Below are 57,671 nucleotides of genomic sequence, written 5' to 3'. Positions count from 1 at the left end.
AGATTTACTTTTGAGATCCTTAACCATTTCATCCCAAAATTCTAAATATACTTTATAAATACAACTGACTTCATTACCTTCAAAACCAAAATATACTACACTTGCCTGAGATAAATTCTGCTGAAATATTTGTAAATATTTATCTGGTATATCCATCTGTTTGCAGAAATATAAAAACTTATCCCTCAAGTTGTCTGCTGCTTGTATTGCCAATATAAAGCGATTTTTATGTAGTCCATTTTTAGTAATTTTCCAAGATGCTTCTAAACGGAATTGCAAATTGAGATATTCTAAGGTATCAAAGATTAAATAGGCTTTTTGATCTATTAGTTGTTGTGACATATAAGTATATTTTTATCGCCTGATGGTTATATAATGACAAAAAATTAACTATTAAGTATGGATTCTATCACACTGTTAGGACTATGTGCGGCTGTTTTAACAACTAGCGCTTTTTTACCCCAAATGGTGAAAACCTGGAAAAGTAAGTCAGCTAAAGATGTCTCTTACCTGATGTTGGTTACGTTTATGAGTGGTCTTTTTTTATGGTTGGTTTATGGAATATATCTGAAATCTTTACCGATTATCCTGGCTAATAGTATCAGTTTCTGTTTCAACTTCATCATTCTATCCCTTAAAATTAAGTATAGATAAACCTTTAAAATTAAGCTCCTACTCCCCAATTACCTATTAATATGACTGTATTTGCCTCAGAACGCCTATTATTCACCCCCACAAACCCTAACAGCGATGCAATCCCGCTGATTTTTGCTTTTCCCAATGAGTATACAGTGGGTATTACTAGTCTGGGTTATCAGGTGGTTTGGGCAACTTTGGCGACCCGTGAGGATGTACAAGTCAGTCGCTTATTTACTGATATCCAGGAAGCACTCCCTAGAAACCCGGAAATTTTGGGTTTTTCCATTTCCTGGGAACTGGATTATGTGAATATTTTAAATTTACTGGAATCTTTAGATGTTCCCATTCGCGCTCACTCCCGTAATGATTCCCATCCCCTGGTTTTTGGTGGCGGTCCGGTACTGACTGCTAACCCGGAACCTTTTGCAGACTTCTTTGATGTGATTTTACTCGGTGATGGGGAACATCTGCTGACTAATTTCATTGAGACTTATAAACAGGTGAGAAACGCTCCTAGGGTAACTCAACTCCAAGCACTGGCCCAAGTCCCAGGAATTTATGTTCCTAGTTTGTATGAGGTGGAATATCACGGTAAAGATGGGGTGGTGAAGTCGATTACACCGATTTTACCGGAAGTTCCCCCGGTGGTGCAAAAGCAAACTTACCGCGGTAATGTTCTGTCCCGGTCTACTGTGGTCACACAAAAGGCGGCATGGGAAAATATTTACATGGTGGAGGTGGTGCGCAGCTGTCCGGAAATGTGTCGCTTTTGTCTTGCGAGTTATCTGACTTTACCTTTTAGAACAGCTAGCTTAGAAGCTTCTTTAATTCCCGCTATTGAACAGGGGTTAGCAGTGACTAACCGCTTGGGGTTGTTGGGGGCTTCGGTAACTCAACATCCGGAGTTTGAGGAGCTGCTAAACTATATTAGTCAGCCGAAATATGATCATGTGCGGTTGAGTATCGCCTCGGTGCGCACTAATACGGTGACGGTACAGCTGGCGGAAACTTTAGCTAAAAGGGACACGCGATCGCTGACTATTGCTGTAGAAACGGGTTCAGATCGACTGCGCCAAATCATCAACAAAAAGCTGCATAATGATCAAATCATCCAAGCTGCCATCAATGCCAAGGCTGGAGGATTAAAAGCTTTGAAACTTTATGGTATGGTGGGTATCCCCGGCGAAGAACCGGAAGATTTAGAGGCCACTGTGTCTATGATGGCTAATGTTAAAAAAGCTGCCCCTGGTCTGCGGTTAACATTGGGATGCAGTACCTTTGTACCCAAGGCACATACACCTTTTCAATGGTTTGGGGTCAATCAGCAAGCAGAGAAGCGGTTACAGATGCTACAGAAAAAACTCAAACCCCAGGGGATAGACTTTCGCCCAGAAAGTTATAATTGGTCAATTATACAAGCTTTGTTGTCCAGAGGCGATCGCCGGTTGTCCCAACTTCTAGAATTAACCCGTGAGTTTGGGGATTCTTTGGGTAGCTACAAACGTGCATTTAAGCAACTCAAAGGGCAAATACCCGACTTAGAATTTTACGTTTACAGCAACTGGTCAACAGAGCAAATTTTACCCTGGAATCACTTGCAAGGACCACTCCCACATTCTACACTACTAAAGCACTTAGCAGAAGCTACAAGTCAATTCAAATAAATGCAAAACACTGCTGAATACTACTGCGCTTATTGCGGCGAACCAAACTTAACTTTTATCGATTTGAGTGCTGGGTCACAACAATCTTATGTAGAAGACTGTCAGGTGTGCTGTCACCCGAATATTTTGTATGTGCGCCTTGATGAGGATACCCTAGATATTGAAATTGATACTGACTGCGAAGGTTAGATTTTAGGTTGTTTTGGCCATGCTGCACTTTCAACATTCCTCCATCATTAATGCACCCCCCGAAGTAGTGTGGAAATTCCACGAAAGACCAGATATCTTGCAATTACTCACGCCACCTTGGCAACCTGTAAAAGTAGTCCGTCGGGAAGGGGGGTTAGAAGTAGGTGCTGTTACTGAATTTCGCCTGTTTTTGGGACCATTACCTTTAACTTGGTTAGCTCGTCACACTGAATGTCAGAAAAACCGCCTGTTTATTGATGAACAGATATCGGGACCTTTTGAGTCTTGGGTACATCGCCATGAGTTTGTGGCGGAAAATGGTAAAACTAAGCTTACTGATGATATTTCTTTCTGTTTGCCTGGTGGTAGTACAGTAGAGATGATGAGTGGCTGGCTAGTACAAGCTCAACTTGAAGCTATGTTTCGATACCGTCATTATATCACTAACCGGGAGTGTGAGTCAAGATAATAGGTGAGGATTAACCGCCGTGATTTCAGGGTAACGCAGGAAATCACTAATATTAGGTGTGTCCTGACCTTTTACACATAATTTATTGTCAAATTATGTGTAATACTATTTAAGGTATCTTAATATTTAAACATATTTACTAAATGTCATAAATATTAATACTGTTGACTTGCCAAATACGAGCAGTTACTGCTTGTTGTCATGGCTACATGAATTATACGCGGAGTAAAAGCGTGTTCCAGTTAGAACCACTACCATTACCTGATAAAAAAATCAGTACCACGGCAGCAGTGAGCAGTAAATTCCTGTTTAGGGGTATTTTGGTTGCGATCGCGATTATGACTATATGGGCTATCAGTCTGGGTGTGTTACTTTATATTGATATATCCCAGTGGAAAATCTGGCTCTTATTGCCAATGATACTTTGGCAAACATTTTTATATACGGGATTATTTATTACAGCCCATGATGCCATGCATGGGGTAATTTTTCCCAAAAATCTGAAAATCAACCATTTTATTGGTTCATTGTGCCTATTTCTGTATGGGCTGTTATCCTATCCCAAGCTGTTAAAAAAGCACTGGTTACACCACCATAATCCAGCCACAGCTAAGGATCCAGATTTTCATAATGGTAAATATAAGAACTTCTTAGCTTGGTATTTATACTTTATGAAAGGTTACTGGAGTTGGGGACAAATCATCACATTAATGATTATTTATAACTTAGGAAAATATATCGGACATCTGCCAGAGGATAACCTCAATTATTTTTGGGTAATTCCCTCAATCTTAAGTTCCCTACAATTATTCTATTTTGGCACCTTTCTACCCCATAGTGAACCCCTAGGAGGTTATCAAAACCCCCATCGTTCCCAAACTATTAGCCGTCCTATTTGGTGGTCATTTATCACTTGCTACCATTTTGGTTACCATTACGAACATCACGAATACCCCCATCTTCCTTGGTGGCAACTACCTCAAATGTATCAGGTATTTAATTCTGGTAACGAGGGACGCACAGATAAATAAATTAAGGGTCCCAATAAGGGAATTAAAGCTATTAACCAGAAAAATCCCCGATTTTTCACACCCCGACGCGCCATATCATCCCCCAGTAATGTGGGAAATAACAGACAAAGTAAGCAGAAATCTAAACTCATCACATGAATGAAACGGCTACTTTGCCACTGGTGTATAAAATTTTCCCCTTCTCCTTGGAAACCATAGGCGAAGAGAATCACCACGACGATAGTTAAAATCACACCAGTCACAGGGGAATCTAGGAACTTGAGCAAGAGAGTCTTTTTCCCAGAGAACTCCGGATTGGGTGAGCGTAAAGCTAAATACGGTAACACAGCAAAAGCCCCAACAGCAAAAGATGCGGCTGCAAAAGGCCAAGCAGGGATTTTTTGACCCGTACCATCATTTAAAAGTACTGCACTATAAATTACAGGCCAGATGCCCATGAGGTTAAATAATGCTATGACTAGGGGGTTAATATCTTGCCATTGTCCCAGGGAAAGTTTTTGAATTAACTCCCAAGTATCAGGGTGATCAGGGGGAGCAAAAATAAAAGCATAGCTGAGAAATCCCAGCCATAGTAAACCAAAACCAATTTTTCTGAGCATCATCAACCACAAAATTAACTAAAAGCCTCTGAAAGGTAATCAGCAGCAGCAGTTACAACTGCGATCGCACTTTCATAGTCCAGGCGTGTAGGTCCTAATACTCCCACACTCCCTACAGGTAGCATACCCCGGCGATAGGTAGAAGAAATTAAAGTACAGGTGCGGATCGGCTCCAGGGGGTTTTCTGTACCGATGCGGACTGTTACCTTAGACTTACCCATTTCTGGGGTTTCCGGTTCAGCAAAGATTAACGGCCACAGTTGCTCTTGTTCTTCTTCAAGCAAGTGGATAATGGTTTGTACTTGCTGTAATTGAGAAAATTCCGGCTGACGCAAAACTTCCGCCACACCCCTAACCACAATTTGGGTTGTAGTTGGTGTCATATGGCTACGAGTGAACTCTGTGACCGAATCTTTCAAGAATTGACCATAGCGTTGGAACTCTTGATCTAATTCACTCCAGTCGAGGGTAGTTAATTCTAACAGACTGCGCCCCCGCAAGTGGGTATTCAAAAAATTAGAGACTATCTGTAATTCATGGTCTATTTTCTCTGGGTCAACTTTGGCTTCTTCCCCTGGGGGGCATAAATTGATTAGTTTGGAATGGGTTTCATAAGCATCTGTTACCATAATCAGCATGATCTTGTTGGCTTCAATTTGCATTAATTGCAGATGTCGCACAATTGCCATAGTGGTTTGGGGCATGGTAATTAAACTAATACAGCCGCTGACTGTGGCTAAAATTTGCGCAGCACCTTGTAATACCGCTTCCAAACTCCAATCTTCCCAATGCAGGCGATTTTGTAGGGCCAGTTCTACCTCTTTTGCTAAAATATCCGCTCGCGTAGCATCTCGAAAAGAAGGTGTAATTAACTGGTCAACATAAATACGATAGCCGGAATCTGAGGGTATGCGTCCAGCGGATGTGTGTGGTTGGTAAAGTAATCCTGATTTTTCTAACACACCCATGACATTGCGAATTGTGGCTGAACTCACACCGAGGTCATACTCATCAAGCAAGGCTTTTGAACCTACTGGCTCCGCAGTGGCGATGTAATGACGTACTGTTGCCCAAAGTATATGCTGTTGTCGATTCGTTAACTGGACTTGCATAGGGTATGTTTGGCTGAAGGCAGATTTAAAAGTGGAAAAAAAAGGGTTTTAAAAGCAAAAAATCTGAATAATAGTTAATTAATGTAGCAGAATATCTAATTAGTTCAGTTTATTTTGCACTTGATTATTTAAGTATTATTGCATCTCGGTTTGGGATAATATGTAGTATAAATTACTTTTACCCAAAAGCCATATGTATGCTTAATTAGTGACATCTCAGACGGTATGATCTTGAGAGTAGCATTGCGGCGATGTGATCATCAGTTACACCCGGGCAATGCTATCTGGAAATCTTTTAATATTGGGGAATAGAGGAATCAACTAAGATAGAGTAGGCATCTATACCACCAGTAATATTCTTAACATTTGTAAAACCTTGAGCAACTAGCCACTGGCACATTTGTCCGGAGCGAATACCGTGGTGACATAACACAAGGGTTTCAGCGTGGGGATTAAACATGGTGGCGACTTGGTCACTCCAGTCCCCAAATTCGCTCAAGGGGAGATTCACAAACCCGTCAATCCTAGCAGTTGCTATTTCTTGGGGTTCGCGCACATCTATTAACTGAATACTTGGATCACCAGAAGACAGACGCAGCGCCAGTTCCTCTACACTAATTGGAGTAATGAGTTGACCAGAAGGATTCCCTGTCATGAGATTTTTGTAAACAACCTATACCCTTTATGGTGACAGAAAATTTTTTTCCTGACATCAGCATCTATTCCCTAGGGAGTAGTAAAACCAAGTTAAACAAATAAAAGCACTGTCAATATGTCTAATGTCAATAGCCAACGCTCATTTTTTGGTTTTTTGGTAGCTGGGGCGATCGCACTAGTAATTATAGCCATAGGGTTATTTTACTGGTTTTTCGCCAAGACACCAGTTAACCTTGTTACTTCTACCTCTGAACCCCAGTCCGCTATATTCGTCTCCAAAGTAGCGCCAGTGATGGTGTCGTTACTAAATAATCCTGAGCGCCTGTGGGAGCGTCAAGGACAATTATCCCAACTCAAAACCAGTTTATTAGCTAAGACTGACATAGATTACAAACAAGATATTAAACCGTGGCTAGGTAATGAAATTACCCTGGCGGTGACTACCACAGATATTGACCGCGACCCAGAAAACGGACAGCAACCAGGGTATCTGATGGCACTAGCAACCAAGAAACCAGAAACCAGCCGGGAGTTTTTAGAGTTATTATTTTCTCGGCGGGTATTGGCTGGGGCTAACTTGGAGGTAGAGAAATATGCAGGGGTAAAGCTGCTATCTGATTCTAGTTCCCAGGTAAATGCTTTGTCTGCTGCGGTGGTGGATGACTTTGTATTATTTGCTAATGATGCGAAGGTGCTACGAGACGCAATTAATAACGTCCAAGCTCCTGATTTGAATTTGTCTAGTTCCTCGCGCTACCAAAAAGCGCTACAACAGCTACCTAAAGCTACCCTAGCTACGGCTTTTCTCAATCTTCCCGCTGTGGCTGCATGGCAAGGTTTAGAATTACCAGCAGCAACCTTTGATAGCCAACTTATTTCTTTGTCTTTACATCCCCAAGGACTTTTAGCAGAAAGTAACTTTCTGACTGACTCGGAAATTATGCCGGTTTCTGCTCCCCTGAGTCAAAATGTAGGGGCGTTAGCATATATACCAGATGGGGTTGGGTTGGTGATTTCTGGTACTAATTTAAATAATTTGCCCAACAGTGATTTAGGTCAACTCTGGAAACAAGCAACAACGGCTGTTTTTGCTTCCGGGACTGATGCTATTTCCAGCTGGGGAAAACCATTAGAAAATCTGGGAGTGAAGACCGAGGATATTTTTAGTTGGGTAAAGGGAGAATATGCTTTAGCTGTTTTACCTCATCCTGGAGTCGGGGGGGTTAATTGGGTGTTTGTGGTGGAAAAATTAGAGGATGTCCCAGGGGGTATTGCTCGTTTAGATACCATCGCCTCCGAGCAAGGGTTGAGTGTAAGTTCTTTTAACTGGAATCAAAAAACTGTCTTTGCTTGGGCTGAGTTAACTCCTACACAAACCGATACCCCAGAAGGTCTATCATTTAATATTGAGGCTCAAGTAAGGGGAGTACATACCAATGAAGGCAATTATGAAATCTTTGCTTCTAATTTAGAAACTTTAGCCCCATTAATCACAACTAAGAACGCTGCTATGATTGGCGATCGCCATTTCCAAGATAGTATTGCCGGTATTCCCCAACCCAATCAAGGGTATGTATATCTGGATTGGACTAAAAGCCGCACCCTCCTAGAGCGTCAATTACCCAGTTTGCAGTTAGTAGAAATAGTAGGTAAGTCTTTTTGGCAAAAGCTGCGATCGCTGACTCTCAGTAGTTACAGTCAGGAGAAAGGATTGGTCAAAACCGGGGTATTATTCCGATTTTTGGATTAATTGATTTTCAAATATGCTATAATACCCTATATGATGGCTGTTTAACAGTTGCTGTCGGAGGTCTACCCTCCACCTCCCCAGGGAGAGCAGCAACCTAAACACAGAGTCGTTAGTAACGCCTCAGAGTGGGAAAAACTTCCATACATAATAGCGGCTAGATTAGTCGTTTGGCTTGTGGACTGGTTACCCCCCACATTTCCAGGATGAAGCCAGAAGAAAACCCAAGCAATTGTTAACATTTTTGCATCGGTACTATCTCGTGCTATCTAGACTACGCGCTGATTTTGGCATTATCTTTGAACGTGACCCAGCCGCCCGTAACTGGCTAGAGGTCTTATTTTGCTACCCCGGTTTGCAAGCCCTAATATTCCATCGGCTGGCGCACTGGCTGCATAGTATTGGTGTTCCCTTTTTACCCCGCTTGATTTCCCATATAGGTAGGTTTTTCACAGGAGTGGAAATACACCCAGGGGCGACAATTGGCCAAAGTGTGTTTATTGACCACGGTATGGGGGTTGTGATTGGGGAAACAGCCATAATCGGGGATTATGCCCTGATTTATCAAGGTGTCACTTTGGGCGGAACTGGTAAACAAACTGGTAAACGCCACCCCACCCTAGGGGAAAATGTGGTAGTGGGCGCAGGAGCCAAAGTATTAGGAAATATCCAAATTGGTAATAATGTCCGCATTGGTGCGGGTTCAGTGGTTCTCAGGGATGTTCCTAGTGATTGCACAGTGGTGGGGGTACCGGGTCGCATTGTTTATCGTTCCGGGGTGCGAGTTGCTCCCCTAGAACATAACAACTTACCAGACTCGGAAGCCCAAGTAATTCGCGCCTTGGTAGATCGGATTTCATCATTAGAAACAGAAATCCAAAACCTCAAAGATGGTCAGTCTGTGACAAAAACTCATGTTTTGGCGGTTTCTGTGATCTCCAATCCCGATGATTTACCCCCCGATGCGCCCTTGTGTAGCCTCAGAGACAAAGAAATACAGCAATTTCTCGATGGTGCCGGAATCTAAGGGTTAAGTTCTTCAACTAACCAGTTTTTCTCTCCATCTAGGCGGTAAATTCGCCGGTTTTGTGGTTCCCCACGCAATTGTAAATGCTCTACCTGCACAGGTTCAAGTAGTAGTAGGTAAAAATTCCCTACCGGTTGGGTGGGATGAGGTGCAGGTGGGTTAAAGGCCTCTGGTTGATCTATCCTGGGTTTACCCGGATGAGGCCAAGCAAATTGTAACCGCGCCCCATCGCTTAGTTGTTGCCAAGTTTTCATCCGCGCTTGTTGGAGGAGAGAATTATTATCCTCACTTCCCACTATCTTTAAGCACCCAGAAAGGCGAAATTGTTCCCTGGTGTTGGGGAAGTACCAACAAATTTCTGCCCAGGGTTGTTGTTTAATGTGGTTGATTTTCTCACTGCGTCCATCGGTAATCAATTTTACCTGGTTACTATCTTCCAAAAAGCCACGAAAAACCACGGTACGATTTGCAGGGCGACCGTTTTCTTTGACTGTGGCTAGTTGGAAGTAACGAGAGTATACAAGGCTGCGATTTTGATGCAGTCCACGGGCGATCGCACTGCGCCAAGGAGCAACATTACTCATTGCTTAAAAATTTCTCCACACAACGCACAAATATTTCTACACCCATAGCTAAGGCTGTTTCATCAAAATCAAATCGGGGATGATGATGGGGATAAGCCAGATTTTTCTGGGGGTTAGCAGCACCCAGGAAGAAATAACAGCCAGGAACTTCTTGTAAAAAGAATGACATATCCTCACCGCCCATGGTTTGACAGGTGGGGACAATACCTAAAGGGGTTTCTACTACCGCCGCTGCTACTGACCTGACTAATTCCGCCATATGAGCATCATTAATTACGGGGGGGTAAAGACTCCAGTATTCTAAATCATATTTTGCCCCATGACTTTGGCAAACCCCGGCAATGATTGACTCAACTCGCTGATGAAAGAATCCGGCTAAATCTGGGTTAAAATACCTGATAGTACCACTCATGCGGGCGGTATCAGCAATTACATTTAGTTTTGTCCCGGCGTGAAGTTCTCCCACTGTGACGACGGCGGAATCTATGGGGTTGACGTTCCGGGCGACAATGGTTTGTAGGGCATTGACAACTTGGGCAGCAACTACGATAGAATCAATGGTTTGATGGGGCATGGCACCATGTCCACCCTGACCTAAAATGGTACAATTAAAACATTCTACAGATGCCATTAACGCCCCTGGGCGCACTCCTACTGTACCTAATGGTAAATTATTCCATAGGTGCAGTCCAATGATGGCATCTACATCGGGGTTTTTTAGTACCCCCTGTTTAATCATCGGTTTGGCTCCCCCCGGGCCTTCTTCCGCTGGTTGAAAGATGATTTTGACAGTGCCACTCAAGTTGTGACGGTGCTTGTGTAAGTGGTAAGCTGTACCTAGGGCGATCGCCGTATGTCCATCATGTCCACAAGCGTGCATCACGCCGTCATGTTGGGATTTATAGCTGACATCATTTAGTTCTTGAATGGGTAAAGCGTCCATATCAGCACGAATGGCTAATACTTTGTCTGGACCGGGTTGATTACCCTGAATTATGGCTACAATACCAGTTTCCGCTATACCTGTCTCATGGTCAATCCCCCATGCTTGCAACTTGCGAGAAACTAACTGTGCTGTGAGTCGTTCTTGAAAGCCCAACTCTGGTTTTTGATGTAGTTGTCTGCGCCATTCTACTAGTTGGGGTTGTAAGGCGCGAATTTCTAGACGAACAGCAGATAAATCAACAGCAGAATCGGGAAAACTAGAAACCATAATTAATCAAGTCCAGGTCGTTTGAGTAAGGTTAAATGAAGATATTTTCCCAGTGTACTCTTGGTTAAAAAGTTCAAGTTGCATAAAACTGGAAACTCTCAGGGGAACAGGGAACAGGGAACAGGGAATGGGGAATGGGGAACACACCCAATACACCCAACACACCCCAGCCTAACCGGAGGGTTAGGCTGGGTTCAAATAATATTCGATGCACTAATCATGACTTGACAAACATCCTCTTAGGGCAAAATTCCTAATTACCTCAATCTTTCCCACTGGAGAGTTGAGGCTACATGGGCAAGTTGATCTAAATCTGCTAGATTATCTAAGTAAGGTAAACAACCTAAAACCGGTGTATTGGTTAAAGATTGAATTAAATCTGACGGGGTTAAATCAGCAATTTCCTCCTCATTCCGGGGTTGCACACAGTTAAGAATTATACCTTTAAGATGTACCTTAGATTGCCGAGCTAATGCTACATTAGCCACAGCTTGGGCGATCGCACCTAGTCGGACTGGTACTACTAAGACTGTAGGTAAGTGCCAATCACCGGCTAAATCAGCCACGGTCAACTCATCGGTAATCGGTGAACCTAAACCCCCTAAAGCCTCTACGAAAACAAAATCACGCTGCGATCGCAATTGAGTGAAAGCTTGCCATACTAAGGCTAAATCCACAGAGCGATTTTCCTTGGCGGCAGCGATGGGGGGGGCTAGAGGAGCGTTAAAATATAAAGGGGTAATTTCCTCCGATGACTGCTGTAAAGAAAATAACCTTTGATATAATTCGCGATCGCCCGTACCTGACTGGATGGGTTTCATGATTCCCCAAGTACGCTGGGGGTAATACTTTTGGTAATAAGCCGCCAAAGCCGTAGTTAAAACAGTTTTGCCAGCGTCGGTATCAGTACCAGTAATAAATAATGTGTTTAACAATGTGTTTAACAATCTCTTCGGCGATTACTTTCTAAATATGCACATATCAGCACAATTGTAATATATTCTCTACCCTAGTCACACCTAAACATTTTTGGGGTGATTTACGATCCAAAATTTCCTCACCCAGTTTATAATTTTCCAGCTAGTATCATAAGAGTATGCCATAAATATTTTACCTTCCCGCAAGAAATTATGAGCCAGTGTTGCTGCATCTGTTCTGACAATGGTTTATCCATCAACAAGACTGCCATATCTGCCACAAGTAAATATATTGAGAAATGTTTAAAGTTTGTATGAAAGCTTAAGAAAAACTCACAGAAGTTTTTTTACCGCATGAGAGTTAAATCTACTAAATATCTAATGATAATATTGCCATGAATGCACATCGAGGATCTGCTGTGCTCAGTTCTGCCAGTTTAAAGGTACAACCAGATATCACAGGGGTGACAGAAAATCATCGCCTGCGACTATTTTCTGGCTCTGCTAATGTACCACTGTCTCAAGAAGTCGCTCGTTACCTGGGGATGGACTTGGGGCCAATGATTCGTAAAAGGTTCGCGGATGGGGAACTATATGTTCAAATTCAAGAATCTATCCGGGGTTGTGATGTTTATTTAATCCAACCAACTTGTAAACCCGTTAACGACAACTTAATGGAATTGCTGATTATGGTTGATGCTTGTCGTCGCGCTTCCGCACGACAGATAACCGCAGTAATTCCCTATTATGGCTATGCTCGCGCTGACCGCAAAACCGCAGGTAGAGAGTCAATTACAGCCAAATTGGTGGCTAACCTGATTACTAAAGCCGGCGCTAGTCGGGTTTTAGCTATGGATTTGCACTCAGCGCAAATTCAAGGCTATTTTGACATACCTTTTGATCATGTTTACGGTTCCCCAGTCATTTTTGATTATTTGGCGAGTAAACAACTGTCAGATATTGTGGTTGTCTCTCCCGATGTCGGCGGTGTAGCAAGAGCCAGAGCATTTGCTAAAAAGCTCGATGATGCACCCCTGGCTATTATCGATAAACGTCGTCAAGCCCATAATGTCGCTGAAGTGATGAATGTCATTGGTGATGTGAAGGGTAAAACAGCCATTTTGGTAGATGACATGATTGATACTGGCGGTACAATTACCGAAGGCGCACGACTACTGCGTCAACAGGGGGCGCGTCAAGTCTATGCTTGTGCAACTCATGCGGTGTTTTCCCCACCAGCTAAGGAACGTTTATCTAGTGGTCTGTTTGAAGAGGTGATAGTTACTAATACTATTCCTATACCAGAATGCGATCGCTTTCCTCAACTAGTAACCCTGTCAGTAGCTAACCTGTTAGGGGAAACCATTTGGCGAATTCATGAAGATACTTCAGTAAGTAGTATGTTTCGCTAGTATACGGTTACAATTTGGTATTAAAAAAAGGTGAAGTAGGAAGTATGATTTTTTCAGCCTTCAGACTTCATTTTTTATTAGTTTCTTCAGGTAGTGGAAACAATATTGTATCTGATTTACTCGCAAATCTTGTGCTTTCCCTTTTGAGCAGCATTAGAATTAAAAGATCCCCGACTTGTCGGGGATCTTTTCTGTGTTTCCATAATTGGTGACTAAATTTGTCAGTATTTTCCTCAGTTGTCAATTGCGAGGTTAATTTTCACTGCTTTGACTAGCCCCAGAGGTAAGAATACCTTCGCGCAACAAATTATCCATATATAACTTGCGGAGAACACGCTGCACTTTAATATGTTTTCCTGGTTTTACCTTCGTTAAGGTTCGCAGCAACAAGTTAGATTCGCCCAGACTTTCGACACCATCTATCAAGGTGGGTTCAAGTACATCTGGATCATTTACTTTTAACTGCTCTCCTATTTCTTCAATCACTTGATACACATAATTTAAATTGCAATTATAAGGTATATCAACTTCTACTACTGCAAATATGTACTGTTTAGAGTAATTAGTAATTGAGCCAATGTCCCCATTACGAATAATTTGTAATTGGCCATTGGGATGTCTGATCCGAGTGGTTCTTAGTTCGATGGCTTCAACAGTACCTTCTATTATTTGATATTCATCTTTCACCATCTCAATATAATCACCTACTAAATAGTAATTTTCAAAAAGAATGAAAAAACCACAAACTATGTCATTAATTAGTGTCTGTGCGCCCAAGCCCACAGCAATACCAACAATACCAGCACCAGCCAGAATAGGAGTAGGATTAATATCGAGAATATAAAGGATAGACACCGCAACGCTGAAGTAGATCAAATATTGCAACAAACTACGAAACAAAGGAATTAGAGTTAAACGTCTACTTTTTTGGGTCTCAGTTAAATTCCTGTCTTTTAATAGCCCGTCTTCCAGTAGTAGGTACATAACTTCAAATACCACACGACTGATGAAGATGATAGTGATGATTTTGATAATTTTTAGACCAAAAGGAGCCAGTTGAGCGATTAACTGTATCTGCTGAACAACCAATGTTACTGTGCAAACGTAGATCACAAATTCCAAACACCGCTTCAGAAAAGGAATTAGGTGTTGGAGACGCTCATAAAATCTCAACAGGTTATCAGGGTCGGAGTATTTGATGGTCAGAGTATCTAGGGTATCAACAATCGCTGCGGCTGCTTTGAGAATGAGTAATCCAATAGCAATAATCAGATATATTTTCAGTCCGATGTACAGGTATGCTGGAACGACTGTTGGTAATTTAAGAAACTGAGTACAAGCAATCAAAACCCATAACCAAATTCCACCTGTGATTCTTTGATTCAAAGCTTTAAAAAAAGTATCAATACTTTGATCATCGGCGGTGTTTTCGCTTAGGTTATGGGCGCGTTTTCTCGCTAGATTTAAGCAATATCTAACCAATTTTGTAGCGATTATTGCTGTAATTACCGCACCAATACTTTGAGCAATTCCAACTCCCAGTTTGATCCAAAATTCTGAAGGAATACGGAAAATCAGGGCTATTGTATATTGTTGAAGGTCTTTACCACGATAGATAAGAAAACCATTAGCAACTACAATAAAAATACACAATAATGAGCAACTAAGTAATAATAAACCAGTAATGTTGCGGCGCAAGATTCTTATTTTTATATCCTCGCTCTGCAATATTGATAATCTGGTCAATAGCTTGAATAACTTACCTACAAGCCATCTTAATATTACAAAAATAATTGCTACCAAACCGACTTCAGCCAAGATGATTAATATATTCACATTTGGTTCGGGAAAGGGTATAAAATTTACTTGGGTTTGATAGGTTTAAATGTGTGAATTACTAAATCTGTAATCTCTCATTTTACCGCTGGTTTATATTTTTCCGGTTCTGTTCTGAGTTCCACACGTAGAAAATCAATACCTTCTTGTTCTAGAAGTTCCAAGATAGATAGATTTAGTTTCTTTTCCGCATCAAAGTAGAGATTGTCATCATTAACAAATGCTATAACTTCAATGACGCGGGCATTATTTTCGATATTTTTGAAACGAATTGTACAGGTAGGAGAAAAGCCAGGAATGGATTTTGGCATTTGTTCAATAGCATCACAAATTCTGGCGGTTTGTTGTGCCGAAATACCGTCAATTTTGAGAACTAAATTCAGTCCCCACTTTAATTCTTCCCCTGGATTTTGTGACCAGTTTTCCACAATTCCAGAAATCATTCGAGAATTGGGCATTTTCATGATCGAACCCCACTTAACTATATGCAGTGTTGTGGTTCTAAATCCAATATTGAGTATCTGTACAAAACCATCCACTCCGGTTATTCCCACCCAGTCACCTTCTCGATAGAGATTATCAGAATAGATAATAACTGTACAAAACCAGTCATAAACAATATCTTTGAACAGTAATCCTAATGTGATACCAGCACCACCGAGTAAGCCAACAAGTGCAGCAGCAGATTGTCCTAAAAATATTTCGCTCATTTTAATTGCGAGTACAATAATTGCTGCCGCTTGAAAAATCTTTGGCATCAAAGGTCTGAGCAATTCATCAAGCTCAGTTTCTGTTTGCAAGATTAAATTAGCAATTAATTGACCTAAAATTGACGAACCGCGATAAACAACATAACCAATAATGAAAATAACTATTAGGTTAAGGAACCTACCGACAGTTTCAGCTAACTTAACACCTAATTCTTCTGCTAGAATTTCCTTAATTAACCAAAATCCCCCAATCAGGATTAACCAATTTAAAGCTGGCTTAATGATGACAATTAATTCATCATCAATGGTAGTTTCTGTTTTGCTCGTAAATTTTTCAATGTTCTTAATGATGACTGCCAGAATAAATCTTCTTAATGTCTGTGTTAGAGTCAAAATAAGGACTACGGTAGCAATTTTAGCAATGGGAATGTTAGAATAATTGATAGTTTTGAGCGTGTTCCAGATAGCTTCCATATTCACCCTGTTAAGTTTTGAGTTTTTCGACTTTACATCACGAAAACAATTAGTATCAAAATTTTACAAATTTTTCTCTCTCGTCTATGTTTAATAGGCAGTGAGATGGCGATCGCAGGGAGGATATTTCCCTAGTTGGTAAACAGTTTATCAGTAGTTGGACAAAACTAAATTTACTTTTTGAGAGAAGGGACCGTAAACGGGGAAGACAAAAAATTAGTTGTGTAATTAATTACTTATTATTGCTTAAACACACACAATTATTGGGTGAGTTTCTATTCCAACTTTTCCACCAGGAAAGATACCCGATAAGTCGGGGATATAAACTCCAACTTAAATTCACTCAAGTGTAGATATTATTACCAGAATGTACACATAGCCTACGCTGCCTTTCTCATGGGTGAGCTATGCTGTTCTTCTCGAAGACGGGTTTCCATTCAATTAATGTCCCCAGCGAGTGGGGACTGATAGGTCAGTACCAGTTGGTCTGAAGAAGTTACTGAGGTTTCCATTCAAATAATGTCCCCAGCGAGTGGGGACTTTCGCAACGAGTCGCGACGAGTCGCGATCTCGGAGTTTCCATTCAAATAATGTCCCCAGCGAGTGGGGACGAATAACATTTTTTGTATATTCAAGTTTAACTACTCCGTTTCCATTCAAATAATGTCCCCAGCGAGTGGGGACGTCGTTGATTACTAACTGCCCCTCGGCAGTCGGTTTAATGTTTCCATTCAAATAATGTCCCCAGCGAGTGGGGACACCACTGCCCGTCGTCAACATAGAATCGGTTCTAAAGTTTCCATTCAAATAATGTCCCCAGCGAGTGGGGACAATGTACTCTGATGGTATCTATCAAGTACCATCTGAGTTTCCATTCAAATAATGTCCCCAGCGAGTGGGGACACGACGATTCCGACTACCCAGTGGAGTACCTGGCAGTTTCCATTCAAATAATGTCCCCAGCGAGTGGGGACTTTTGTGATTCACACAACAGATCCTGCTATGGCAGGTTTCCATTCAAATAATGTCCCCAGCGAGTGGGGACTATAATTGCCGGCGCGGCGGCGTGGTTGTTTCCATTCGATTAGTGTCCCCAGCGAGTGGGGACCTTTGAAATACCAACTAAGTTGGTGCTTCCAGTTATTGTTTCCATTCGATTAGTGTCCCCAGCGAGTGGGGACTATCCGAAAGGGAAGCTGGATTTTTCGATTAGCTCGTTTCCATTCGATTAGTGTCCCCAGCGAGTGGGGACTGCAAAATACTGCTGACACGGTTAACGTTGTTAACAGTTTCCATTCGATTAGTGTCCCCAGCGAGTGGGGACCTCTAACAATTCCGCTTCCTCTGCTCCCGCTTTTGATGTTTCCATTCGATTAGTGTCCCCAGCGAGTGGGGACATACTATAAAAGGATGGGTAGACGGGAAGATAGAGGAGTCTCTATATGACGAGACCCTACTAAACTTTTGGCTAGACACCTTGGGTTTTCCTAAAAAGGGGGAAAGGTTTAAACGAAAATACCAATGTTTCACCATAGTCCACAAAGGGCATAAATTAACGGTAAGGTTTTTCGGTAAGTTTCCATTCAAATAATGTCCCCAGCGAGTGGGGACAGAAGGTCGTGCGTAGCATAGTAAAAAATGTAAACAGTGTTTCCATTCAAATAATGTCCCCAGCGAGTGGGGACTTCGTTTGCTACGCAGTTTGTGGAAGGAAGGTTTGTATAGTTTCCATTCAAATAATGTCCCCAGCGAGTGGGGACCCTAAAAATCTGGGTTGAGTCCGCTTGATATTGACGTTTCCATTCAAATAATGTCCCCAGCGAGTGGGGACTTTAGCGATTCCTCAGCTTCTACTTGCAGCCACTTGTTTCCATTCAAATAATGTCCCCAGCGAGTGGGGACGAAAAGTTCAATGTCAACGTCCGCGTTGATGTCGAGTTTCCATTCAAATAATGTCCCCAGCGAGTGGGGACGTCGAGGATAATACGTATTACCAAATAAAAGAAATTGGTTTCCATTCAAATAATGTCCCCAGCGAGTGGGGACCTTAGTACACAAGTATGCTCGAAAGAGCTCTTGGAAGTTTCCATTCAAATAATGTCCCCAGCGAGTGGGGACTACCAGCTCTGGTAAAAAGCTGCTTAGGATATTCCTGTTTCCATTCAAATAATGTCCCCAGCGAGTGGGGACCCCTGCATTCTAAACCATTACCCTGTAAGAAGTCTAGAGGCAGTTTCCGAGGTTCAGAAAAACCGGCGGCTGAAATGGACTTTACACCAGTTTGTCAAAGGCTGAAAGCCTTATACAGCAAGCGACCGAGGTTCAAAACATTAGAATCACTATTTCAGCTATTTTGATTGAACCTCGGTAATAGTTAACTGGTGCATTAAAACAGCCATTAGGCAATGTTAAAGGCAATGCTCTTAACCTTTGACCCGTCAACAGTCAACAGTCAACCGTCAACCGTCAACCGTCAACAGTTTATCAAAGGCTGAAAGCCTTATACAGCAAGCGACCGAGGTTAATCGGCACTCGTCAGATTGACGATGTCAAAACATTAGAATCACTATTTCAGCTATTTTGATTGAACCTCGGTAATAGTTAACTGGTGCATTAAAACAGCCATTAGGCAATGTTAAAGGCGATGGTCTTAACCTCTGACCCGTCAACCGTCAACGGTTCGACTCCGCTCACCGACCACCGTCAACCGTCAACGGTTCGACTCCGCTCACCGACCACCGTCAACCGTCAACGGTTCGACTCCGCTCACCGACCACCGTCAACCGTCAACAGTCAACAGTTTATACAGCAAGCGACCGAGGTTAATCGGCACTCGTCAGATTGAGGATGTCAAAACGCCATAATCAACGTTTCAGCGATTTTACCTGAACTACCGCTATGGGGGAGCCATTGGTAAAATCAAATAATCACGGAACTGGGGGGTTTAATCACCGGTACACCCACACCCCAAGTTTCTACTTGAGATAAAGTATGTCGAGACAGGGGATAAAACCTGATATTATCCTCCTCTAACTTGATAATTTTCCTTAACCTCCGCTGTAAGTCTTGGTATTTCTGGGTATTTAACTGACATTCAAACACAGAATACTGTACACGCTGTCCATAACCCTCCAACAAATCAGCTACCTTTTTCCGCCGTTTATCCTCCGGGATGTCGTAAGCAATGACATACAAAAACATGGTTAAGAGGGAAGGGGGTAAATATCAAAAACACCTCTAATCGATACGATATGGTTGATAACAGTGGCTGGGATTGTAAACAAACTGCTTAAAAGCTCGCACCTGGTGAGTTAATAAGTCCCACTTAGGTTGTTTAATTCCCTCATCGGTTTGAATTTCCGCGGTCATACGCTGAACAAAAGCCCGTAAAAACTTCTTTCTCCCGGAATTATTTAAATAACAGCCTCCATTTTTAAACTCAAAATCATCTCCAGCATCAACAATATGGCGATTAATTAACCACAGCACCAGAGAATCTACCAAAGGGGCGCGAAATTCTTCAATTAAATCGGAAGCCAAAGCCGCATGACCATCATGTCCCTGATGTAAACACCCATAATAGGGGTCAAGTCCTTGAATTTCAATTAACGCTAACAAGTGATTCCACAATACCTGATAACCAAAACTCAACATGGCGTTGACGGGGTTTCCCGGTGGACGACGACTACGACCGGAGAAAATAAAATCAGGATGAGTCAAGCAGTCACTAAATGCGGTGAAGTATTGTGCAGCACCAGCACCCTCTAAACCCATTAACTTTTCCCATGTATCAGCCTTTACCGCCTCCTGGGCTAGATAGTCTAAACTTTGTAATACTGTTTCCAACACCTCCGACTCTTTTGTTTTTTTGTGTCGTCGCAACAATACACGGCTATTTTTTAACTTTCCCTGGATAATCGCCCTAGCGGTAATTAACTTTTCTATGGGGGATAACTGCTGTTGATAACGTGACAGCTGGCGATATCCCCGGGAAATCGGTAAAATTCTGCCATAGCAATATCCCATGCGGGATAAATAACCAATGGGGATATCTCGCGATAAACAAGCTCGAATAGCTTGAGTTGTCACCTGAGAATAACCAAAAATCAAAATTTGTTCTAAGAGAGGTAATTGCACTTCCCCATAGGAGGTTTCGCCCTGCTTGACAATTAAACTTTCTTGTTGTAAGCAAACATAGCAATTTTGCTCTGAAACATAAAGAGTTTGCATCAGCTGTGACAGTTGATTTTTTTGTGGTGGGAATAGGGAAAAGGTGACAAATTGGTGTGTACTTGATTAGACTCAGAAACGTTTTAACTTAGACTCACCCCTAGAACCATGTTGAGAGTGCTCAGAAAACATTAATTCTGCTTTTTGTTCTGGTTGTAACCACAAAACCACCCTATCCGCCCCAGTACAAACTATATAAGTAGAGAGGGTTACCAGTAAAGTATTTATCATTACTGCTGCTAAACCCAGGGGCGCAATCAGCAAAATTACTAAAGTAATACTCCCATTCACAACAGACACGGAAACATTTTTCACCGTAGCAGAACGCCGAGAAATATACATAATTTTCACCGACTGAATGGATGATATTGACTACCATAGTTTGAAAAAGGGAGAAATACGACAAAAAGATGCTAAATTAGAATCTTATGTATATCTGCTAGAAATCAGCATTGACAATACTTACAGTCAATGTTTAAGAAACTTATGAATATTTTCTTTTTATACTCAGATTCAGGCAGTGTAATTTAGTTGCAAGGTATTTATTTTAACTATGGCCAAGCAGGAAAGAAATCATCCCTATATGGATAATCTGGCCTTTACCCGGTTAATGCTATTAATTGCTACATTATTAAAGTATCCCGGTATAGGTAGTCCAGACTTTAGTAGATGTAGTCAGAATAAACAGCACAATGCAATTGATGCTGTGAGGGTATATCTGCAAAAACTCGCAATAGAACTGAATATAAAATTACCATTGGGTTATCCGTCTGTCGCCACCCTGCGTAAAGATTTAGAAACTCTCCGGCATTATGGTATACTCGGAGACCGGATGTACCGCTGGGGTTATTACCTGGGTACTGGTGCGCTCTCCACTACAGAATTAAAAATAGCTTTTAATGCTTTGGCTTCCCAAGCAGAATATCAAGGTGATGCTCAAGTCAGACGGGTTTATGAAGCTGTCAGTAAAAGATTACGGGGTTTAGATATGGAAATGAAGGGGGAATTTTTTTACCCCACGCGCCAATACCTCAATCGTGCTATTATCTATACTGACCCGGAAGAAATGGCATACAAGGGGGAAAACCGGGATACTTTATTTCATCAGTTATCATTAATCGAAACGGCAATTATTCAAGGACAAGCTGTAGAAATTTACCGCAGTAAAGACCTTTATGGTTCTAACCGCATTGGATATTTTAGAGTTTTTCCTTTACAGTTAATTTACCATGATGTGGCTTGGTATTTACTTTATGAAGCTTGTGAGAGTGAGCATTTAGTGATTGGGCGTTTAAATCGTTTTAGTGATTACTGTGGACTCCTGAAAATACCAGCGCGGGGGTTAGAAAAGCAAAGACAAAGTTTAACCAAAGCTGAGACACTACTGGAAAATGGCTGGGGTTTAAGTTTAGGGGAACTAGAAGACCAAAAGTTAGAACTAGAGGGAAATTTACCATTTATTACTGTGAAGGTGCGGTTTTTCTCCCCAGTATCAGCATTTATTTTAGAGGGTGAGTTACGTCATGTCAAACAAGTAATTACTCCTGGACTGGTTGACAGGAACACGGGTGACTACAGTTATATAGACTATCAAGTGAGTCTCCCACCCCGGTCTTTAAATGAGTTTAGTCTGTGGGTAAATCGGTTTTTAGATAAAGCTCAGGTTTTATCTCCACCGCAGTTGGTAGAAAAGCATCGTTTATCGGCTCAGGCTTTAGTTTCTCGCTATGGTAATATAGTTTATTAAGAGGGGGAACAGGGAACGGGGAACAGGGAACACCGGATCAGGGGGAGGTCAAACAATATTCTATGAGGAAAGGGAACAGGGAACACCGGATCAGGGAACGGGGAACGGGGGAGGTAAAACAATATTTGATTAAGTAGAGTTTTTGAGGTAGTCTAGTCCCCATTGATAGAGCGATCGCATTAACAGTTGATTGACACTAGGGGGGGGAATAATTTTTTTGAGGACATCCATCATTAAGTTTTTAATGATCTCTGGTGTTTCGGGAAATCTCACGGGAAAGTTATTATTATTCCACAGGTGACGAATATCTCTTAAGGTGATAGATTTACCTTCGTGAATTACCTCATTGCGTTTTTCCCTAATGGCGGTTAATAATTTTGACCATTGATGATTTTGATTATATCTTTGATAGTCGCACCAACCTTGAATTAAATCATACAGTGATGGCTCATCGCTTTTTTGGGGTTTCCAACCCCTCCTAGCCCAATTTTGTCTTGTTGACTGAATGTAAAGTAACCGTTCCAAAATCTGCGCGAATTGAATAAAGGCTGTGGTGTAGTTCTCCCGTTGTACCGATAAATCTATAATAATTGTAGACTCCCATAATTTAGTTAAATCATCACCTTGCGTGATATCTAACTGTGTATTCCAAGCTTGAAGCTGTTCCCCATCCACAGTTTTACTGACATGGCGAGAATTTAACCATTCTTTTAACTTGCGGAAAAAATCCTGATCATGAGATTCCCAGTTACTATACTTTGCTAAAAAACCAGCTAATTTATATAGTAGTTCGTACTTGTTTTGATGAATCCTCAACCACAGTTGAGCTTCCACAAAATCCCCTCTTTCCCAAGCTGAGATAATCCGTAACCGTTCCAAAGACCAAAAATATTCTCCCATGGGGATGAGTTGGAAGCTTTGGGAATGATTAGCGCTAACTAAACCATTTTCTGATGTGGTGAAAAATTCCCTAGGGTCATCAGGACTAGCATTGAATACCTGACACTGACGCACCAGAGCAGCGGCGCAAATTTCCACAGCAGATGCGATCGCAGGTGCACAACCTTTATTTTGTATCCACAAAACAAACTCTTGTTTGTTATCGGGCGAAAAACTATCTAAGGCTTCCTTTAAAACTAACAATTCCAATTCTTGACGAATAGCATAATTATCATTAGCGACAATTTTAGGCGCGTGAATATCAACTCTCAGTTGAGGATATAAGCTGATAATTTTCCCTCTCATTAACTCTGCTATCCACACCGTGTCAAGACGACGATGGAACCAAGAAACTGTTTCTGGTTGGTCAGTTCCCCACAGGATAATATGTTTTAAACCTTGCTTCACCCCTTGGTCAATTATATTTTGATCTAGGAGTAATTCCACAGGGCTAAAATCACCCCCTAACCATTCCTTGCAGTATTCATAATAACGCTGTCCCAGGTCTTTAGCACTACAGGGGTAAGTTTTGTCATTTTCTAGATGTACACCCCGTTCTATTCCCAATTCTTGATACAGTTGAGTGATATGGGAGGGATAACCAATATTACCATCAGCACCAAAGGAACGAATAATATGATCTTTGCAGCGCCAGCCTATTTGTCGAGTACCTACGGTAATAATTAAGGTATCAACGTGTTCGGAATTATTGACACTCATAGGGGGAAAATTTGTAAAGAATTTTCTAAGGTTTGTAAATATTGTTTCCGGGGGTCTGCATTAGCTCCAAATACGGTTACTACTTGATATTCGTCTAAATCTGCAATCCATATGGGGGAAGGAACTACTTCACGTTTAATCTTGTTGGGGTAGTCTTTTCTAACGCCACCGCAGAGGTTTTTGGCCTTAGTGTAGTCAGAATGTTCTAATTGGTGAAACCGTTGATGTAAAATATGCAGTGGATAGGGTTTATTGGTCCTTGTGTCACCACTAACTACTACAATTCTGGCATTAATATCTAATGCTTCACGCCAAGTAGAAGAGTTAGCTGTACCAGAGTTTTGTAGTTGCTGATAATTACAATTAGCGCCTAAACTTTGGAATGCTTGATAAAAATCTCTGAGTCGCTGTTTAAAGAGTTTTTGAAATTCCCTAGGAGTTTCTGGTAATTCCCAAAATGAATTTTCTCTGTCTGGTATGAGGGTAGAACCACGCCACCAAGGAGCATACTGATTATTGTAGCGAGAATAACAAGGTCTTCTGGCTCCCTGACCAACGCCACCTAAATGGAACATTAACCAAGTCAAGTTTTTCCCTAGTTTCCTTAAGTTTTCTTGCTGATTTTTTGGTATCTCTGGGGAGTAATTTAATGTTAAAATACCTTCTTGTTGCCCAGGATCATCTTGTTGATTTTTAGCTTCCCTTTGGGTGACTCTACCATCTAATACCCTCACCATTAACCACCCTAATTCTTTTTTAGGGGTAATGGTCCCAAATATTTTACCTTCCCAGGTTTGAACTTGTCCCGGTTCTAAAACCCCTAAAGCCAAGGTTCTAAACCAATAACGGAGCATGGATTTAAACGCTACCGGTCTAACTTCTGCATGATTGATTGTATTTGCTCTACCTTGGTGGTTCAAGGGTTGATTAACATTGCTAAATTTTTTCCTCCCATGAATTAATTGACCTTCTAAAATAAACTCAACTCGGAAAAATTCACTTTGGGGGATAATTTTACCAGCACGGTTTAACTGACCGTAACCACTATTGACTTGGGAACCAATTCCCCCTTGTAAACCTAGAGTTAACCACTGTTTAACTTTTTCTAAAATTTGCTCATCTGTACAACCGCTAGCTAGACGTAACCCAATGAGAAAAAAAGGTTTTTCTAAACTCAAAAATGGGTTAGGATTAGGACTATATACTGTTGTGTTACCTTCCCATTTCCAAATATTATTAGCCATATCTACAGCTAACACATTCTCATTTGGTTGAGGGAGGGGATAAGCATCGAGAAAGACAACTTTACCAGAGCGTTCGCTGTTGTTTGTGGTTTCTAAGGAGCCAAACCAAGGCGCAACTTGTTTTTCTGCGTCTTTCCAAGAAATTCCCTGTTGGGTGATAATTTCCCGAATAGCTTGGGTTCTAGCTACACCCCTTAAAGTGCTAGAAGGAATGTATGGTAAACCCAAAGCATCAAAAGCAGGTAATAAAATACTTTCTGGTCCGCGGTGTCCACCTACTCTAATGCGCCAAGGACATTGAACTTTAAAGCTAGTTTGGGCGATTAATTCTGTGCGCTGGGTTAGTTGTTGTAAGCGATCGCGGTAGTTCCCCTGTTCTGCTAATTGTAATATCTGCAATTTGGTGATATCTTTATTTTCACCGTCAGGCGATCGCATCCAGCGTAAATACTCAACAAAACTAGCTTCTTTATGTGGTTGCGGTGGATTTTCAGGGTTTAACCAAGGGGAAGGTTGACCACCACCTCCACCATGACCACCACCCCCACCATGACCACCACCTCCACCATGATTACCACCTCCACCATGACCACCACCCCCACCATGACCACCACCTCCACCACGATTAGAATTAGGTCTATTAACTGCTTGGGGTCTAGGGTTGTTGGGATTATTGCGGTTTGGTCTTTGAAATACCATGATTTTTATTCTCCCTTAATATCTGCATAAATAGCAGTCGCCCAAAAACTAAATTCCTGTGCTAAAGCTAGACCTAACCCAGTTAAACCTAAATATTCATCTGTACCGAGTTTTCTTAAAGTATCTAAACCGCGATCGCCGACTAAATTTCGTACTCCTGAAACCTCTTCTAAACACTGAAAAAACTTCTTCACCACCTGCTTTTTACCCTCCATATTATCACCCAAGGCTGTTTCCTCAGCCTTAAGGCGCATCATTCCCCAGGTAGAAAGATAGGTATAAAGTTCAACTGCTTGACTTTTTTGTTGTTTCAGACGAGTATCATCTTGATTAGGGAGAGCGCGCAAATTATTTAAAGCGTCATAAATCGGACTAGCGAGAGTTCTGGGGTCAAAGGTCATATGGTCATCCTATTTGAGTTGAGAAATTATCAGTGAGGAAAGGGAACAGGGAACACCGGAACAGGGAACACCGGAACAGGGAACAGAGAACAGGGAACGGGGAACACACCGAACAGGGAACAGAAATTGTTCATGAATCATTTAGAATTTCTATATCAATTAATTCCTGTAATTAATTTCATAATTGCTGATTTCTACATCCATTGTTGAACAAATCCCCGTCCTAAACTTTCCTGTCCACCAATTTGCACAATGGTATTACCAGCTAATAATGTTTCAAACTCAGAGCAGGAGTTTTGTGATCTTCCATTCGCTTGGGATGTCATACCCCAGGGTAAATACATCAATGTATCTGGGGGGATAGCTTCCTCATAGCGAAAACCACCATCTACAGATTTATGTTCATCCAATTTAATTTTTACCTGTCGCCATAAACTCATTTGAATTAATGTACCGCAATGTTGATCAGGTAAAACTAACAGGCGATTAATTGAACTTGTGGGCGAGGATTTAGGGACAAAATCTGCCCACTTATCCCATTTTTTTAAGTTTTCCGCCTTAATAATGGCATCTTTGAGGTAAATAGCAGAGTTAACAGCAGCGAAATTACAGCTATATTCTGGGGGGATAGTTAAATGACCTAAATTACCGCCTTGTAATCGTTGCCATCTTTGTAATAACATAGGACAACTCACCCACACCACACTATGGCTGAGAGATGGTACCGGTAACCACAATATAGAAGCGTCACCAATCCAAATATCACCTTGTTCTAATTTACCATCTTTTAAATCTGTACCAAATAACTGAGCTTGAATGCTTTTCTCTGCAAGAGAACGGATTTTACCGCGCATGGTGCTAGAAGGAATATAAGGTAAATTAGTATGTGACTCCCGCGCAATTCCCAGTAAATTACCTTCTTGAGTTGTACCACCTGTATGTAATGGTGACAGTAAATATAAATAAATCGATTTCATGATGATGTTACCTAACTTAATTGATTGCTATTTGTATTCAATCCACAGCATTTCGGAATAACCCAACCGTCGCCAATTATTTACACGCTTCAGGGAATCATCCTGAAATAATCCTTGGGGTTGATTCAAAAAATACAAACTTCCCGGCGGTGCTGCAAATACTTGAGGTGCAGGAATGCTATTATTCTCAGTATATTTACCACGAATACGGCAACTAATAGGTACTGGCTTATCAGTAGCCATGGTAACAAATTTACCATTTATTAATTTCCATTCCCAGGGATAGGGACGACATAAAGATGTAAACCTGTTATTTCTAATGCGGTGTTTACGTTCAAATACCCCAGGGGTAATTAAATAAGCAATAGATTTATGAGTAGATTGGAAATTCTCCTGGGAAATTCCTTGAAGTTCTACCCATTGTTGTGTTAATTCTGGACAATATTCTATCATTGTCCGGTGTCCTTCCCCTCCTAATCTCATCGTATTAGGTGTTGGTAATTCCTCATCAACACCGATGGCTAAACTCCAATGAGGACGGAGGCGAATGGCGTTTTCTACAAAATAACCATCAGCATCTTTAACTTGTCTAGTTCCCGGCTCTAGGCTATTATGAGAACGGGTTTCTATAGTCCAAGGTTCATCTTCATGCCTACCACTCTCTACTAACCAATCTTTTGCTTGAATCTTCCCTGTTTTCAGATAATCTTTAACAACTTCATAAGGTAGATATTGTCTGAAGTCATCAGCTTGACCCTTAGCTGAATTGTATTCGTCATCATCTCTAGATGCATCAGCGGGTTTAACTAAAGGACAAGGTTGATTATGATCCCACAATGCATTATGCACATGAGATTTATTTTCCCATACTAGTGGCACCAGGGGGATAGATTTGACAAATCCTAGGGGACGAGGAAAATATAAGGTATTCTGTCCCTGGTTTTGACGACAGAGCAACGGACCTGTTAAACGAAACTCTTTTTTCTCTCCTAAAAGTCCCCGCAATGCTCCGGCGATCGCATGACCATTAGGAGGAAATACACTCCCGGCCCAAGCCCTTTCCTGTGGTGAAAAGGGTTTAGCATCCCGTAACATTAATATATCTAAAGGTGTGAGTTTGTACCAATACATTAACGACCACCTCCTATTTTAATATGGCGGTTACGTTTGACAAATGCTGCAAGTTTTAACCAGTTCTCCACTTCATCATTAAGATGAGTAATTTGAGTGGTTGTAAACAGAAGGTTGAGAAATGCTGCTAATCTTTGTTGAAACTCGGCTTTTGCAGTTTGATTATTTTGGAACTGGTCACGGCGATCGCAAAATACCTGCGTCCAAGGTAAAATAGCCTCAGAATTAGGCGCTGGGTGTTGACTCCACAAACTCGCAGCTTGTTCAAATAGGGCGCTGTCTTCTTCCCCACTGATTAATATTTGCCATTGATGAAAAACTTCAAACTTTGCCGTTGACTGTAAGGTGTTACCATTACCGTATAGTACCCGCACCTGTACAGCATCCTTTTTTGCACCTTCAGGACTGTGATGTTTTTTAGCTTTTTTTTCTGCTTCCCAGAGACTTTCTAAGGCGATCGCTAGGGGAACGGAATGATGGGCGATGATAATACCAAAGCTGATAGTAGCTGCGCTCCCCATAGTAAACAGAGGACGGTCAACTAACTGCTGGCTATTACCTTTATACCGCCAATAATCACCATCATTACTAAATTCATCCTTGGGGTCTTCTCCACCTTGGAAACATTGGCGAATATCCCATAACCATTCGTCCCATTCCCACAGATTCGTATAGGCTAGAACGTCATCACCACCACCATAAATCAGTTTACCAGCATAGCGACATTCTGTGAGGTAAGGCACAAGTTGATTAGAAAAATCTAGTAAAGCGCGACTTAAGGCATTATGGGTACTAGGTCCCATGCGTTTTTTCAGTTCTAGGAATTGGGGGAAATTCTCTAAATCAACCTCCAAACCAGAGGGAATATATTCCTTATAGGCTTTCATCTTCGCCCCTTTTAACCATTCACTCATCCCATCACCATCACCAGCGGCTAACACATACCAGCTAGATGGGTTATTTTGGGGATAGTATTGACTAATAATCCGATTCAATACCTGAGTATATTCAATTCTAAATTCCTTCCCATCTTCCAACTCCTCCACTAACCACCCAGAATTGAGTAGACGGGGATGATATTGTTTAGGAGTATTTTGTTTATCTCTCCAAGGAATACCCCATTTACCGCGCATATCTTGGAGCATTGTTTTGGTGTCGGTAAACCTGCTAATTATAGCTTGACAAGCCTGATTAAAATTGTTTTCATGTTCAGACTGACCCTGATTAACCTTCAAATACCCCGCGACTCCAGAAGTTAAATCAGGATAGGATACTTGTAAATCAGGTACCCCTAATAATTCGCCGATAATTTTTGGTAAACCGCGTTTAAGGGTTTCCGTCGCGTTTAACTGTTCTGTACCATCAAATAAACCAGCTTGTCTTGACCACAATCTTTTAGTATCCCCTTCTGTTGTCCAGTCCTTACCAGGGTTGACCACAGGACCAATACCAGAAATTGTAGACCGCGGACCAAATGCTGTGGGTATTTCCCAATTTCTAGCATTTTTCACAGATGCTAAACTTGCACGAGTAGCATCAAATATATATCCCCACCATGAACCAACATTAGCACTAAAGCCTCGTTTTTGCTTTTCCCAACGTTTTTTATATGCTTCCCGCAGTAATTTTAATTCTTGGTCTTTAAATAATTTAACTCCCTCACCTGTCACCGGTTGATGTAAATTATAGGTTTGGTTTTGTACCTCACACCATTCTTGCAATTCTTGATCTTTATTTTCAGCAGCGGAAATCTTAAATTCCTCACCTTCTTTCCCAATCGGTAAAGCAGTCCAATAAAACTGCCATTGGGATTGTAACCAACCTTCCCAAGTGCTATGATTAGCATCTAGGTTTCTCATCCAATAACGTTCGTTTTGTAGTTCTTCTAGAACTAATTTACTAATATGTTGCCATTCAGCGAGCAGAGTTTGTTGGGCTGTTTGCATGGCGGCTTTAACTTTAGCTTGAGGCAAAACTAAAACTATAACATTAGGGAAACCTGCGGTTAGTAATGATTCTGCTGTCGGTGCGGTTACCCACTGCTTATATTCTGGATATGTTTGTAGTAACCAATGGTCAATCAGTGGTTGTTGGTAAAGACTGGGATAAAGTAAACTATCTGGGCCATATTGATTAGCCAGTTTCCAGCAAACTTTGGCTGAAAGATAATGTAACAACCACGAACCAGCCCAAAAATCCCGCATTTTGCGACTGGCCTTGATTAGTTCTTGTACCGGACTAAAGCTAAATACTGCTAGGTAGGGATGAGATACTGGTTGATTTCTTGGCCACTGTTTGACTTGTTCTAGGGTTAGGTCATATCCTGCTAATGCGCCAGCTAAAGCTGAGGTCATGCTTACATGACTCCAGATGGAAGCATCGGGTAATCTGGTTTCCGCCGGCATTAACATTAATGAACTATCATTAAATAAGTCACAGGTTGCTTGGGGTAAACAACGCCATAACCACCAATATAATTTCTTAATCTGGGCAATATTATCTGTAATATCTGCGGTTTGTAGTTCTTTCGGTATGAGTTGTAATAATTGTTGCTCTTTTTCTGCTAAATAGTCTTTACGTGGAGATGTGATTAAGGTCTGATGCTCTCTAATCTTAAATTCTTGGGTTGCACCAGATAATAAATGAGTAATATCTAAGCCCTTCTCAGGATTCTTCCCCGGAGCATAGTTAATAGTAGCTGTCACACTACCTATGGCTGCTCTGTCACTAGCGGAGGCGATATAGTCAGCTAAAAGTATATTTTTTAATACTTTCCCAGCTGATTCTTCAGGTATTCTATTAATCTCAACCCAAGGTTTCATTGCTTCTAGTTGCTCATAGAAGCTGTTCCCACCCCTACCGCTGTTGTTGTGTAAGGCTTTTAACACAGGGTCATGGAGTAAACCCCAAATTTTCGCCCGCCAATACTCTGTTGACATTAGTATTTTATCTGTGTAGCCGATATCAGTATCCTAAAAGATTTAGTTCATATCTGTCTATTAACAGGAAATATTACCAAAATATCTTACCTAGGGCTGAAAAGCTTTAATAATAACCGTTTGGGGTATTGTAAAGATTATTACTAATATTATTTTTTTATTTGGTTAAAGTTTGATATAGTATAAAATATCTTAGACAAAAAGGCTCAACAGTCTTGAGGGTGGGGTTATGGTTTGCCTACAGGAGTAATTGCTAATGGGATTGTCAACTCAGGTAACTGGCGATATCTCCCTGGGAGAATTTCTGAAATTATCAGATACTAAACCGCCCAGGGAGTATATTGATGGCTGCATCTACCAAAAACCAATGCCCCAAGGGAAACATAGCAGAATCCAAACTTGTTTATCAACTAATATTAATCAGGTGGGTGAACCCCAAAAACAAGCCTTAGCACTAACTGAATTACTCTGCACCTTTGGGGGAGGTTCTTTAGTGCCGGACATTGCTGTATTTGCATGGTCACGCATCCCCACTGATGAAGATGGGGAAATTGCCAATAAGTTTGAAAGTTATCCAGATTGGACTATTGAAATTTTATCACCCGACCAATCGCCAAATTACGTAATTAATAAAATTATTTTTTGTATGCAGCAGGGGACTAAGTTAGGTTGGTTTATTGACCCTAATGATAAATCCGTCATGGTATTTCAACCTCAACAATTACCAGAGGTCAAATACAATACTGATATATTACCTGTGCTTGATGTGTTAAAAGATTGGCGGTTACAGGTAAGACAGATATTTAGTTGGTTGCAAGTGAAATAAATTTGGTATTAATTAAGACGCACTTGATAGATAAACTAGGGATGAACATTATTTATTTCTGGATAAGTTTACAGAAAACCCCCCGGAATTGTGACAATTAAGCTAGAATTATTAAAGGTTCTTTACAGAAGTTGCTAATTAACAATAGTTCTGTTAGAGCGACTCGTATTGACATTGAAAACTGAAAACCCCCTCTTGAGTTCACTAAAAGCTCCTATGACGCTCCCAATTCGCAACGTCGCCATCATCGCCCACGTTGACCACGGCAAAACTACCCTGGTTGATGCGCTCCTCAAACAATCTGGTATTTTCCGAGAAGGTGAAGACGTTCCGGATTGTGTCATGGACTCCAACGCCCTAGAACGGGAGCGGGGTATTACCATTCTCTCTAAAAATACAGCTGTTCGCTACAAAGACACATTAATTAACATTGTGGATACCCCCGGACACGCCGACTTTGGCGGCGAAGTGGAACGGGTACTAGGTATGGTGGATGGTTGTCTGTTAATTGTAGATGCTAATGAGGGTCCGATGCCCCAGACACGCTTTGTATTGAAAAAAGCGTTAGAAAAGGGACTGCGCCCCATTGTGGTGATTAACAAAATTGACCGCGCCCAGGGTGACCCCCATGTGGCTGTAGATAAGGTTTTGGATCTGTTCTTAGAATTAGGTGCAGATGAAGACCAATGTGATTTTACCTATCTATTTGCTTCCGGTATGGGCGGTTACGCCAAGGAAACCATGGAAGGGGAAGCGGTAGATATGCAGCCTTTATTTAATGCGATTTTACAACACGTTCCACCTCCTGTAGGGGATATTAACAAACCTCTACAATTGCAAGTCACCACCCTAGATTATTCGGAATATCTGGGACGGATTGTGATTGGTAGAATCCATAATGGTACTATCCGCACTGGACAACAGGCGGCTTTAGTAAAGGAAGATGGTACTATTGTCAAGTCCAAAATTACCAAATTAATGGGGTTTGAAGGACTCAAGCGGGTGGAAATGGAAGAAGCCACCGCGGGTTATATTGTGGCAGTATCTGGTTTTGGTGATGCTTATATTGGGGAGACTATCACCGACCCCAACGAACCCCAAGCTTTACCTTTAATTAAGGTGGATGAACCCACTTTACAAATGACTTTCTGGGTGAATGATTCACCTTTTGCCGGTCAAGAAGGTAAACTGGTAACATCCAGACAGGTACGCGATCGCCTGTTGCGGGAATTAGAAACTAACGTCGCCCTACGAGTAGAAGAAACTGACTCCCCCGATAAATTCCAAGTTTCCGGTCGGGGTGAATTGCATTTGGGGATTTTAATCGAAACCATGCGCCGAGAAGGTTTCGAGTTCCAAGTATCTCAACCACAGGTAATTTACCGAGAAATCAACGGTCAACCTTGCGAACCCTTTGAACTCCTAGCGCTGGACGTTCCCGAAGATGCAGTAGGTAGCTGTATTGAACGCCTAGGACAACGCAAAGGCGAAATGCAAGATATGCAAGTGATTGGGAATGGTCGCACCCTGTTAGAGTTTATCATTCCCGCCCGGGGTTTAATTGGTTTCCGGGGTGAATTTATGCGGTTAACTCGTGGTGAAGGGATTATGAACCACAGTTTCCATGATTATCGTCCCCTCACCGGTGACATTGAAGCCCGCAACAAAGGGGTTCTGATTGCATTTGAAGAAGGTGTTTCTACATTCTACGCCATGAAAAACGCAGAAGATAGAGGCGCATTCTTTATCACTCCCGGAACCAAAGTTTATAAGGGTATGATTATTGGAGAACATAATCGCCCCCAAGACTTAGAGTTAAATGTGTGTAAAACCAAGCAATTAACCAATCACCGCGCCGCTGGTGGGGATGAACTGGTACAATTGCAAACACCAATAGAAATGAGTTTAGAGAGAGCTTTAGAGTACATTGGTTCAGATGAATTGGTGGAAGTCACACCGGAATCAATTCGTTTACGCAAAGTCAGCAAGAAATTCGCCAAACGTTAAAAACCCCACCCCCAAACCCTCCCCCTTACAAGGGTAGGTTTTTTACATTGTCGTGAGGGTAAGACTTGGTGGACAAGGCGGACAAGGTGACAAGGGAGGAAAACAGTACAAAGTCTGTATTCTTAGTCACAAAAATAGCCCATTAAGAGACCATTGTCCGTATAAAATCTTCCTTGTCCACTTTCCTTGCTTGTCTTCGGTGGTCTTGCCTTCACAGATCATATTAAAAACCTACCCCTGTGAGAACCCATCCCCAGGGATGGGTTGGAAACTTCTATCCACGGTTAAACTGAATGTGTTAAACTTAGGTTTAACCGCTTTAACATTGCCGATCGCGCCTGTAAGGCTAGACTATCATCTAGTGGTGACAAGGCGATCGCCTGTTGATACTTCAGCCGCAAAGCAGTTTGAATCAACCAGTCAGCGACAAAAGGATTTTTAGGTAACAAAGGACCGTGGGAATAAGTGGCGATCGCATTCTGATAAAATGCGCCCTCAGTCCCATCCTCACCATTATTACCCAAACCATAGACCACACGCCCCAAAGCTTCCACTTCACCTAGGCGAGTGCGTCCCCCGTGATTTTCAAAACCCACTAAATAGGGTTTAGTTCCGGTCATCTCTGCTAATTCCCGCCCTAAGCGATTAGCTGTAACTTCAACTACCAAATTACCAATACAGCGTTGAGTATTTTCACCGGGATGTACAGAGACTAAATCAAAGATTCCTAAACCTTCAATCCGCTTCCCTAAAGCAGGTTCGTAATATTTACCCAACAGTTGGGGAGAACCACAGGTAAATACTCCCGGTGTACCATTGTGAATTTTATCACCCATAGCCTCCGCTTTTGCGCCCTGTAAATCGCGCATGACAATTTCTTGTTGGCGGTCCTGTGCGCCACCACCAACAATAATATCTACACTGCGAATATCAGCAGCGGTAGAATTTTGGTCTAGGGGAACCACCCTCACATTATACCCCCGCCACTGGGCGCGACGTTCGATGGTAATCACATTACCGCGATCGCCATAGGTACTCATCAGTCGAGGATACAACCAGCCGATAACTAATTCTAAAGTAGAACTCATAAAACCTCAATTACCCCAATTATAACTAATAACTTGGCTTAACTGACTCAGATTAACCACCCATAAACACACATACGTTTTGACTTCCAGACATCGGGAACCATGACAACCTTCGGGTATTATACATAGCTAAAATCTGCCAGTGTTGAATTAAACCTCAGCAATTAGTATTCTATGTAACAGTTTTTTTGTCATATATTCACCATACTGTCAGAGTGTTTTTAGCTATCTCCAAGATTTATTTGTTAATTTTCCAGCCAACAAATTATAATCGGGATTACTTATGCAAGTTATTACAGCTCCTAATATTCCAATCATTGCTGGAGAAAACGCCGTCCCCGTCTCCCAATTACCTCCCATATGGCAAAATATAGCCGCGGGGGTTGCAAATGTGGGACTAGATCACCCCCAGACTTACGTAGAAATGGCTCAGTTGTTCCAATATAAACTGGGGCGGGGTGATGTAGACTTATTTAGTGAACGTCCAGAATTAGCGCCTTTTAAATCAGCATTTTCCCAGCTATTTGGTCAACTAGGTTATGAAACCCTAGAATTTTATGGTCATGATTTCTTGATTGATAGCTATCCAGATTTTAAACAAGTTCTCGCAGATGTAAAATCCCAGGGTAGAGAATCCGCCGATGAAGTGAAAGTCGCACTCATAGGTAGAGAACTGTTTGATGAGTTTGGCTACGAACTACCCGCTAGTTTCTATTATGTCCACCTCGCGCCAATTTACCGAGATCATATATTTGAAGAACGAGCTTTACGCTTTGATCAACGGGATATAGTACACAAACGCTCTTGGGATGCTGTCTTACACGCGGGTAAAGTTTTTGCTGTGCAAATGAAAGTGCAAAGCATCGCCTCTAAATATGGTTTTACCTATCATCATGGTTGCGGTTGTAATTCTCATCTATCTTCCATTGATATCTCTGAGGGAGAATTTAACTATCAAATCAGTGCTGAGAAATATCACAGATGGATTAGAAGTTTTATCTGGACTGCTTGGTATGAATACGCCTTCTTTCCCATCGTTCCTAATACCAGTTATTTAGTCTAAGTCAGTCAGAAGAACCAGGGGTTAAAAACCCCTGTCTGATAGCTAAAGTCGGATAAATCCGACTGGGTGACTCATATCCCCGACTTCTGACTATGAGCTTGTCGGGTAGTGATAAATTTTGCTAGAAGTCGGGGATCTTACCCAGCACAGTCAACACCCACAGCAGCGATCGCCTACAGTCAACGCCCACCCCGCCAGGGGTTAAAAACCCCTGTCTGATAGCTAAAGTCGGATAAATCCGACTAGGTGTTAACTCTAACAGTACAAATGTTGACGGTTGACCGGTCAGAGGTTAAGACCATCGCCTTTAACATCGCCTGGGGGCTGTTTTAATGCACCAGTTAACTATTACCGAGGTTCAATCAAAATAGCTGAAATAGTGATTCTAATGTTCTGAACCTCGGTCGCTTGCTGTATAAGGGTTTCAGCCTTTGACAGACTGGGGTAAAGTCCATTTCAGCCGCCGGTTTTTCTGAACCTCGGAAACTGCCTCTAGACTTCTTACAGGGTAATGGTTTAGAATGCAGGGGTCCCCACTCGCTGGGGACATTATTTGAATGGAAACTTTCGGGAGTGCCCTGTTTCATCCGCGATCGCGTGTCCCCACTCGCTGGGGACATTATTTGAATGGAAACTGGTTAACCATTTCCGCAGAGTCTGCATCTGTGGTAAGGTCCCCACTCGCTGGGGACATTATTTGAATGGAAACAAGGAAACTTCCCCATCAGAAAGTACACTTATTTGTGTCCCCACTCGCTGGGGACATTATTTGAATGGAAACAGGAAACTTCCCCATCCGGAACGACGGTGATTTGTAGTTCGTCCCCACTCGCTGGGGACATTATTTGAATGGAAACCATCGTAGATAGAGGAAGCATCTGCTGGTACATTTATAGTCCCCACTCGCTGGGGACATTATTTGAATGGAAACAGACAAGCTTTTGGGGAATCCCAAATGACAAGAAGTCCCCACTCGCTGGGGACATTATTTGAATGGAAACAATACCCCCCTCCGGGGGACTCTTCCACGGCTATTAGGTTGTCCCCACTCGCTGGGGACATTATTTGAATGGAAACTTTACTCGCGATAGCGAGTTGCCAGTGCTCTGACAAGAGTCCCCACTCGCTGGGGACATTATTTGAATGGAAACAATAGCCTTTCCCTGTCTGAGTCAAGCTCTGTAAAGTCGTCCCCACTCGCTGGGGACATTATTTGAATGGAAACTTCATGTTTGCTCCTTTTTAGCTTGTCTCATCAGGTCCCCACTCGCTGGGGACATTATTTGAATGGAAACGTTCGTCGCCGTCGAGATAGGCAAGAGATTTCCACACGTCCCCACTCGCTGGGGACATTATTTGAATGGAAACCTTCTCTTTCAGTCCCCTTTCCGGTTTCTAGATCACCTGTCCCCACTCGCTGGGGACATTATTTGAATGGAAACTACCTTACCCATACAGCATTACTTTTAGGGTTAAAGGTCCCCACTCGCTGGGGACATTATTTGAATGGAAACCATGATGCCTCCTTAAAGGCTGTAATTGCACGAAAGAAGTCCCCACTCGCTGGGGACATTATTTGAATGGAAACTAGTACGCTGGAAGCTCTGCGGAGAACTCCTTGTGTTCGTCCCCACTCGCTGGGGACATTATTTGAATGGAAACTTTCGATAAGAAACAGAACTATTGCTTCCTGTATGTCCCCACTCGCTGGGGACATTATTTGAATGGAAACCCATTGCTGGCGTTGGAAACGTAGTACGCCACGTATTGTCCCCACTCGCTGGGGACATTATTTGAATGGAAACAGTTAGTTGATATAATAGGATTTGCTAGTTAGTGTTAGTCCCCACTCGCTGGGGACATTATTTGAATGGAAACCTAGGACAAGATCCCCGACCTCTTAGAGAAGTCGGGGATATTTCCCACTCGAACAGTGAGAAGAGAAACGCGATCGCATTGAGAATTGTATGGATTAATTGATGTTTCCCTAGAGACATCAATCGAATGGAAACGAATTAATGATTAAGCCCGGTTTGGGCTGAATATAAAGATTTGTCAACCCAAGAGTCCACTTTCAGTGGACTTTCGCGATTAGCCGGGGAATTCATTCCCTGGCTAATCCAATGATTGTTATCACACATCTTCCCAGTCAACCGTCAACCGTTAACAAATCCAAACCTACCCCCGAATAACTGTAATATTTCTACCTTGAGGACTCAGGGCTATTTCCGTGGTAGTGCGATCGCTGATGGGCGGTAAGTCGGGGCGACGGTCAAATATTACTAACGATTCTGTATCTAAATTTAATTATTCAGTTTTTTGGATGATTGACGCTGCATAGCGATCGCTTAGTTATGGCAATAGGGACAATCTCTGAAAAACAATCAGTATTAATAAGGATTCTGTCTGTATTAGCAGTGGCTTAATGCACGAGATATTTAATGAGAATCTGTAAATTATTTCATCTTCAAGAAATTAACCGGATTTCTGTAGCGAATCTTGCTAATTAGATAGTAGTGGGAGTATTAACAGTTTTTATTCCCTAGTGATCGTTCTATCATCCTGATATTGAACGAGATTCTTGACGTCACGGTAGTCGCCCTGTCTAAGAACAAAGATATTTAAGCTATTGGTGCCACTCTACCCTAACTTCACTCTGCTATCGATATCCTTTGATATCTAGTTGATTTGATGTTTGTCTTCATAGTTTCGTCAGTGTAACTGTCTATTTAACCTTGTCTTGAGGAGTATTTCTATGTCACAACCACCGACGATTAGTATCACCAATCAGGCGGTAGATGCCTTTCCCAGTGGAAATAGTAACTATGGATTTCGGGTTCGTTACACCTTCACCTTCAGTGAACCTGTCACCGGCTTCACCGCTGAAGATATCACGGTTACCAATGGTACTAAGGGAGCATTTACAACAGTCAGCCCCACGAAATACCAATTGTTAGTAACCACTAATGTACTTGACCGTGATACTCCTGGTGACACAGGGTTAGAAGTTTCTGTGGGAGCAGGAGCCGCCTTTAATGTTAATGGGAATCCCAACAGTCCGGCTTCATTGATATCACCATTAGCCCCGATAATTAACTTGGTAGCGGGAGATGACAAAGTTAACAGACAAGAAAGGGTTGATGGTTTTAATATCACTGGTACTGGTACACCAGGGGCAGAAATTATGCTCCGGTTCGATAGTGAGCCTAATAGTAAGAGACCCGGGAAACAAGCTACTGTAGGGTCTGATGGCACATGGTCAATTCCTATTACCGCTGATGATGTTCAAGGTTTTGACTCTGGTGAAGAAGGCATCTTTGTTTATCAAAACTTGAATAGAAATGTTAGCCCTCAGAGAAGTAGATTTATCGAGGTTGATACTCTTGCTATCGACAATATAGGCGCTAATATAAGCGGTGCTACTGGTCTACAAAGTCCACAAAGTCCACAAAGTAGTGTAACTATCATCGATATTACTGACCCCAACACGGGAACACCTCTACAGGAAACCTTTGATACTGTCTTTAGATTCTCTGTAACGGGTTCAACCCCATCATCTCAGGAGCTACAGATTGTCTTTGGGGACGGTAGAACTCAGAGTATTCTCACTACTCCCGGTAGTGCTTCAGGTCTACCTTTTTTTGGTAGGGAGTCTATCCTTGAAGACCTACAGTCATTCCCAATCAGGGTTTCCCCTGAAAATGGTAATATGATGAGGTTTCAATTGCGAGATTTAGCCAATGGCAATATTACCCCCTTAACCATTAGTGATGTTACAGGAAATAATTTTACTCTGACTGGTGGTAACTTGAAGATTGTTGCTGATAGTCTGGGCAGTGCAGATAGTATAGAAATTTTAACCAAGAAAATTGAATTCAATGGTGAGCAACTAGAAGCTATTAACCTGGGTAACCTCGACACTTCTAGAGTGACTGGGGACAGAATCACTGTGAAGGTGGATACTACGCTGTACCGGGAAGCTTTTTTTGATAATCTAGTGGGCTTCTACTTGGCAGACAAAACTACAGGGGCAGTGGTTGACAGGCTAACTGGTGACAGTATAGCTGAACTAGGCGATCGCAATGCATATCTGAGTGCGGTGCGTAACAATGCGGTGCTGACTGGGAACGTTACCAATAACCAAATTATGGACTTAAGCGGCACCTTTCAAGTCAATTCTAGTCTTGACTTGTCAAACTATGTCCTGCTACCATTCTTAGTCGCGAATGGTGACCTCAACTCAGTGAGACCTGACTTTAGTAACCTATTTGTCGCCGGTAATAGCAACCAGATCCGCTTGTTGGGTAACAATGTCTTCGGCTTTGAGGACCTAGCCGGCGGCGGTGACTTCGACTTTGATGATGTAGTCGTCCAGTTTCGAGGACTAAGCGTGGTATAAACTCGCAATTCGTGAGGGAATATCTACGCATACTTATTGTAGAAACCCATCTGACTACGTTGAAAATGGGGTAGTTCATTTAAATCTTGAGAGGCGATCGCAATATCCCCAACCTACTTCAAGTCTCAAGATTGGAGTAGGAAAAATGCCCAACAAACACTTAGTATTAATTGGTGGTGGACATAGCCATGCTATCGTGTTGAAAAACTTTGGCTACCATCCTTTAGCAGGAGTTGATTTAACATTAATTACCCCAGATATTTATACCCCTTACTCCGGTATGTTACCCGGTCATATTGCCGGCTTTTATACTTACCAAGAGTGTCACATCGACTTAGAAAAATTAACTAACTTTGCTGATGCACAGTTATGTATTGATAGAGCGGTGGGACTAGACTTGAAAAAGCGCAGGGTGATTTGTGCTACAAGTCCACCAGTAAACTTTGATATCCTATCTATTGACATTGGCAGCACTCCAGCTACAATCTCTGTACCAGGTGCTGCAGAATATGCTATTGCTGCTAAACCAGTACCAAAATTGTTAGAACATTGGTATGGGCTATTAGAACGTGTAGCTAAAAACCCTGAGCAACCAGTAAGTATAGCTGTTGTCGGTGGTGGTGCGGGGGGTGTAGAGTTAGTACTATCCATGGAAACTCATTTACAGAGAATTAGATCACAAAATCAGGGTTTGACAATTCATTTATTTGGGCGTCAGGAGCAACTGTTACCCAATTATCCCCAATCAGTGCAAGGTCAATTGCAGCAGATTGTCACTCAACGGGGGATAAATTTACATCTAGGGGAAACCGTGGCGGAAATTGCACCCCAACACAGCAATGGGGAAATACCAGAAATGTTGCAGGTAAAATGTGTATCGGGGTTATTGGTAGAGTCCCAAAAAGTATTTTGGGTAACCCAAGCATCCGCACCCCCATGGATAAAAACCACAGGACTAGGTACAGATGAGCAAGGATTTATTTTAGTAGGAGATACCTTACAAAGTCAAACTCACCCAGAGGTATTTGCTGCTGGGGATATTGCGACGATGGTAAATCATCCTTGTCCTAAAGCTGGAGTATTTGCGGTGCGCCAGGGTAAACCATTGTTTGAGAATTTACAAAGAATATTATTAGGTAAGTCTGTGAAAGTCTATAGACCACAGCCAGAATATTTAAGTTTAATCGGGACTGGGGACAAACGAGCGATCGCCACTAGAGGCGCTTTGACTTCATCCCCTCACCGGGTTTTCTGGTGTGGGAAAGACTGGATTGACCGCCGCTTCATGGTACAATTCACGGGCTAGGTGATCTAGGAAACTGGCGATGAAATGGTTTTATGAATCAAATAGTTTGGATTGCCAGACACGCTAACCGTCTGGATTTCGTTCACCCTGAGTGGTTTCTCACAGCAGTCAGACGTTATGACCCGCCCCTGTCTGAAGATGGTATAGTACAAACTCAGCAGTTAGCTCAACGTCTGCAAACAGAAACCATTACTCATATTTTCGCTTCCCCATTTATGCGCACTGTACAAACAGCCAACGCCGTGGCAGAAGTTTTAAATTTAGGGATTAAACTAGAAACAGGTTTGAGTGAGTGGTTAAATCCCCACTGGATGACCGAAGCACCGGAAATACACTCAATTTCTGAGTTAAAGGCACTATTCCCCAGAATAGATTCTGATTATATACCAGTTGTCAGCCCTGAATATCCAGAAACTGAGGTACAAGTACAAGAGCGTTCTGGAAAAACTGCCCAATTGTTGGCTAGTGAATGGTATCCTGAAAATATCTTGCTGGTAGGACATAGTGCATCTGTACAGGGTGCTGCAATGGGGTTAGTAGGGGACATTGCTAAAACAGAAGTCACGGCTTCTTTATGTTCCTTAGTGAAAATCCTGCGCCAGGGATCTGAATGGTTGCTAGAACTAAAAGGAGATACTTCCCACTTGATGGATATAGAGGATTTTCCTTCGTGCATTGGTTGATACGCCCTCTCTTAAAGAGTGTATTTGTTAATGAATGTTAGCAAAAAAGTATCGGAAGTGGTTCGATTTGCTCAAATCCTGAATGAGGATTTTTGACTGCACAGACAAATTAATTAATTCCCATCCTCAATTCTATGACTTTGTTACTAGCAGGAGATATTGGCGGCACTAAAACTATTTTGCGGTTGGTGGACGCTGTAAATTTACATACCATTGCACAGAAAACTTACCCTAGTGGAGATTTTCCCGATTTAGTCCCCTTAGTCCAGCAGTTCCTCCTTGAGCTTCATACCCCCACACCCCAAAAAGCTTGTTTTGCGATCGCCGGACCAGTGGTAGATAATACAGCCAAGCTGACTAACTTAACTTGGTTTCTCGATACCCCCCGGTTAAAACAAGAATTAGGCATTGATTCTATGTGCTTAATTAACGATTTTGCAGCTGTGGGTTACGGTATTTTCGGATTAAGTAAAAAAGACCTGCTAACCTTGCAAGTTGGGAAACACAAACAAGAAGCACCCATTGCTGTTATTGGTGCTGGTACTGGTTTAGGACAAGGGTTTTTAATTAAACAGGGGAACTATTATCAGGTGTTTCCCTCCGAAGGTGGACACGGGGATTTTGCCCCCCGCAATGAGCTAGAATTTCAGCTGTTGAAATATCTACTGGATAAACATGATATTCAACGGGTGTCTGTGGAAAGGGTGGTTTCCGGACAGGGTATAGTCGCAATTTACCAATTTTTACGCGATCGCCAAGTATACAGCGAATCACCAGAAATTGCGGAAATTGTCAGAACCTGGGAAAGAGAAGCCGGACAGATGGAAAAAAGCGTTGATCCGGGGGCGGCCATCGGCGGCGCAGCAGTCCAAGGGAGCGATCGCCTGTCGGTGGAAGCCCTAAAATTATTTGTGGATATTTACGGCGCTGAAGCGGGTAATCTGTCCCTAAAATTACTCCCCTATGGTGGTTTATATATTGCAGGTGGAATCGCCCCCAAAATTCTCCCCCTCCTGCAAAACGGCAATTTTCTGTTAAACTTCAGCCAAAAAGGGCGGATGCGTTCCATCCTGGAAGATATACCCGTGCATATTATTCTTAACCAAGAAGTAGGTCTAATTGGTGCGGCTTTACGTGCTGCTAGATTGTAAAAAACTGGTAAATTACGGATAACCCACCAATTAGCGCTGATAAATTTACCAAGCATGATTAAACGTCGCCAAATTCTCAACACAGCTGCGATCGCCGCAGGAACTGCGGTAACATTAGCTGCATGTAGTCGTAGCCAAACCGCAGCCAACATCCAAACCAGTCAGCCCAATATCAGGTGGCGGATGGCCACCAGTTGGCCGAAATCTCTAGGTATATTTAGCGGTGCAGATACAATTGCCAAGCGAGTCAGAGAAATGACCAACGGACGTTTCACCATTACACCCTTTGCTGCGGGGGAGGTAGTACCGGGGTTACAAGTTATGGACGCGGTGCAAGCGGGAACAGTAGAATGTGGGCATACAGGTAGTTATTATTATACTGGAAAGAACCTAGCTTTAGCCTTTGCTACCACTGTACCCTTCGGACTCAACGCCCAACAACAGAACTCCTGGCTGTATCATGGGGGGGGACTAGAAGCCATGCAAAAAATTTATAGTGACTTCAACATCATTAACTTTCCCGCTGGTAACACTGGGGCGCAAATGGGGGGATGGTTTAAACGACAAATTAACACTGTGGCTGACTTCCAAGGTTTAAAAATGCGTATTCCCGGAATCGGCGGCCAAGTTATAGCTCGCATGGGTGTAAATGTGCAAGTATTACCAGGAGGCGAAATTTTCTTAGCACTGGATCGGGGCGCAATTGATGCAGCTGAGTGGGTCGGTCCCTACGATGATGAAAAACTGGGTTTACACAAAGCTGCCCAATTTTACTATTATCCTGGTTGGTGGGAACCAGGACCGACATTAGATGTTTTAGTTAACCGTACTGCTTGGAATAAATTACCCCCGGAATACCAAGCCATCCTCAAGACAGCAGCTTATGAAGCCAACGTGAATATGCTCTCTGAGTATGACGCTTTAAATGGCCAAGCATTAACCAGACTGACCGCGGGGGGGACTAAATTAGTTCCCTTCAGTCGGGAAATTATGCAAGCATCTCAAACAGCGTCCTTTGAGTTCCTAGAAGAAAATGCTAGTCAGGACAGCACCTTTAAGGAAGTTTACCAACAGTGGAAAGGGTTCCGTCAGCAAGTTTTTGACTGGAACCGTGTCAATGAATTGAGTTATGCTAATTTCTCAATGAGTTGATCAATTAACTTCCTAAATTCGGTAAAAAACTGACAATCCCCGGAAAAGCAATTATTAACAGCAAAACTAGCATTTGCAGCAAAATAAAGGGGATAGCGCCCCGATAAATATCAGATGTGGTGACTTCTGGGGGGGCGACACCACGCAGATAGAACAATGCAAAACCAAAGGGCGGTGTGAGAAAGGAAGTTTGCAGATTTGCGCCTAAAATCACACCGTACCAAATCAAATCAATACCTAACTGTTGAGCTACGGGGACAAATAGGGGTACAACAATAAAAGCAATCTCGAAAAAGTCAATAAAAAAGCCGAGAATAAATACTGTTACCATGCTGACAATCAAAAACCCCGTAGTCCCACCGGGAAGATTAGCTAGGAGATCAAACATAAATTGATCCCCATTCAACCCCCGGAACACTAGACTAAAGGCTGTGGAACCCAATAGGATAAAAATCACCATGGTGGTAATTTTTAAAGTGGCATCGCAAACCTGACCCACAGATGGTAAATTTAGCTGACCGTTAGCAGCAGCAAGTGCGATCGCACCTAGACAACCTACAGCACCGGCTTCTGTAGGGGTCGCAAAGCCAAAAAAGATACTACCCAATACCAAGAAAATCAGAACTAACGGCGGTAGCATGACCTGAAATATCCGTTTTCCCAAGGCTTTACCACCAATGTTGCGCACCTCCGCCGGTAAAGCTGGGGCTAAATCTGGCTTTAAAAATGCCACAATCAGCACATGTAAAGCAAAAGCACCGGACATCATTAAACCGGGAATCAAGGAACCGATAAATAAATCACCCACAGAAACCCCTAACTGGTCACCCAGCACCACCAACACCACACTAGGGGGGATAATTTGCCCCAGAGTACCCGATGCCGCAATTACACCAGTGGCTAATTCTTTGTTATACCCATAACGCAGCATAATGGGTAGGGAAATTAACCCCATAGCCACCACCGTTGCTGCCACCACACCAGTAGTTGCTGCCAACAGCGCCCCCACTAACACCACAGCTAAAGCCAGTCCCCCCCGTAACCGTCCTAATACAATCCCCATAGTTTCTAACAGGTTCTCAGCTATGCCGGATTTCTCCAGCATTGACCCCATAAAGATAAAATAGGGGATAGCTAACAGGGTATAATTAGCCATGATGCCAAAAATCCGCTGTGGCATGGCAGTTAAAAATATCGGGTCAAATACACCCAGGGCAATTCCCACTATGCCAAATATGATTGATACCCCACCCAGAGAAAAAGCTACGGGATATCCCAGGGATAACAGCACCAAAGCCCCCGCAAACATAGCAGGCCCTAGCCATTCATAATCTAGTGTCATGATTTTCCTCCGGGGATATGGCGATCGCTATCGACTCTACCTTGAAGAATGGCCAAGTTTTTAATTACCTGAGAAATTCCCTGAACAATCAACAACACAAAGGAGACAATAATCATGGTTTTGATGGGGTAGCGGGGTAAACCATCAGGGTCTGGGGATGTTTCCCAAATTTCCCAGGAAGCCAGGATACTACCCCAAGAAAAAAATATCACCATCACAGAAAATGGAATTAAAAATAACACTGTTCCCAGTAAATCTGCTAGTGCTTTCTGCCGGGGAGTCCAATTGTTGTAAAACACATCCACCCGGACGTGTTCATTATGCTTTAAGGCGTAACCTGCACCCCAGAGGAAAATTAAATCAAAAATATACCATTGGGCTTCTATGTAAGCATTAGAAGTTAAATTAATGCCAATCAACCGCCCTAAGTATCGCCCTAAAACATTCCATGCGCCAAGTATGACCATGACTAGCACCAGTCCACTGGTTAATTTGCCAATGCGCTCGGTACAGATATCAATGATTTTGGCTATCCTTAATAGTTTTTCCAATGATTATCTCACCCTCTTTAAACTTGCTATTCTAGTGACTAATCTTATGATTTTTCCCGCACAATAGCATCACGTAACGTAAGCCATAGGCACAAAAAAGACCATCATAGGTATAGGTAAGCTAGGGCTGTATTTTGATGGAGTAGGATTGAGCCGACTGGTGCTATAAGATAGGGTTTTTTAAACCATACAACCCAGGGTAAGCAGAAAAATGAACTTTTTTGATAAATTACAAGCTAGTATATTCCAAAATCAAAGTTTACTATTTGTAAGTCTTGATCCAAATCCAGAACTCCTACCAGCAGATTATAAATCTGAGGATATCATTGCTGATTTATATAATTGGTTAGAATCGATTATCCGCGAAACTGCTGATTTTGTCTGTGCTTATAAACCAACTTTAGGATTTTATGAAGCCTTGGGTGTTCCAGGTTTAGAACTGCTAGAAAAAACTTTAGCAGCTATTCCTAGTCATATCCCCATTATCTTAGATGCTAAACATAGTGATTTAAATACCAGCAGTGTGTTTGCTCGCAGGGTATTTACACAATTGAATGTGGATGCTGTGACCCTGAGTCCTTATACAGGACAAGACCATGTAGCACCGTTTTTAGTTTACCTTGATCAAGCGGTATTTATTTTATGCTGCACTTCTAATGCGGGAGCAGAAGCTTTACAAAAATATCCCACAGAAGAATTACCTCTATATTTACAGGTAGTCAAGGAGTCTAGGAATTGGGGAACTCCAGAACAATTAGGTTTGGAGGTGGGGACGACAAACCCTGAGATTTTAGCTCGGATTCGGTCAGTTGCGCCGGAAAGGTTGATTATGGCCCGGAGTATTTGGGCTGGGGGAAGTAATATCAATATCAAGGAAATTTTAGCAGCTGGGTTAAATAGTCACGGTGATGGGTTATTGATTCCTGTTCCTCAAGATATGTTCAGTCAACCCAAATTAGCTGATCATATCCAGTCCTTACGTGCAGAGATTAATCAAGCTAAAAGTGAAATTTTCTCGGAAACTTCTACCTGTACTGTGTGGTTACCTGATGTTTCTGTTGTCAATCTCCACCCCCAACAAGACTTGATTTTAAAACTTTATGATGTCGGGTGCATCATGTTTGGTAGTTTTGTACAAGCATCGGGAGCCACTTTTCCTTACTACATTGACTTACGGAAAATTATTTCCAATCCCCAGGTTTTTAATCAGGTTCTCACTGCTTATGAGAAAATTTTAAATTCTCTTGAGTTTGACAGATTAGCAGGTATTCCCTACGGTTCTTTACCCACTGCTACGGGTTTATCTTTGCGTTTACATTGTCCCCTAATTTTCCCGCGCAAGGAAGTCAAAGCACACGGAACTCGCAGGTTAATTGAGGGTAATTTTGATCCTGGTGAGACTGTGGCGGTGGTTGATGATATTCTGATCACGGGCAAAAGTGTGATGGAAGGTGCCGAAAAGTTAAAATCAGCAGGATTGAATGTTAAGGATATTATAGTCTTGATTGACCATGAACAAGGTGTAAAGGCGAGATTACTAGATCATGGTTATCAAGCTCATTCTGTGTTTACACTGGCGGAAATTACAGAAACACTGTATCAGTGTAGGCGAATTAACCAGGCGCAATTTTTAGCCTTTCGCGAAAGTCAAGGTTAGCACTATTCATGCTTACATAACCACAGTTTCAGATCCCGGAATTTCTGGTTTGAAATTCCGGGTATCTACTCTGGTGGGGAATTGTGGGTGCTCACCTACCTGAACCTCGCTCTAGAAATTGATCTGATTTTGAATAGCTATGAGCAGAAATCGGCAGCAGTAGGAGAATTACAGTTTTATGAAGCATGATTGATATCAGTTCTCAGGTATTCACCTTGAAATCTATATGACTCCCGCCAAATTTGATTCACCCCTAGGTGTGAATCTGTCTGCCAAAATGCTCAATTGAAGAGCAATCGTTGTAGAATTATTCCTTGAAATACAGGAGGGCTAAACAGATGACTCGTGTCATCATTGTGCGCCATGGACAAAGCAGCTATAACATCGAGCGCCGCATCCAAGGACGTACTGACGTGTCAAGATTAACAGAGAAAGGGTGTGCAGATGCTAGTAAGGTAGGAAAAGCCCTCAGTAATATTCCTTTTAGTGCTATTTATACTAGTCCTCTCCAGCGGGCTAAGAAAACAGCTGAGATTATATACAGTGAGTTGGTAACGGAGTCTACAAGGTCTGTAACTCCCCAAGTTGCTGATAACCTGATGGAAATTGATCTACCTTTATGGGCAGAAATGCTCAGTGCTGATGTCAAAGAAAAGTTTACTGAAGACTACTGCACCTGGAAACAACGCCCCCATGAATTGCGGATGTTGGTCAAGGATGGGACAACGGAACATTTTCCTGTCTTAGCTATCTATGAACAAGCGCGGTTATTTTGGCAGGAAATTCTACCCCGTCATCAAGGTGAAACTATCCTCATAGTCGCCCATAATGGCATTAATCGGGCTTTGATTAGTACAGCTTTGGGTATTTCCCCCAGTCGTTACCATAGCTTACAGCAATCTAACTGTTGTATTAGCGTCCTGAATTTTGCTGGTGGTTTAGGGGAACCGGTGCAATTAGAATCTCTGAATCAGACCCAACACTTAGGGGAAACTTTACCCTCTTTGCGACCGGGACATCAGGGAGTCCGTTTGTTGTTGGTACGTCATGGGGAGACGGAATGGAATCGCCAAACTAGATTCCAAGGGCAAATAGATATCCCCCTCAATGATAATGGTAGAGAACAGGCCCAAATCGCCGGAGAATTTCTCAAAGATGTGGTGATTGATTTTGCTGTTAGTAGCTCTATGCTCCGCCCCAAGGAAACCGCAGAATTGATATTGAACCACCATCCTAGTGTAAACTTAGAGTTACAAGATGGTTTGAGAGAAATCAGTCACGGACTGTGGGAAGGTAAATTAGAAACAGAGATAGAGCAAGAATTCCCCGGAGAATTGCAGCGCTGGCGACTCGTACCCGCCCAGGTACAAATGCCAAAAGGGGAAAACCTAGAGCAAGTTTGGCAGCGTAGTGTAGCATCTTGGCAAGGAATTATAGAAGATGCGATGGCAAAACAACTCAAAACCGGTTTGGTGGTAGCCCACGATGCTACTAATAAAACTTTGCTGTGTCACGTTCTCGGTTTATCGGCTGATAATTTCTGGAACTTCCGCCAAGGTAATGGCGCTGTAAGTGTAATTGACTATCCATCTGGTCTAGATGGGTTACCAGTGCTACAAGCAATGAATATTACCAGCCACTTAAGTGGAGGGGTACTAGATAAAACTGCGGCTGGCGCTTTGTAAAAAACAAGTCTTTTGACCAGAAAAGACCATGGTGGTTAAAACCACCAATTGGCCTCCCTCTCAGGGCTAAAGCTGCTGATTTTCCCGCTTACAACCATATTTTTATGACAGAACTGCTAAAAAAAGTAAGGGTAATTAGTCCTAATTTAAAATCTGACGAGATAGCTGATGTACTCATAGCTGATGGTAAGGTCGCCGCGATCGCCCCGGATATTTCTGATATTCCCGCTGACACTACTATTCAAGATTGTCAGGGATTAATTCTGGGCACAGGATTAGTAGATTTGTATAGTCACTGTAGTCAACCGGGATTTGAACAGCGAGAAACGCTGTCATCTATGTTACAAGCTGCATCTGCGGGAGGGTTTACCAGAATTACTATTCTCCCAGATACATCTCCAGTTGTTGACCATCCGGCTATGGTAACACAGTTGCAGCAAACCCCTCCCCCTCACCCCCACGCCCGGAAACAGGAGGGGGAGTTAAAGTTACACCCTCAAGTTTACGTTTGGGGAGCTATCAGCCTAGATTTAGCAGGGAAGCAATTGACGGAATTAGCAGATTTAGCTGCTGCGGGGGTCGTGGGTTTTACAGATGGTCAGCCTTGGGATAATTTAGGGTTTGTACAGCGAGTCCTGGAGTATCTCCAACCCTGGGGTAAACCGGTGGCTTTTTCCCCTGGCGATCGCCTATTATCCGGTCATGGGGTGATGCGCGAAGGTGTCGCGGCTCTGCGTTTCGGTTTACCCCCTGTACCAGCGAGCGCGGAAACTACCGCCCTGGCTGCTTTGTTAGAATTGGTCGCCGCTACAGCTACACCAGTACACATTATGCGGGTGTCTACCGCTCGCAGTGTGGAACTCATCGCCACCGCTAAGGCTGGGGGTTTACCCATCACCGCTAGCACTACTTGGATGCACTTATTGCTTGACACGACGGCAATAGCCAGTTATAATACTAGTCTAAGGTTGGAACCACCTTTAGGTAACCCCAATGATGTAGAGGCTTTACGGGGTGGGGTGAAAAATGGTGTGATAGATGCGATCGCCATAGACCATGCACCTTATACCTATGAGGAAAAAATGCAAGCCTTCGCCTCGTCACCTCCAGGGGCGATGGGTTACGAGTTAGCATTAGCCCTACTCTGGCAGAATTTAGTCGCAACTGGTAAATTTACGGCTTTAGAATTATGGGGCGCTCTCAGCACTCACCCAGCGGAATGTTTACAACAGCAACCCAGTACAATTACCACCGGTGCGGGTGAGATGATCTTATTCGACCCCCAGGAAACCTGGAAGGTTGAACCCCAGAACCTGTATACGCTCTCTAGTAATACACCTTGGCTAGGAAAACAACTTCAGGGACGGGTTGTAAAAGTTTGGCATCGCTAATAGGGATTATGGATAAGTTTACTCTACGGGTATATATGGAGTAGGATGGTGTAATTTGTTGAATCACTGTTAAGTATGGTGGGTGATGACGACAGGAAGCGATAAAAAAACTTTTTTTTCGCACTAGTTATTTTCACTGAGAGGAATTGACAGGTAATTGTAAATTTTATCACTGTTAAGATTTGGGTTGATGGAAATTTTGATAGAAATTTTAAATGATTGTGACTAGATAGGATAAGGAGAATAGAATGAGAAAATATATCATTTTTGGGGTTGTGAATTTGAGAAAATAAGAAAATATATCATTTTTGTGGTGAGAGGGGTTATAAGTAGTTGTGAGGAGAGAATCTAGATAGTGGTCTAGGGTAGTTAGTATTTGAATGTTTAATTTTAACAGGGATTATCAGTAATTGTGACTAAGTGTAAAATCCCCACCTAGTCAATAGGTGGGCTAGTGTGAAATTCTCCTTGACATTTCTTCAAGAATATGAAAGAATGAGTGGAGGTTAAACAAATTATATTTAATTAAATATAATTTGTTTTTCTCCAGTTTTTTGTTAAATGCCCTGGTGATTAGGGCATGGTTGTTGTTTAGGCGATCGCACATAGTTAGCAGTTTGAATCCCTGATAGGGATTGTAGGTAGTTGTGACTGTTTATTATGTGTCGTTCAACTAATCACATTCTGATTGATCCCCCCAACCCCCCCTTAAAAAGGGGGGCTAAATTCTTTTGAGAAAGCGTTTAAGGTTAAATGCGTAAAGGGTAGCTACCGCCTTTAAAAAGGGGGCTAAATTCTTTGGGATGTAGCAACCCAAACGGAAATCGCCACACTCACCGGACATTCATATGGGGTTAGTTCAGTAGCCTTCAGCCCGGATGGTAAAACCTTAGCTTCTGAGGGTAGGGATGGTATCAAACTGTGGCAAAGGCGTTATTAATCCACACCCAGATTATTTAATTAATTAAATTAACCTTCCTAGAACTCACTTTCCAGAAAATTATAAAGTTAGGGGTGGGGAAGTTCAATCAAAATAACTGAAATAGTGTGGATACTAAAACCTGTTCATTGCTTACTTTCAGGCATCTTTGCAGCTACAGTGAGTTTAAAACCTTGATAGTTAGTTGATATTCAACTCTATTACCTTGCTCGCGGTATAATTGCGCTGCTCTTTGGAAGTTTTCCCTGGCTTTGTTGATATGTCCTAGCTCAAGGTAAACAGCGCCGCGACCAATATAAGCTAGAGCTAAATTAGGATTAAGTTTAATAGCTTGGTTATAATCAACCAGTGCTAATTCCCATTTCCCCTGGTCATAGTAATCAATACCGCGCATGAGGTAAGTTTCGGCTAAATCGCGATTAGACTGACTTTGACTGTAAAGTATTGGGGGTCTTTGACTAACTACTTGGGAATTTTTTATAGTTAACGCCTGGTTTTGATTGGTTTGACCCCAAGTGGGAGTAGCACTGAGGGTGAATGTCAGTGTTGTTAAGGCTATAGCTTTAGGTAGTCCTATTAATTCCATGGATTTTACCTTTGATGGTTAGTTGAATATTTAACGGTATGTGTACTTATAAGAAGAAACAGCAAAAGTTTAAATAGATGAAATTTATAATATTATGCTCTGGATATAATAAATAACATATTTATTTTGTTTACTCTCAGTAATACTATTTAGGTAATCTTGTCATCTATCTAAAGATAGATTTTTGAGAATATGAAAATTTTAGGGTAGTATTAACCCCTCACATTACGAAGAGATAGGGATATGTGGATTACAGCAGAGCGATCGCCTAAATACTGTTTTAATGCACCAGTTAACTATTACAGAGGTTCAATCAAAATAGCTGAAATAGTGATTTTAATGTATAGAACCTCGGTTGCTTGCTATGTAAGGGTTTCAGGAGTTCTGTTAGTATGCTAAAGTCCATTTCAGGCGTTAAGTTTCTTGAACCTCGGAAAGTGCCTCTAGACTTCTTACTGGGACTGTGTTTAAAATGTAAGGGTACGCTTCCCTCTGGGAAGTGGAATTAATGGAAACTTCACTGATGTCTGTTTACGGTTCACTGATGTCTGTACGCTTCCCTCTGGGAAGTGGAATTAATGGAAACCAACCAACGAATCACTTAGCTCGAAAGCTAAAGACTTGAAACCCGATAGTACGCTTCCCTCTGGGAAGTGGAATTAATGGAAACTCATCTCCATAGATACGGTCCACATACACTGCTAGCGTACGCTTCCCTCTGGGAAGTGGAATTAATGGAAACGGGATTTTTGTTTAGTACCCAAATCTAACCTGCGATGTACGCTTCCCTCTGGGAAGTGGAATTAATGGAAACTTTGGGACTTGGGGAATGATGGTACTGCTACACCAGTACGCTTCCCTCTGGGAAGTGGAATTAATGGAAACCTAACAGCAGCAACTCATCCTCTAAATCTATTTCACCGTACGCTTCCCTCTGGGAAGTGGAATTAATGGAAACTTTTGTTTTAGGAGACTTTAAAAAAAATGACTGAAGTACGCTTCCCTCTGGGAAGTGGAATTAATGGAAACGAATACGCGAGTTCTAAAGCCCTCAGCAATTTCTGCAAGTACGCTTCCCTCTGGGAAGTGGAATTAATGGAAACAGTCTATCAATAATCATAGAGCCATTTACCTCGTAGAATGTACGCTTCCCTCTGGGAAGTGGAATTAATGGAAACCTTTGAGGATTCTTACAATAATATTAGTTCTGATACCATGTACGCTTCCCTCTGGGAAGTGGAATTAATGGAAACAGACTCATATGTCTGGGCTTTGCCCACTTGGAAAGTGTCCAAGTCGTACGCTTCCCTCTGGGAAGTGGAATTAATGGAAACCCCACGACTCCGCCTCTTGAGGTAATGTCGGATTTGTACGCTTCCCTCTGGGAAGTGGAATTAATGGAAACTCAAAAAATCGTTCATCGACAGATTGTCGATGGAAAAGTACGCTTCCCTCTGGGAAGTGGAATTAATGGAAACCTCCTCATCGTCGCTCCAGTCAATGAATTCTTCACGTACGCTTCCCTCTGGGAAGTGGAATTAATGGAAACACGCGTAAAACCTTGAGGGGCTTTAGAATTGCTCGGTTTGTACGCTTCCCTCTGGGAAGTGGAATTAATGGAAACACTTTCATGTTCCAGAGACGAATCCCATCAGCACTTGTACGCTTCCCTCTGGGAAGTGGAATTAATGGAAACGTTAATAAACCTATTAACGACAAATCCCGACATTGATATGTACGCTTCCCTCTGGGAAGTGGAATTAATGGAAACTATTTTCCACGTGTATTCATAAAACTCCTCTGTAATGTACGCTTCCCTCTGGGAAGTGGAATTAATGGAAACCGACTGTAATGGTTATTGCAGTCGGTTTGTATATATAGCTGTGGGGAATATCGCCAAACCTCGCCACTGTTTTACAGACTCCATGCTATTGGCGAGTTTCCATCTGTCGCTATTTGGCAAGATTTAAGTGAAGGGCGGCGATCGCACTCCTCAACACAAGGTCACTAGTCTAGACAATCTATATTATCTAGCATAAGAAGTTAGACCTAATTACTTGAATGCAATTAAGGTATTTTTGATATGCCTATTAGGTGTGCGATCGCAGCATATAAGCTATTAAACGAAATTACCTTTATGTTGCATTCACAGTGTTAGCAGGTGATGACAGACTGGTAAACCACCGGTGAACTAACAGTAAGTTACTGGTATGGGTACTTTAAATAATGCTTGACAATTACCTTTACACGTGACAATTATTGGGTAACACGTCATTATATAATGTCCCCCAAGACTAAATTAACTACCAGTGGTAACCTAAGATGAATGAGCCACAACCAGGGAAATTTGATGTAGTACTAGGTGGTACTGGTAACGCTCCAGAAAATGCCCTGGTCTTAGGGGGAATCCAAGGGGCGCAGCAGAGATATAAGAACCCTGACCCCAAGGTGAGGATAAATGCGATATCCCAAGCGCTCAACTATGGGGAGGATGGGGTTAAATTAGTTCTCCAAGCTTTAACCACAGATGAATCAACCGATGTCAAGGATGCGGCTTATAATCTTCTGTCCTCTAGAGATAATAAGTCTATTCAGGTCATTGATGCTTTAAAAGCTTATGAACTATCTCCGTCGCGACAGAGATATAAGAACCCTGACCCCAAGGTGAGGATAAATGCGATATCCCAAGCCTTGAACTATGGGGATGATGGGATTAATTTAGTTCTCCAAGCTTTAACCACAGATGAATCAGATGATGTCAAGTATGTCGCTTATAATCTCCTGCGATCTAAAGACAATAAGTCTATTCAGGTTATTGATGCTTTACAAGCTTATGAACTATTTTTATGGCGGGAGATAGCTACACTCACCAGACATTCAGATGGGGTTCGTTCAGTAGCCTTCAGCCCGGATGGTAAAACATTAGCTTCTGGGAGTTGGAGTGTTTTCGTCGATTCCGAAAAGACCATCCGACTGTGGGATGTAGCAACCCAAGAGGAAATCGCCACCCTCAGAAGACATTCAGGTTCTGGGGTTAGTTCAGTAGCCTTCAGCCCGGATGGTCGTACTTTAGCCTCTGCAGGTGCATATGGGGATAACACCATCAAACTGTGGAATATCGCCACCCGTCGGGAAATCGCCACCATCAGGGGACATTCAGATACGGTTAGATCAGTAGCCTTTAGCCCGGATGGTAAAACCTTAGCTTCTGGGAGTGGGGATAAAACCATAAAACTGTGGGATGTAGCAACCCAAAAGGAAATCACCACCCTCACCGGTCATTCTCACTTGGTTCATTCAGTAGCATTTAGCCCGGATGGTAAAACCTTAGCTTCTGCGAGTTTCCAAACCGTCAAACTGTGGGATGTCGCCACACGTCAGGAAATCGCTACACTCAGGGGACATTCAAGTTCGGTTTGGTCAGTAGCATTTAGCCCGGATGGTAAAACCTTAGCTTCTGGGAGTAGGGATAAAACCATCAAACTGTGGGATGTAGCCACGGGAAAGGAAATCGTCACCCTCACCGGACATTCAGATGGGGTTATGTCAGTAGCATTTAGCCCGGATGGTAAAACCTTAGCTTCTGGGAGTAGGGATAAAACCATCAAACTGTGGCAAAGGCGTTATTAATCCACGCCCACAATCTTTAATTAAACACACTAAGCTTCCTAGAACTGCACTTCCAGGGTTCTGAGGATTAACTTCCGATCAGTAGCGAACTGCTTGCAGCAGCGCTTCGCGACCGCTCAAAAATAATCAAGAAATCAGGTTAAAATGCCCGAAACTCATAGATAATATTTGGTTGATTCTGTCAATGCGTAGGTCCTAATATAATAGGGTGATATCAAGTATTGAATTGAGACTGTTGCCGACGCGAAAACCAAGCAATGATGGTGGTAGTCTTTTTCAGAAACTTAATTGGAACACAATCGCGTCTGGCTAAGGCGTGTAAGTCTACACCAGGGATAACCGCTCCCATACCCCCTTTGAAGTAGAAGGTAAAGTCTAGCTTTGTCTAGGTTTTATATAGCAGCTATTAATTAAAGTGTCCTTTCCCCGGATATTGAAGGAGACAGCGATCGCTTACTACCCAAAGGCGATCGCTTTAATTTCTTCTTGTATCCTCATTTGTAATGTTAATTCTATTCCGTAAAACCGTGTAACTTCTGGCATAAATATCACTATAAAACTGAGATTAAATGAGATTAAAATTTATTATAGCTTCTTTCAAGGATAAAAACTAATGTCAGATCATAATTTTCCCAAATAATTAATGTGTAAACTTAAAGAGTTCACCTATTACCAAAATTATGATCAATCGCTGGTTTAATATTGCAGGTCCTTGTAACCCTAAAAAAAACTATACCATCTCAACCACCAGTCGTTTACCCGATTTATCAACTTTAATTGAACAAGAAAGTTATTTTGTCCTACACGCACCACGACAAACAGGGAAAACCACCGCCATGTTATCCCTAGCAAAACAACTGACTGATGCCGGAAATTATGCGGCAGTTATGGTATCTGTAGAAGTAGG

Annotated in this window: 45 protein-coding genes, 1 pseudogene and 4 CRISPR repeat arrays (1 of these 50 running past the window's edge); of the genes and pseudogenes, 23 read left to right on the top strand and 23 right to left on the bottom strand. The window is 42.3% G+C overall.

Going from position 1 to position 57,671, the window contains the following annotated elements; all coding sequences use genetic code 11:
* Nucleotides 1-342, bottom strand: the start of a protein-coding gene (locus tag NWP21_RS12035; protein WP_280792889.1) for a hypothetical protein. 465 nt of this gene lie to the left of the window's left edge; 342 of the gene's 807 nt are visible here — the first part of the coding sequence; the start codon lies at nt 340-342; the stop codon falls past the left edge of the window.
* Nucleotides 343-399: 57 nt separating this feature from the next.
* Between NWP21_RS12035 and NWP21_RS12030 the strand changes: the two genes are divergently transcribed.
* The 5 genes from NWP21_RS12030 to crtW all read left to right on the top strand — a co-directional run bounded on the left by NWP21_RS12030 (nt 400) and on the right by crtW (nt 3,992).
* Nucleotides 400-654 carry a SemiSWEET transporter gene (locus NWP21_RS12030; protein WP_271734209.1) on the top strand — a complete coding sequence of 85 codons (255 nt, stop codon included), beginning with the start codon at nt 400-402 and terminating at the stop codon, nt 652-654.
* Nucleotides 655-689: 35 nt separating this feature from the next.
* A complete protein-coding gene (locus NWP21_RS12025) occupies nt 690-2,303 on the top strand; it encodes a radical SAM protein (RefSeq protein ID WP_280792895.1) in 1,614 nt (537 codons plus the stop codon).
* Nucleotides 2,304-2,492 carry a CPXCG motif-containing cysteine-rich protein gene (locus NWP21_RS12020; RefSeq protein ID WP_280792888.1) on the top strand — a complete coding sequence of 63 codons (189 nt, stop codon included), beginning with the start codon at nt 2,304-2,306 and terminating at the stop codon, nt 2,490-2,492.
* Between the two features lie 19 nt (nt 2,493-2,511).
* Nucleotides 2,512-2,961, top strand: coding sequence for an SRPBCC family protein (locus tag NWP21_RS12015; protein WP_280792887.1), 450 nt, complete (start codon nt 2,512-2,514; stop codon nt 2,959-2,961).
* Nucleotides 2,962-3,194: 233 nt separating this feature from the next.
* Complete coding sequence (gene crtW, locus NWP21_RS12010; RefSeq protein ID WP_280792886.1) at nt 3,195-3,992, top strand: beta-carotene ketolase CrtW; 798 nt, start codon at nt 3,195-3,197, stop codon at nt 3,990-3,992.
* Here crtW and NWP21_RS12005 read toward each other — a convergent pair.
* The 3 genes from NWP21_RS12005 to NWP21_RS11995 form a co-directional block, all read right to left on the bottom strand.
* Nucleotides 3,950-4,591 (bottom strand): DUF2834 domain-containing protein, encoded by a 642-nt coding sequence (locus NWP21_RS12005; RefSeq protein WP_280792894.1) that lies wholly within the window; start codon nt 4,589-4,591, stop codon nt 3,950-3,952. The genes crtW and NWP21_RS12005 overlap by 43 nt on opposite strands.
* Before the next feature lie 14 nt (nt 4,592-4,605).
* Nucleotides 4,606-5,703 carry a heat-inducible transcriptional repressor HrcA gene (gene hrcA / locus NWP21_RS12000; protein ID WP_280792885.1) on the bottom strand — a complete coding sequence of 366 codons (1,098 nt, stop codon included), beginning with the start codon at nt 5,701-5,703 and terminating at the stop codon, nt 4,606-4,608.
* Nucleotides 5,704-5,998: 295 nt separating this feature from the next.
* Nucleotides 5,999-6,358, bottom strand: coding sequence for a rhodanese-like domain-containing protein (locus NWP21_RS11995; protein WP_280792884.1), 360 nt, complete (start codon nt 6,356-6,358; stop codon nt 5,999-6,001).
* A 117-nt stretch (nt 6,359-6,475) separates the two neighbouring features.
* Here NWP21_RS11995 and NWP21_RS11990 point away from each other — a divergent pair, with 117 nt between their 5' ends.
* Both NWP21_RS11990 and cysE read left to right on the top strand, forming a co-directional pair.
* On the top strand, nt 6,476-8,110 hold the full coding sequence (locus NWP21_RS11990; RefSeq protein ID WP_280792883.1) for a DUF3352 domain-containing protein: 1,635 nt from the start codon (nt 6,476-6,478) through the stop codon (nt 8,108-8,110).
* A gap of 259 nt (nt 8,111-8,369) precedes the next feature.
* Nucleotides 8,370-9,134, top strand: coding sequence for a serine O-acetyltransferase (gene cysE / locus NWP21_RS11985; RefSeq protein ID WP_280792882.1), 765 nt, complete (start codon nt 8,370-8,372; stop codon nt 9,132-9,134).
* Here cysE and NWP21_RS11980 read toward each other — a convergent pair.
* The 3 genes from NWP21_RS11980 to bioD form a co-directional block, all read right to left on the bottom strand.
* On the bottom strand, nt 9,131-9,718 hold the full coding sequence (locus NWP21_RS11980) for an Npun_F5749 family FMN-dependent PPOX-type flavoprotein (protein WP_280792881.1): 588 nt from the start codon (nt 9,716-9,718) through the stop codon (nt 9,131-9,133). The genes cysE and NWP21_RS11980 overlap by 4 nt on opposite strands.
* Nucleotides 9,711-10,931: a M20 family metallopeptidase gene (locus NWP21_RS11975; protein ID WP_280792880.1), complete on the bottom strand. Its 1,221-nt coding sequence runs from the start codon at nt 10,929-10,931 to the stop codon at nt 9,711-9,713. Before NWP21_RS11975 ends, NWP21_RS11980 begins: the two co-directional genes overlap by 8 nt.
* Before the next feature lie 257 nt (nt 10,932-11,188).
* On the bottom strand, nt 11,189-11,878 hold the full coding sequence (gene bioD, locus NWP21_RS11970; RefSeq protein WP_280792879.1) for a dethiobiotin synthase: 690 nt from the start codon (nt 11,876-11,878) through the stop codon (nt 11,189-11,191).
* 365 nt (nt 11,879-12,243) lie between these two features.
* Here bioD and NWP21_RS11965 point away from each other — a divergent pair, with 365 nt between their 5' ends.
* Complete coding sequence (locus tag NWP21_RS11965) at nt 12,244-13,260, top strand: ribose-phosphate pyrophosphokinase (protein ID WP_271734199.1); 1,017 nt, start codon at nt 12,244-12,246, stop codon at nt 13,258-13,260.
* A gap of 252 nt (nt 13,261-13,512) precedes the next feature.
* On the opposite strand, the gene NWP21_RS11960 is transcribed toward NWP21_RS11965, so the two are convergent.
* From NWP21_RS11960 to csx18, 5 genes are all read right to left on the bottom strand, one after another.
* Nucleotides 13,513-15,096: a mechanosensitive ion channel family protein gene (locus NWP21_RS11960; protein ID WP_280792878.1), complete on the bottom strand. Its 1,584-nt coding sequence runs from the start codon at nt 15,094-15,096 to the stop codon at nt 13,513-13,515.
* A gap of 77 nt (nt 15,097-15,173) precedes the next feature.
* Nucleotides 15,174-16,280, bottom strand: coding sequence for a mechanosensitive ion channel domain-containing protein (locus NWP21_RS11955; RefSeq protein ID WP_280792877.1), 1,107 nt, complete (start codon nt 16,278-16,280; stop codon nt 15,174-15,176).
* A gap of 429 nt (nt 16,281-16,709) precedes the next feature.
* Nucleotides 16,710-17,677: a CRISPR direct-repeat array (repeat unit 36 nt; unit sequence GTTTCCATTCAAATAATGTCCCCAGCGAGTGGGGAC).
* Between the two features lie 178 nt (nt 17,678-17,855).
* Nucleotides 17,856-18,470: a CRISPR direct-repeat array (repeat unit 36 nt; unit sequence GTTTCCATTCAAATAATGTCCCCAGCGAGTGGGGAC).
* Between the two features lie 729 nt (nt 18,471-19,199).
* Nucleotides 19,200-19,481 (bottom strand): CRISPR-associated endonuclease Cas2, encoded by a 282-nt coding sequence (cas2, locus tag NWP21_RS11950; protein ID WP_280792876.1) that lies wholly within the window; start codon nt 19,479-19,481, stop codon nt 19,200-19,202.
* Nucleotides 19,482-19,517: 36 nt separating this feature from the next.
* Entirely contained in the window at nt 19,518-20,510 is a 993-nt protein-coding gene (gene cas1 / locus NWP21_RS11945) for a CRISPR-associated endonuclease Cas1 (RefSeq protein WP_280792875.1), read from the bottom strand.
* Nucleotides 20,511-20,582: 72 nt separating this feature from the next.
* Nucleotides 20,583-20,852, bottom strand: a complete 270-nt coding sequence (gene csx18, locus NWP21_RS11940; RefSeq protein ID WP_271734225.1) for a CRISPR-associated protein Csx18 — start codon at nt 20,850-20,852, stop codon at nt 20,583-20,585.
* Nucleotides 20,853-21,063: 211 nt separating this feature from the next.
* Between csx18 and NWP21_RS11935 the strand changes: the two genes are divergently transcribed.
* The gene (locus NWP21_RS11935) at nt 21,064-22,257 is read left to right on the top strand and encodes a WYL domain-containing protein (protein ID WP_280792874.1); all 1,194 of its coding nucleotides are present in this window, start codon (nt 21,064-21,066) and stop codon (nt 22,255-22,257) included.
* Nucleotides 22,258-22,386: 129 nt separating this feature from the next.
* Here the strand turns inward: NWP21_RS11935 and NWP21_RS11930 are convergent, their stop codons facing one another.
* From NWP21_RS11930 to cas10, 6 genes are all read right to left on the bottom strand, one after another.
* On the bottom strand, nt 22,387-23,916 hold the full coding sequence (locus NWP21_RS11930; protein ID WP_280792873.1) for a hypothetical protein: 1,530 nt from the start codon (nt 23,914-23,916) through the stop codon (nt 22,387-22,389).
* A complete protein-coding gene (locus tag NWP21_RS11925; RefSeq protein WP_280792872.1) occupies nt 23,913-25,859 on the bottom strand; it encodes an RAMP superfamily CRISPR-associated protein in 1,947 nt (648 codons plus the stop codon). Before NWP21_RS11925 ends, NWP21_RS11930 begins: the two co-directional genes overlap by 4 nt.
* Before the next feature lie 5 nt (nt 25,860-25,864).
* Nucleotides 25,865-26,260 carry a hypothetical protein gene (locus NWP21_RS11920; RefSeq protein ID WP_280792871.1) on the bottom strand — a complete coding sequence of 132 codons (396 nt, stop codon included), beginning with the start codon at nt 26,258-26,260 and terminating at the stop codon, nt 25,865-25,867.
* A 194-nt stretch (nt 26,261-26,454) separates the two neighbouring features.
* A complete protein-coding gene (cmr4, locus tag NWP21_RS11915) occupies nt 26,455-27,237 on the bottom strand; it encodes a type III-B CRISPR module RAMP protein Cmr4 (RefSeq protein WP_280792870.1) in 783 nt (260 codons plus the stop codon).
* 27 nt (nt 27,238-27,264) lie between these two features.
* Nucleotides 27,265-28,368 (bottom strand): type III-B CRISPR module-associated protein Cmr3, encoded by a 1,104-nt coding sequence (locus tag NWP21_RS11910; RefSeq protein WP_280792869.1) that lies wholly within the window; start codon nt 28,366-28,368, stop codon nt 27,265-27,267.
* Nucleotides 28,368-31,307 (bottom strand): type III-B CRISPR-associated protein Cas10/Cmr2, encoded by a 2,940-nt coding sequence (gene cas10 / locus NWP21_RS11905; RefSeq protein ID WP_280792868.1) that lies wholly within the window; start codon nt 31,305-31,307, stop codon nt 28,368-28,370. The genes NWP21_RS11910 and cas10 overlap by 1 nt, the downstream gene beginning before the upstream one ends.
* 256 nt (nt 31,308-31,563) lie before the next feature.
* Here cas10 and NWP21_RS11900 point away from each other — a divergent pair, with 256 nt between their 5' ends.
* Entirely contained in the window at nt 31,564-32,133 is a 570-nt protein-coding gene (locus tag NWP21_RS11900; RefSeq protein WP_280792867.1) for a Uma2 family endonuclease, read from the top strand.
* Between the two features lie 216 nt (nt 32,134-32,349).
* Entirely contained in the window at nt 32,350-34,140 is a 1,791-nt protein-coding gene (typA, locus tag NWP21_RS11895; protein ID WP_280792866.1) for a translational GTPase TypA, read from the top strand.
* Nucleotides 34,141-34,424: 284 nt separating this feature from the next.
* On the opposite strand, the gene NWP21_RS11890 is transcribed toward typA, so the two are convergent.
* Nucleotides 34,425-35,228, bottom strand: coding sequence for a type 1 glutamine amidotransferase (locus NWP21_RS11890; RefSeq protein WP_280792865.1), 804 nt, complete (start codon nt 35,226-35,228; stop codon nt 34,425-34,427).
* Between the two features lie 283 nt (nt 35,229-35,511).
* Between NWP21_RS11890 and NWP21_RS11885 the strand changes: the two genes are divergently transcribed.
* The 6 genes from NWP21_RS11885 to NWP21_RS11860 all read left to right on the top strand — a co-directional run bounded on the left by NWP21_RS11885 (nt 35,512) and on the right by NWP21_RS11860 (nt 44,982).
* Nucleotides 35,512-36,291, top strand: a complete 780-nt coding sequence (locus NWP21_RS11885) for a hypothetical protein (protein ID WP_280792864.1) — start codon at nt 35,512-35,514, stop codon at nt 36,289-36,291.
* A gap of 529 nt (nt 36,292-36,820) precedes the next feature.
* Nucleotides 36,821-38,169: direct repeats of the CRISPR family, unit length 36 nt; unit sequence GTCCCCACTCGCTGGGGACATTATTTGAATGGAAAC.
* Nucleotides 38,170-39,046: 877 nt separating this feature from the next.
* Entirely contained in the window at nt 39,047-40,690 is a 1,644-nt protein-coding gene (locus NWP21_RS11880; RefSeq protein WP_280792863.1) for an Ig-like domain-containing protein, read from the top strand.
* 145 nt (nt 40,691-40,835) lie between these two features.
* Nucleotides 40,836-41,996, top strand: coding sequence for an FAD-dependent oxidoreductase (locus tag NWP21_RS11875; protein WP_280792862.1), 1,161 nt, complete (start codon nt 40,836-40,838; stop codon nt 41,994-41,996).
* A gap of 32 nt (nt 41,997-42,028) precedes the next feature.
* Nucleotides 42,029-42,679: a histidine phosphatase family protein gene (locus NWP21_RS11870; protein WP_280792861.1), complete on the top strand. Its 651-nt coding sequence runs from the start codon at nt 42,029-42,031 to the stop codon at nt 42,677-42,679.
* 134 nt (nt 42,680-42,813) lie between these two features.
* Nucleotides 42,814-43,830: a glucokinase gene (locus NWP21_RS11865; RefSeq protein WP_280792860.1), complete on the top strand. Its 1,017-nt coding sequence runs from the start codon at nt 42,814-42,816 to the stop codon at nt 43,828-43,830.
* Nucleotides 43,831-43,887: 57 nt separating this feature from the next.
* A complete protein-coding gene (locus NWP21_RS11860; RefSeq protein WP_280792893.1) occupies nt 43,888-44,982 on the top strand; it encodes a TRAP transporter substrate-binding protein in 1,095 nt (364 codons plus the stop codon).
* A gap of 4 nt (nt 44,983-44,986) precedes the next feature.
* Here the strand turns inward: NWP21_RS11860 and NWP21_RS11855 are convergent, their stop codons facing one another.
* Nucleotides 44,987-46,324: a TRAP transporter large permease subunit gene (locus NWP21_RS11855; protein ID WP_280792859.1), complete on the bottom strand. Its 1,338-nt coding sequence runs from the start codon at nt 46,322-46,324 to the stop codon at nt 44,987-44,989.
* Nucleotides 46,321-46,875, bottom strand: coding sequence for a TRAP transporter small permease subunit (locus NWP21_RS11850; RefSeq protein WP_280792858.1), 555 nt, complete (start codon nt 46,873-46,875; stop codon nt 46,321-46,323). Before NWP21_RS11850 ends, NWP21_RS11855 begins: the two co-directional genes overlap by 4 nt.
* 211 nt (nt 46,876-47,086) lie before the next feature.
* Here NWP21_RS11850 and NWP21_RS11845 point away from each other — a divergent pair, with 211 nt between their 5' ends.
* The 4 genes from NWP21_RS11845 to NWP21_RS11830 all read left to right on the top strand — a co-directional run bounded on the left by NWP21_RS11845 (nt 47,087) and on the right by NWP21_RS11830 (nt 52,548).
* Nucleotides 47,087-48,532, top strand: coding sequence for a bifunctional orotidine-5'-phosphate decarboxylase/orotate phosphoribosyltransferase (locus NWP21_RS11845; protein ID WP_280792857.1), 1,446 nt, complete (start codon nt 47,087-47,089; stop codon nt 48,530-48,532).
* Between the two features lie 338 nt (nt 48,533-48,870).
* On the top strand, nt 48,871-50,217 hold the full coding sequence (locus NWP21_RS11840; protein WP_280792856.1) for a histidine phosphatase family protein: 1,347 nt from the start codon (nt 48,871-48,873) through the stop codon (nt 50,215-50,217).
* 104 nt (nt 50,218-50,321) lie between these two features.
* Nucleotides 50,322-51,608, top strand: a complete 1,287-nt coding sequence (locus NWP21_RS11835; RefSeq protein WP_280792855.1) for a dihydroorotase — start codon at nt 50,322-50,324, stop codon at nt 51,606-51,608.
* A gap of 793 nt (nt 51,609-52,401) precedes the next feature.
* Entirely contained in the window at nt 52,402-52,548 is a 147-nt protein-coding gene (locus NWP21_RS11830) for a hypothetical protein (protein WP_348519776.1), read from the top strand.
* A gap of 154 nt (nt 52,549-52,702) precedes the next feature.
* On the opposite strand, the gene NWP21_RS11825 is transcribed toward NWP21_RS11830, so the two are convergent.
* Complete coding sequence (locus NWP21_RS11825) at nt 52,703-53,134, bottom strand: tetratricopeptide repeat protein (protein WP_280792854.1); 432 nt, start codon at nt 53,132-53,134, stop codon at nt 52,703-52,705.
* A 480-nt stretch (nt 53,135-53,614) separates the two neighbouring features.
* Nucleotides 53,615-54,977: a CRISPR direct-repeat array (repeat unit 36 nt; unit sequence GTACGCTTCCCTCTGGGAAGTGGAATTAATGGAAAC).
* Nucleotides 54,978-55,456: 479 nt separating this feature from the next.
* On the opposite strand from NWP21_RS11825, the gene NWP21_RS19075 reads away from it, so the two are divergent.
* Nucleotides 55,457-56,764 carry a hypothetical protein gene (locus NWP21_RS19075; RefSeq protein WP_348519775.1) on the top strand — a complete coding sequence of 436 codons (1,308 nt, stop codon included), beginning with the start codon at nt 55,457-55,459 and terminating at the stop codon, nt 56,762-56,764.
* Between the two features lie 214 nt (nt 56,765-56,978).
* Here the strand turns inward: NWP21_RS19075 and NWP21_RS11815 are convergent, their stop codons facing one another.
* Nucleotides 56,979-57,113 (bottom strand): hypothetical protein, encoded by a 135-nt coding sequence (locus tag NWP21_RS11815; RefSeq protein ID WP_271763628.1) that lies wholly within the window; start codon nt 57,111-57,113, stop codon nt 56,979-56,981.
* A 331-nt stretch (nt 57,114-57,444) separates the two neighbouring features.
* On the opposite strand from NWP21_RS11815, the pseudogene NWP21_RS11810 reads away from it, so the two are divergent.
* Nucleotides 57,445-57,671: pseudogene (locus NWP21_RS11810) on the top strand (ATP-binding protein); the annotation flags it as partial.

The sequence above is a fragment of the Anabaenopsis sp. FSS-46 genome (genome assembly GCF_029891665.1).
GTDB lineage: Bacteria > Cyanobacteriota > Cyanobacteriia > Cyanobacteriales > Nostocaceae > Anabaenopsis > Anabaenopsis arnoldii.
Note: the sequence above shows the minus strand (reverse complement) of the source record. Positions and strands in the feature narration are given on the sequence as shown.

Coding starts and splice junctions, on each gene's coding strand:
- NWP21_RS11835 (WP_280792855.1), top strand. CDS start 50,322: ATGACAGAACTGCTAAAAAAAGTAAGGGTAATTAGTCCTAATTTAAAA.
- typA (WP_280792866.1), top strand. CDS start 32,350: ATGACGCTCCCAATTCGCAACGTCGCCATCATCGCCCACGTTGACCAC.
- csx18 (WP_271734225.1), bottom strand. CDS start 20,852: ATGTATATTTCTCGGCGTTCTGCTACGGTGAAAAATGTTTCCGTGTCT.
- cas10 (WP_280792868.1), bottom strand. CDS start 31,307: ATGTCAACAGAGTATTGGCGGGCGAAAATTTGGGGTTTACTCCATGAC.
- NWP21_RS11965 (WP_271734199.1), top strand. CDS start 12,244: ATGAATGCACATCGAGGATCTGCTGTGCTCAGTTCTGCCAGTTTAAAG.
- NWP21_RS11880 (WP_280792863.1), top strand. CDS start 39,047: ATGTCACAACCACCGACGATTAGTATCACCAATCAGGCGGTAGATGCC.
- NWP21_RS12030 (WP_271734209.1), top strand. CDS start 400: ATGGATTCTATCACACTGTTAGGACTATGTGCGGCTGTTTTAACAACT.
- NWP21_RS11975 (WP_280792880.1), bottom strand. CDS start 10,931: ATGGTTTCTAGTTTTCCCGATTCTGCTGTTGATTTATCTGCTGTTCGT.
- NWP21_RS12020 (WP_280792888.1), top strand. CDS start 2,304: ATGCAAAACACTGCTGAATACTACTGCGCTTATTGCGGCGAACCAAAC.
- NWP21_RS11875 (WP_280792862.1), top strand. CDS start 40,836: ATGCCCAACAAACACTTAGTATTAATTGGTGGTGGACATAGCCATGCT.
- cmr4 (WP_280792870.1), bottom strand. CDS start 27,237: ATGAAATCGATTTATTTATATTTACTGTCACCATTACATACAGGTGGT.
- NWP21_RS11995 (WP_280792884.1), bottom strand. CDS start 6,358: ATGACAGGGAATCCTTCTGGTCAACTCATTACTCCAATTAGTGTAGAG.
- NWP21_RS11920 (WP_280792871.1), bottom strand. CDS start 26,260: ATGACCTTTGACCCCAGAACTCTCGCTAGTCCGATTTATGACGCTTTA.
- NWP21_RS11885 (WP_280792864.1), top strand. CDS start 35,512: ATGCAAGTTATTACAGCTCCTAATATTCCAATCATTGCTGGAGAAAAC.
- NWP21_RS11870 (WP_280792861.1), top strand. CDS start 42,029: ATGAATCAAATAGTTTGGATTGCCAGACACGCTAACCGTCTGGATTTC.
- NWP21_RS11855 (WP_280792859.1), bottom strand. CDS start 46,324: ATGACACTAGATTATGAATGGCTAGGGCCTGCTATGTTTGCGGGGGCT.
- NWP21_RS11825 (WP_280792854.1), bottom strand. CDS start 53,134: ATGGAATTAATAGGACTACCTAAAGCTATAGCCTTAACAACACTGACA.
- NWP21_RS19075 (WP_348519775.1), top strand. CDS start 55,457: ATGAATGAGCCACAACCAGGGAAATTTGATGTAGTACTAGGTGGTACT.
- NWP21_RS12005 (WP_280792894.1), bottom strand. CDS start 4,591: ATGCTCAGAAAAATTGGTTTTGGTTTACTATGGCTGGGATTTCTCAGC.
- hrcA (WP_280792885.1), bottom strand. CDS start 5,703: ATGCAAGTCCAGTTAACGAATCGACAACAGCATATACTTTGGGCAACA.
- NWP21_RS11815 (WP_271763628.1), bottom strand. CDS start 57,113: ATGGGAGCGGTTATCCCTGGTGTAGACTTACACGCCTTAGCCAGACGC.
- NWP21_RS11840 (WP_280792856.1), top strand. CDS start 48,871: ATGACTCGTGTCATCATTGTGCGCCATGGACAAAGCAGCTATAACATC.
- NWP21_RS11890 (WP_280792865.1), bottom strand. CDS start 35,228: ATGAGTTCTACTTTAGAATTAGTTATCGGCTGGTTGTATCCTCGACTG.
- cas1 (WP_280792875.1), bottom strand. CDS start 20,510: ATGCAAACTCTTTATGTTTCAGAGCAAAATTGCTATGTTTGCTTACAA.
- NWP21_RS11980 (WP_280792881.1), bottom strand. CDS start 9,718: ATGAGTAATGTTGCTCCTTGGCGCAGTGCGATCGCCCGTGGACTGCAT.
- cas2 (WP_280792876.1), bottom strand. CDS start 19,481: ATGTTTTTGTATGTCATTGCTTACGACATCCCGGAGGATAAACGGCGG.
- NWP21_RS11845 (WP_280792857.1), top strand. CDS start 47,087: ATGAACTTTTTTGATAAATTACAAGCTAGTATATTCCAAAATCAAAGT.
- NWP21_RS11925 (WP_280792872.1), bottom strand. CDS start 25,859: ATGGTATTTCAAAGACCAAACCGCAATAATCCCAACAACCCTAGACCC.
- NWP21_RS11865 (WP_280792860.1), top strand. CDS start 42,814: ATGACTTTGTTACTAGCAGGAGATATTGGCGGCACTAAAACTATTTTG.
- NWP21_RS12015 (WP_280792887.1), top strand. CDS start 2,512: ATGCTGCACTTTCAACATTCCTCCATCATTAATGCACCCCCCGAAGTA.
- NWP21_RS11990 (WP_280792883.1), top strand. CDS start 6,476: ATGTCTAATGTCAATAGCCAACGCTCATTTTTTGGTTTTTTGGTAGCT.
- NWP21_RS11900 (WP_280792867.1), top strand. CDS start 31,564: ATGGGATTGTCAACTCAGGTAACTGGCGATATCTCCCTGGGAGAATTT.
- NWP21_RS11955 (WP_280792877.1), bottom strand. CDS start 16,280: ATGGAAGCTATCTGGAACACGCTCAAAACTATCAATTATTCTAACATT.
- NWP21_RS11930 (WP_280792873.1), bottom strand. CDS start 23,916: ATGAGTGTCAATAATTCCGAACACGTTGATACCTTAATTATTACCGTA.
- NWP21_RS11935 (WP_280792874.1), top strand. CDS start 21,064: ATGGCCAAGCAGGAAAGAAATCATCCCTATATGGATAATCTGGCCTTT.
- NWP21_RS11910 (WP_280792869.1), bottom strand. CDS start 28,368: ATGTATTGGTACAAACTCACACCTTTAGATATATTAATGTTACGGGAT.